The sequence below is a fragment of the Oribacterium sp. NK2B42 genome (genome assembly GCF_000424445.1).
Classification (GTDB): domain Bacteria; phylum Bacillota; class Clostridia; order Lachnospirales; family Lachnospiraceae; genus Oribacterium.
The window spans coordinates 1-57,671 of sequence record NZ_AUJX01000015.1; the positions used below are offsets into that span (position 1 = coordinate 1).

General features: G+C 43.7%; 50 protein-coding genes, 2 tRNA genes and 2 pseudogenes (1 of these 54 running past the window's edge). 2 read left to right on the forward strand and 52 right to left on the reverse strand.

The annotated features are described in order from the left end of the window. Positions 1-217: pseudogene (locus G625_RS22720) on the forward strand (IS110 family transposase); the annotation flags it as partial. 226 nt (positions 218-443) lie between these two features. On the opposite strand, the gene G625_RS0106515 reads toward G625_RS22720, so the two are convergent. From G625_RS0106515 to G625_RS22725, 24 genes and pseudogenes are all read right to left on the reverse strand, one after another. Further along, a complete protein-coding gene (locus G625_RS0106515; RefSeq protein WP_029200477.1) occupies positions 444-833 on the reverse strand; it encodes a hypothetical protein in 390 nt (129 codons plus the stop codon). A gap of 381 nt (positions 834-1,214) precedes the next feature. Continuing rightward, positions 1,215-1,901: a restriction endonuclease gene (locus tag G625_RS21110; protein ID WP_049895769.1), complete on the reverse strand. Its 687-nt coding sequence runs from the start codon at positions 1,899-1,901 to the stop codon at positions 1,215-1,217. Then, positions 1,898-4,687: a DNA methyltransferase gene (locus G625_RS0106530; protein ID WP_029200478.1), complete on the reverse strand. Its 2,790-nt coding sequence runs from the start codon at positions 4,685-4,687 to the stop codon at positions 1,898-1,900. Before G625_RS0106530 ends, G625_RS21110 begins: the two co-directional genes overlap by 4 nt. 432 nt (positions 4,688-5,119) lie before the next feature. Continuing rightward, on the reverse strand, positions 5,120-5,305 hold the full coding sequence (locus G625_RS23625; protein ID WP_029200479.1) for a S24 family peptidase: 186 nt from the start codon (positions 5,303-5,305) through the stop codon (positions 5,120-5,122). 198 nt (positions 5,306-5,503) lie between these two features. Continuing rightward, positions 5,504-5,574: transfer RNA gene (locus G625_RS0106540), tRNA-Trp, on the reverse strand. A 210-nt stretch (positions 5,575-5,784) separates the two neighbouring features. Then, the gene (gene radA, locus G625_RS0106545) at positions 5,785-7,173 is read right to left on the reverse strand and encodes a DNA repair protein RadA (RefSeq protein ID WP_029200480.1); all 1,389 of its coding nucleotides are present in this window, start codon (positions 7,171-7,173) and stop codon (positions 5,785-5,787) included. 120 nt (positions 7,174-7,293) lie between these two features. Beyond that, positions 7,294-9,879, reverse strand: coding sequence for an ATP-dependent Clp protease ATP-binding subunit (locus G625_RS18700; protein ID WP_044931890.1), 2,586 nt, complete (start codon positions 9,877-9,879; stop codon positions 7,294-7,296). Positions 9,880-10,013: 134 nt separating this feature from the next. Further along, a complete protein-coding gene (locus G625_RS18705; RefSeq protein WP_049895770.1) occupies positions 10,014-11,648 on the reverse strand; it encodes a cadherin-like beta sandwich domain-containing protein in 1,635 nt (544 codons plus the stop codon). A 39-nt stretch (positions 11,649-11,687) separates the two neighbouring features. After that, positions 11,688-13,913, reverse strand: coding sequence for an SH3 domain-containing protein (locus G625_RS18710; RefSeq protein ID WP_049895771.1), 2,226 nt, complete (start codon positions 13,911-13,913; stop codon positions 11,688-11,690). A 261-nt stretch (positions 13,914-14,174) separates the two neighbouring features. Further along, positions 14,175-15,578 (reverse strand): oxaloacetate decarboxylase subunit alpha, encoded by a 1,404-nt coding sequence (locus tag G625_RS0106565; RefSeq protein WP_029200481.1) that lies wholly within the window; start codon positions 15,576-15,578, stop codon positions 14,175-14,177. A gap of 14 nt (positions 15,579-15,592) precedes the next feature. Continuing rightward, complete coding sequence (locus G625_RS0106570) at positions 15,593-16,741, reverse strand: sodium ion-translocating decarboxylase subunit beta (protein ID WP_029200482.1); 1,149 nt, start codon at positions 16,739-16,741, stop codon at positions 15,593-15,595. Between the two features lie 57 nt (positions 16,742-16,798). After that, a complete protein-coding gene (locus tag G625_RS0106575; protein ID WP_029200483.1) occupies positions 16,799-17,170 on the reverse strand; it encodes a biotin/lipoyl-containing protein in 372 nt (123 codons plus the stop codon). Positions 17,171-17,208: 38 nt separating this feature from the next. Next, positions 17,209-17,544 (reverse strand): acetyl-CoA carboxylase biotin carboxyl carrier protein subunit, encoded by a 336-nt coding sequence (locus G625_RS23470; RefSeq protein WP_044931908.1) that lies wholly within the window; start codon positions 17,542-17,544, stop codon positions 17,209-17,211. 108 nt (positions 17,545-17,652) lie between these two features. Beyond that, positions 17,653-18,417: pseudogene (locus tag G625_RS23475) on the reverse strand (OadG family protein); the annotation flags it as partial. Continuing rightward, a complete protein-coding gene (locus G625_RS0106585; RefSeq protein WP_029200485.1) occupies positions 18,372-19,730 on the reverse strand; it encodes a carboxyl transferase domain-containing protein in 1,359 nt (452 codons plus the stop codon). The pseudogene G625_RS23475 and the gene G625_RS0106585, both read right to left, overlap by 46 nt. 98 nt (positions 19,731-19,828) lie before the next feature. Further along, on the reverse strand, positions 19,829-21,220 hold the full coding sequence (locus tag G625_RS0106590) for an RsmF rRNA methyltransferase first C-terminal domain-containing protein (RefSeq protein ID WP_049895772.1): 1,392 nt from the start codon (positions 21,218-21,220) through the stop codon (positions 19,829-19,831). Between the two features lie 73 nt (positions 21,221-21,293). Beyond that, positions 21,294-21,743: a DUF6465 family protein gene (locus tag G625_RS21115; protein ID WP_029200487.1), complete on the reverse strand. Its 450-nt coding sequence runs from the start codon at positions 21,741-21,743 to the stop codon at positions 21,294-21,296. A 103-nt stretch (positions 21,744-21,846) separates the two neighbouring features. Further along, positions 21,847-23,160 (reverse strand): O-antigen polymerase, encoded by a 1,314-nt coding sequence (locus G625_RS0106600; RefSeq protein WP_029200488.1) that lies wholly within the window; start codon positions 23,158-23,160, stop codon positions 21,847-21,849. A gap of 2 nt (positions 23,161-23,162) precedes the next feature. Beyond that, entirely contained in the window at positions 23,163-24,407 is a 1,245-nt protein-coding gene (locus tag G625_RS18730; protein ID WP_049895773.1) for a CdaR family protein, read from the reverse strand. After that, positions 24,404-25,264, reverse strand: a complete 861-nt coding sequence (gene cdaA, locus G625_RS0106610; protein ID WP_029200489.1) for a diadenylate cyclase CdaA — start codon at positions 25,262-25,264, stop codon at positions 24,404-24,406. Before cdaA ends, G625_RS18730 begins: the two co-directional genes overlap by 4 nt. Then, a complete protein-coding gene (locus G625_RS0106615) occupies positions 25,264-26,169 on the reverse strand; it encodes a hypothetical protein (protein WP_029200490.1) in 906 nt (301 codons plus the stop codon). Before G625_RS0106615 ends, cdaA begins: the two co-directional genes overlap by 1 nt. Positions 26,170-26,185: 16 nt before the next feature. After that, complete coding sequence (locus G625_RS0106620) at positions 26,186-26,875, reverse strand: hypothetical protein (protein WP_029200491.1); 690 nt, start codon at positions 26,873-26,875, stop codon at positions 26,186-26,188. 17 nt (positions 26,876-26,892) lie between these two features. Beyond that, entirely contained in the window at positions 26,893-28,194 is a 1,302-nt protein-coding gene (locus G625_RS0106625) for a tetratricopeptide repeat protein (protein ID WP_029200492.1), read from the reverse strand. Then, complete coding sequence (locus tag G625_RS22725; protein WP_198014873.1) at positions 28,191-28,349, reverse strand: hypothetical protein; 159 nt, start codon at positions 28,347-28,349, stop codon at positions 28,191-28,193. Before G625_RS22725 ends, G625_RS0106625 begins: the two co-directional genes overlap by 4 nt. 278 nt (positions 28,350-28,627) lie before the next feature. Here G625_RS22725 and G625_RS0106635 point away from each other — a divergent pair, with 278 nt between their 5' ends. Beyond that, positions 28,628-29,128 (forward strand): COG2426 family protein, encoded by a 501-nt coding sequence (locus G625_RS0106635; protein ID WP_029200493.1) that lies wholly within the window; start codon positions 28,628-28,630, stop codon positions 29,126-29,128. 118 nt (positions 29,129-29,246) lie between these two features. On the opposite strand, the gene G625_RS0106645 is transcribed toward G625_RS0106635, so the two are convergent. The 28 genes from G625_RS0106645 to priA form a co-directional block, all read right to left on the reverse strand. Then, positions 29,247-29,329: transfer RNA gene (locus G625_RS0106645), tRNA-Leu, on the reverse strand. Positions 29,330-29,580: 251 nt separating this feature from the next. Next, positions 29,581-29,937: a 50S ribosomal protein L20 gene (rplT, locus tag G625_RS0106650; RefSeq protein WP_029200494.1), complete on the reverse strand. Its 357-nt coding sequence runs from the start codon at positions 29,935-29,937 to the stop codon at positions 29,581-29,583. A 30-nt stretch (positions 29,938-29,967) separates the two neighbouring features. Then, on the reverse strand, positions 29,968-30,171 hold the full coding sequence (rpmI, locus tag G625_RS0106655) for a 50S ribosomal protein L35 (RefSeq protein ID WP_029200495.1): 204 nt from the start codon (positions 30,169-30,171) through the stop codon (positions 29,968-29,970). Positions 30,172-30,188: 17 nt separating this feature from the next. Continuing rightward, on the reverse strand, positions 30,189-30,710 hold the full coding sequence (gene infC, locus G625_RS0106660) for a translation initiation factor IF-3 (RefSeq protein ID WP_029200496.1): 522 nt from the start codon (positions 30,708-30,710) through the stop codon (positions 30,189-30,191). Positions 30,711-30,975: 265 nt separating this feature from the next. After that, positions 30,976-31,581 carry a ribosome biogenesis GTP-binding protein YihA/YsxC gene (yihA, locus tag G625_RS0106665; RefSeq protein ID WP_029200497.1) on the reverse strand — a complete coding sequence of 202 codons (606 nt, stop codon included), beginning with the start codon at positions 31,579-31,581 and terminating at the stop codon, positions 30,976-30,978. Between the two features lie 31 nt (positions 31,582-31,612). Next, positions 31,613-32,911, reverse strand: a complete 1,299-nt coding sequence (clpX, locus tag G625_RS0106670) for an ATP-dependent Clp protease ATP-binding subunit ClpX (RefSeq protein WP_029200498.1) — start codon at positions 32,909-32,911, stop codon at positions 31,613-31,615. Between the two features lie 66 nt (positions 32,912-32,977). Continuing rightward, positions 32,978-33,604: an ATP-dependent Clp endopeptidase proteolytic subunit ClpP gene (clpP, locus tag G625_RS0106675; RefSeq protein WP_084152795.1), complete on the reverse strand. Its 627-nt coding sequence runs from the start codon at positions 33,602-33,604 to the stop codon at positions 32,978-32,980. 181 nt (positions 33,605-33,785) lie between these two features. Then, positions 33,786-35,117: a trigger factor gene (gene tig / locus G625_RS0106680; protein ID WP_029200500.1), complete on the reverse strand. Its 1,332-nt coding sequence runs from the start codon at positions 35,115-35,117 to the stop codon at positions 33,786-33,788. A gap of 119 nt (positions 35,118-35,236) precedes the next feature. After that, the gene (locus G625_RS0106685; protein ID WP_029200501.1) at positions 35,237-35,716 is read right to left on the reverse strand and encodes a CYTH domain-containing protein; all 480 of its coding nucleotides are present in this window, start codon (positions 35,714-35,716) and stop codon (positions 35,237-35,239) included. A 76-nt stretch (positions 35,717-35,792) separates the two neighbouring features. Next, positions 35,793-36,932, reverse strand: coding sequence for a 30S ribosomal protein S1 (rpsA, locus tag G625_RS0106690; protein WP_029200502.1), 1,140 nt, complete (start codon positions 36,930-36,932; stop codon positions 35,793-35,795). Then, on the reverse strand, positions 36,913-37,785 hold the full coding sequence (gene ispH / locus G625_RS0106695; protein ID WP_029200503.1) for a 4-hydroxy-3-methylbut-2-enyl diphosphate reductase: 873 nt from the start codon (positions 37,783-37,785) through the stop codon (positions 36,913-36,915). Before ispH ends, rpsA begins: the two co-directional genes overlap by 20 nt. After that, a complete protein-coding gene (gene cmk / locus G625_RS0106700) occupies positions 37,782-38,447 on the reverse strand; it encodes a (d)CMP kinase (RefSeq protein ID WP_029200504.1) in 666 nt (221 codons plus the stop codon). The genes ispH and cmk overlap by 4 nt, the downstream gene beginning before the upstream one ends. 80 nt (positions 38,448-38,527) lie before the next feature. Next, entirely contained in the window at positions 38,528-39,793 is a 1,266-nt protein-coding gene (locus G625_RS0106705) for an NAD(P)/FAD-dependent oxidoreductase (protein WP_029200505.1), read from the reverse strand. A 74-nt stretch (positions 39,794-39,867) separates the two neighbouring features. Beyond that, a complete protein-coding gene (locus G625_RS0106710) occupies positions 39,868-41,190 on the reverse strand; it encodes an aspartate kinase (RefSeq protein ID WP_029200506.1) in 1,323 nt (440 codons plus the stop codon). A gap of 165 nt (positions 41,191-41,355) precedes the next feature. Then, on the reverse strand, positions 41,356-42,723 hold the full coding sequence (locus G625_RS0106715; RefSeq protein WP_029200507.1) for an ABC transporter permease: 1,368 nt from the start codon (positions 42,721-42,723) through the stop codon (positions 41,356-41,358). After that, positions 42,710-44,767, reverse strand: a complete 2,058-nt coding sequence (locus tag G625_RS18735) for a COG1361 S-layer family protein (protein WP_044931893.1) — start codon at positions 44,765-44,767, stop codon at positions 42,710-42,712. Before G625_RS18735 ends, G625_RS0106715 begins: the two co-directional genes overlap by 14 nt. A 128-nt stretch (positions 44,768-44,895) precedes the next feature. After that, positions 44,896-45,657 (reverse strand): ABC transporter ATP-binding protein, encoded by a 762-nt coding sequence (locus G625_RS18740; protein ID WP_084152796.1) that lies wholly within the window; start codon positions 45,655-45,657, stop codon positions 44,896-44,898. A 278-nt stretch (positions 45,658-45,935) separates the two neighbouring features. Then, the gene (gene serS / locus G625_RS0106730) at positions 45,936-47,246 is read right to left on the reverse strand and encodes a serine--tRNA ligase (protein WP_029200508.1); all 1,311 of its coding nucleotides are present in this window, start codon (positions 47,244-47,246) and stop codon (positions 45,936-45,938) included. A gap of 104 nt (positions 47,247-47,350) precedes the next feature. After that, the gene (locus tag G625_RS0106735) at positions 47,351-48,229 is read right to left on the reverse strand and encodes a pyridoxamine kinase (RefSeq protein ID WP_029200509.1); all 879 of its coding nucleotides are present in this window, start codon (positions 48,227-48,229) and stop codon (positions 47,351-47,353) included. Between the two features lie 52 nt (positions 48,230-48,281). After that, a complete protein-coding gene (gene rsgA, locus G625_RS0106740; protein WP_029200510.1) occupies positions 48,282-49,265 on the reverse strand; it encodes a ribosome small subunit-dependent GTPase A in 984 nt (327 codons plus the stop codon). A gap of 30 nt (positions 49,266-49,295) precedes the next feature. After that, positions 49,296-51,452, reverse strand: coding sequence for a Stk1 family PASTA domain-containing Ser/Thr kinase (gene pknB, locus G625_RS0106745; RefSeq protein WP_029200511.1), 2,157 nt, complete (start codon positions 51,450-51,452; stop codon positions 49,296-49,298). After that, on the reverse strand, positions 51,452-52,198 hold the full coding sequence (locus G625_RS0106750; protein WP_029200512.1) for a Stp1/IreP family PP2C-type Ser/Thr phosphatase: 747 nt from the start codon (positions 52,196-52,198) through the stop codon (positions 51,452-51,454). The genes pknB and G625_RS0106750 overlap by 1 nt, the downstream gene beginning before the upstream one ends. A 3-nt stretch (positions 52,199-52,201) precedes the next feature. Continuing rightward, entirely contained in the window at positions 52,202-53,251 is a 1,050-nt protein-coding gene (gene rlmN, locus G625_RS0106755; protein ID WP_029200513.1) for a 23S rRNA (adenine(2503)-C(2))-methyltransferase RlmN, read from the reverse strand. A gap of 124 nt (positions 53,252-53,375) precedes the next feature. Continuing rightward, the gene (locus tag G625_RS18745; protein WP_049895775.1) at positions 53,376-54,692 is read right to left on the reverse strand and encodes a transcription antitermination factor NusB; all 1,317 of its coding nucleotides are present in this window, start codon (positions 54,690-54,692) and stop codon (positions 53,376-53,378) included. Between the two features lie 7 nt (positions 54,693-54,699). After that, on the reverse strand, positions 54,700-55,413 hold the full coding sequence (locus G625_RS0106765) for a zinc metallopeptidase (RefSeq protein WP_029200514.1): 714 nt from the start codon (positions 55,411-55,413) through the stop codon (positions 54,700-54,702). An 18-nt stretch (positions 55,414-55,431) separates the two neighbouring features. Further along, complete coding sequence (fmt, locus tag G625_RS0106770; RefSeq protein WP_029200515.1) at positions 55,432-56,409, reverse strand: methionyl-tRNA formyltransferase; 978 nt, start codon at positions 56,407-56,409, stop codon at positions 55,432-55,434. Between the two features lie 86 nt (positions 56,410-56,495). Continuing rightward, the gene (def, locus tag G625_RS0106775; RefSeq protein ID WP_029200516.1) at positions 56,496-56,999 is read right to left on the reverse strand and encodes a peptide deformylase; all 504 of its coding nucleotides are present in this window, start codon (positions 56,997-56,999) and stop codon (positions 56,496-56,498) included. A gap of 85 nt (positions 57,000-57,084) precedes the next feature. After that, on the reverse strand, positions 57,085-57,671 hold the final stretch of the coding sequence (priA, locus tag G625_RS0106780) for a replication restart helicase PriA (RefSeq protein ID WP_029200517.1). 1,492 nt of this gene lie beyond the right edge of the window; the window shows 587 of its 2,079 coding nt (coding positions 1,493-2,079); its start codon lies off the right edge, out of view; its stop codon occupies positions 57,085-57,087.

A 57,671-nucleotide genomic window follows, 5' to 3' on the forward strand; every position in this document is an offset into this window, starting at 1 on the left:
TAAGGGATCAAAAAATCCTGTAAATCCGGTTATTCATGAGTACTACACCTTAAAATGCAAGTCCAAAAAGAAGAACGTTGCAATAGGTGCTGTAATGCACAAAATATGCAATATCATTTTTGCTATGCTTCGTGATAACAAGCCCTATGAGATGATCACCCCTGAAGAACACAGAAAGCAGTTTAATCGGCTCAATCGCACTACAAAAGTTGCCTGACATCTAATTTGTCATTTTCAATGTGCTATAAATGAATTAGCTTTATTAAAGTTACCCAAAAATGCAGGTGATGGCTAATTTCTAATATTTTCAATTTACTCCTTGACATTTCTTAGCTGGACTCTGAACAATCCATTTGATACTTTTCCCTAGTCTAACATCAGATTGAAAAATATACAATAGTTTTGGATATATAAAAGAGGACGGTAAAATCCGTCCTCAAATATTATAAATCCAGTGTAAAATCAGGATTTGAATATCCGTCTACAGTAAAGAAAATTTTGTGCTCGTCAAAATTGATGAACGTTTCGATTTTCTCGGCCTTGATATAGGGGTGCTTCTCCATGTATTCAAGAACTTTCTTCTGAGCAATCTCTTCAGTGTACTGTATCTTCTGATACTCAAATACTGTGCGAGTAAAAGTATATTTTGATGCTGCCTTTACCGGAGTCTTTGCTACAGGAGCCTTATCCATTTTCTCTACCTTCTTCATTCCACGTCTTGAAGTCGGTTTCTTCGCAGCGGTTGTTTTGGGTTTCGGACCTCTCTTTCTTCCAGTCGGCTTAACAACCGGTGTCTCTTGGGTTTCTACTACTGTCTTCTCTTCTGTTGCCATGTGATACTTTACATGTAATCATTTTAAATTAACTTTACCTTTGTTTACGTCTTTCTTTTTCATAAATTTCGTTAAAAGCCTCAAATGATATTCCCCAGTCAGTGCAACCATTAGGAAACATGTTTTTTACTTCAGTAATCGACATACTATGTGTCTTCACCATTATCTATTCTATCTCCATGACCAGCGCAAACATCGCCAAAATTAAATTCACAATTATTACATGACCTTTTGCTCGGTTCGAGATAACCCCAATCTACTTTTCCCATAATTCAAAAATACTCCTTGAAATTTTAATTGTATTTACGAAATTTTCCATGATCCAACATATTATACTTATGCAGTCAGTATAATATGAAATATATCCATTATTTATTTCTTTTATAAGTTATTATTTTGAAGAACTTCTTTAATCATATTAGACAATATTTCCCTATCCCATAAAGCGACATGTGTTGCTTTAGCTAATGCTTTTGCACCAGATGTAAAATGTCCGTTTGTCATTATAATACCTATATCACAACCGTACATAGTTTTACCAGCAAATACTTCTTGTACAGCTTGATTTCCTACATCTGAGGAATATCTTTTACACTGTATAGCGTATTTGATATTGTCCTTCTCCGCTGTAATATCAACACCTTGATCTCCTGTTACTTCTGTATATTTGATATTACTAAACCCATTAGCTTTTAATAAGTCACCGCAGTAATGTTCAAACTGAATGCCTTCCATTGCATCGACATTTGTAAGTATGCCTTCCACTGTAATTACCTTTTCAGGTTGCTTCTCTTTGTTTACAATATTATCTTGCTGTTCTGAATTAGATACTTTACTTTCTTCTTGAGGTTTATCAGTCTGTTGGTTCTCACCCGAAGACACATAAGGCTCTAGTATCTTGCTTAAAACTAAGAGCTGACCAATGCCAATAACAAAAGCTAATACCAGTTGCCATCCTGCCGGAATATGAACATCACCAAAAATTACTTTTTTTGTTAGGTCTAACTCACGTAAACACAACCCCATATAGGCACAAAACCCAAGTATACCAAAGATTATTTTCTTCATTTCTCTACTAACTCCTGATACATCTGCATCAACTTAGCTACACAATCTGCTTCTGAGGTAGTCTTTATATCAAAGTCATAAGCTTGCATAACAGCTCTATCATTAGCTGCGTGAGCTTTTTGTAACTCTGGTGGCATTGTGAGCGGATCATATAAGTCAGCTAAGCTACTATCTGGATATAAAGCTCTGGCATCCAGTATTCCCTGTGCTGTCTTTTCTATCTTAGTCTTCTGCTCTAGCGTAGGCGAAGGCCATGGAAAATTATTGTATACGATTGCCAATGAATAGCTATAATCTGATTTCATTCTCATGGCAACTACTCGCATCCAAGAATTATGAACATTAGATGTCAGAATTCCAAATTCATATAACGTTCCATTAGGAATAATACTCACTTTATTATTTGCAACCGTTCTATTATCAATATATCCAATTGGAATATATCTTCGCCTATGTGAAGATACAAGGGGTACTACAATTGCTGTGTCAGGATTATTTAAATCACGAAATAACCATGGTGTTTCCGCAAGTTTTTGTGCTTGTTTATCTGTGCTGCTCAATCTATCTTTACGGACTTGTTCAACTCTTTTCATAACTTCAGGCATCGTTTTTAATTCTTTAGGACTACACCCAACTAACCATAAACAATATCTTGGAATATTATTAATAAATTCTTCTGAGCCAATCATTCTCTTAATATATTTGGCAGCGTCTGGCTCTTTGTTTATCAACTTATCTTTTTCTTCTTCATTAAGTATAAGCGCAAGACATTTAACCGCTTTATTTCCGGCAATCATTTTGGGAACGTCACTTAAAGGAGCACTTCTCTTACTAACTAAAATTGACGGAGCATCAATTATATATGGGCTAATGTTTTGAGCCTCTTTCCTATCTTTAGCTTCCCCTGAATAAATATATTTTTTCCTTTTTATATCAATATTACTAAACCCAATTATTACGCAATGAACAGATGCTTTTTCATTTGCTTCACTATCCCATATAAAAGTACTATAGGCAAAATTAATGCGTGTATTAAATTGTTTCATTAAATAATTCCACAATATTGCCGGCTCTCCACCTTGAGTTATTGAATTTGTTGATACGAACGCACACTGAATAAAATTATTTTTGCAAAACTGTGCTGCCTTAATATACCAACCTCCTACATAATCCAATAATCTTATGTCTTTTATGCCTGATTTTAAATCAATCATATCTTTGTGTTGATTTGGCGTTTGATATTTTGCGCCTACAAATGGAGGATTACCCATAATATAGTTCAGCTTTTCTTTAGAAACTATATCATTCCAATCAACTCTAAGTGCATTACCTTCATGGATGTAAGCATTGGTCTTCAACGGTAGGAAATCAAGATGCATGAGAAGGATGTCTTCTGTTTCTTTCATCATCTGAGATTCTGCGATCCAAAGAGCTGTCTTAGCTACGGTAACAGCAAAGTCGTTTATCTCGATACCATAGAACTGAGAAATAGAAACTTTAATAGGGCTGGAACTTTCTTCATCGTCAGCGAACCACATACCTATCTGCTCTTGGTTAAGGGCTTTCAAAACTTCATTCTCTAATCTACGAATAGAAATATATGTTTCTGTCAAGAAGTTACCAGAACCACACGCTGGATCGAGCCATGTAAGACTTGCTAATTTATCTTGAAATGCTTTCAGTTTATTCTTCCTTGTTCTGAATACTTGACTGTTCTTTATCTCATTAAGTTCTTTTTTCAAATCATCCAGGAACAACGGATCGATAACCTTATGTATGTTCTCGATAGAAGTATAGTGCATCCCACCTGATCGTCTTGTTTCAGGATTCAATGTCGATTCGAAGACGGCACCAAAAATCGTAGGGCTTATCTGTGACCAATCAAATCCCTCACTAGCCTTGGCCAGAAGAATAGTCCTAATCTCATCTGTAAAGTTGGGGATCTCAATTTTTTCATCAGCAAACAAACCGCCGTTCACATAAGGGAACTTCGATAAATCGCTTTCATCATACGGATCTCTTTCATCTTCCGGTGTATCAAGAACCTTAAAGAGTTCTATCAGAGCTTTTCTCATATCCTTAGTAGAGAACTGCTCCATATAATCATGAAACATATGTCCACTGTCACCAAAAATATGAGCGTCTTCCGCATATAAACAAAATACAATCCTTACACAAAGCATATTAAGACTCTTTAAAGAGGCCTCCGAACTAGGGTCTCTATACTGCTTTAATAAAGCATCATAGATAAGACCAACAAATTCTCCCGCTTTTACAGAGACTTCCATCTCTTGAGTAATCTTCTGTTGCTTTTTGTCAGCTAGAAACTCAAAGAGACTGTACTTGTTAGGAAGTTCCGATAACATGACCTTTACAGGTTCCGGAACCCTTGCATCCATATCGTAAATCCAAATTTCTGCAAAGTTAGAGACGATGATCCACTTTGACTTCTCACTTACTGGCAAAGCGTTATCATAATCTTTGGCTTGCTCATACGGAGTTTTGCCACCATGTCCCTGCTGTGGTTTAGATAAGTCTATACCTAAAGTCTTTTGTTCGATCAGAACTCTTGTTTCAGGAATATATGCGTCAATTCTATTAGATAATGTACCTTTATTATTAAGAACTTTCTTTTGAAATTCGATTCTATCTGTTACATGGTCTAACCCTATTACGTCTTGAAGAAAATCTATCCAAAAAGACCTGTCGTCCTCATCTTCTCGCCCTTTATTTGCCCATTTTTGAGAAAACTGTCGTGCCGCTTCTCTTCTCTCTGAGTCAGTCATTTTCTGTGTGCTCCCTTTAAATATTTTTACGAATAAAAATATTTTATCACGGAATTTGTAATTCCGAATTAATCATTTCAACAATTCCCACTACATTCCTCATAGAACCTACAAGTCAGGCAGCACTGTCCACATCTCTTCTCCCGGATTCTCCAACCTCTTCGCAACCAATATATGAATCTACGCATCAAAAAAACACCTCTCATGTATGTATCTCAGATATGTTTCTGACTATACAATACATAAAGAGGTGTCCGTTAAAAAGGGTTGCATAAAAGCCAAATGTGCTGCTGTAAAGAGAACTTTGTGATTTCCCTAAACTCATAAATCTTTTTGGATGCGTACAACCTTACCTAAAATCGTTATTTCGGGAGAATATTCAAGCGGTTTAACAGAAAGATTCCCATATAGAATTATTGAATTACCATTTATCTACATCCTATAGCACCGTAAATCATCACTTCTTTGAGTGATAGTTAAAACAAAGTCACCATTTGTAGGCGGTTCATTCAACCAAACTATAACATTATCTCCTCTTCGTATTTCTGGAGATAATGTGTCATCATTAATCCTTATAGCGACCATATTTTTATCTTTATATGCATATTCAGGAACCATTTCAAGTCCTATTTGCTCCTTTGAAAAAATGTTCAATCAAAAGTACAAAGTCAGTAAAGATGAGACTTTCATAACCTTTTTTTGGAGACCAAATTGGAGACCAAATGGAGCTCTTTTTATCGTGTTTCGTTTTCTTGCACAACAAAAAAAGGACTTCCGATTCCTCGGAAATCCTTTATTTTCTGCCCTTCTATTGAGCAGGGGTTGAGGGATTCGAACCCCCATGAGCGGTTTTGGAGACCGATATCTTACCATTGGATGAAACCCCTGAGTGCCGTTCTCTTCAAGCGACTTGTATAATATACCGATTATTTTCTCCTACGTCAAGCACTTTTTTGAAATTTCACTGATAGCGCCACCGGCTGAACTGAAAAAAGGTAAGAAAATGCAAGGGTGGGTGGTCCGTCACGCGTCCCTTGCATTTTCTGTGCCATTTCACAGCAATTCATCTTCACCGGCGGAACTGTTACCAGTACTTTTTATTTTTTCATTATCTGCAGTGCTTCGCGAATGTTTCGCACCGGAATAAGCTGCACATCCTTCAGGTTTCGATCATTCAGCTTTTTGGCATGATATGCCGGAAGCACAACCTTGTTGAAACCGAGTCTAACGGCTTCCTCCACTCGCTGCTCTGCATTGGAAACCGCACGTACTTCCCCTGAGAGACCAACTTCCCCAAAGATCATGATGTCATCGCTTATCTCGATATTCATGTAAGATGAGATCAGGGACATGATGATGGCGAGATCCATGGAAGGCTCTGCGATATGCAATCCTCCCGTGATATTTAAGTAAGCGTCATACTTCCCGATCTCGAGATTCAGGCGTCTTTCAATGATGGCGATCAGCATGTTGAGACGATTATAGTCAAAACCGTTGGTGGTTCTTCTAGGCAGGTTAAATGCAGTCTGAACAACGAGCCCCTGAATCTCTATAAGAAGAGGTCTGGTGCCCTCCATGCCGCAGGAAACTACAGATCCTGAAGCTCCTATGGGACGTCCGGAAAGAAGCAGCTCTGAAGGATTCAGAACCTCATGAAGACCGGAGCCTTCCATTTCGAAGACAGCGATCTCATTGGTGGAACCGAATCGGTTTTTCTGTCCGTGCATGATGCGGAGGCTGCCGCTGCTCTCACCTTCAAAATAGAGAACCACATCCACCATGTGCTCAAGAATTTTGGGACCGGCAACATTACCATCCTTGGTCACGTGACCGACTATAAAGATGGCGATGCCGTTTTCCTTGGCAAGCCTTAGGAGCTGAGCCGATGATTCCCGAACCTGGCTGACTGATCCGGGAGCTGCGGTTACTGTTTCTGTATACATGGTCTGGATGGAATCGATGACCACGAAGTCCGGCTGTTCCTCCTGAACTGTGGCTACTATATTTTCAATGTTGGTCTCTGTCATGAATTTGAGATCACCGCTTATATCTACTATCCTCTCGGCTCTCATCTTTATCTGTTTGAGACTTTCCTCACCGGAAATGTAGAGCGCTTTTTTCTTTGATTCCGCAGACAGATTTCTGGAAACTTCAAGGAGCAGGGTGGATTTTCCGATTCCCGGGTCACCTCCTAAAAGAACCAGAGATCCCACAACTATTCCTCCGCCCAGAACTCTGTCAAGCTCGCGAAAACCTGTGGAGATTCTGTCTTCCTTTTGCAGGGAGATTTCGTCTATCCTAACCGGTTTTTGTCTGATAGGTCGTATACCTCCCGATGATTTACCTGTGGATTTCGAAAATCCTAAAGGAACTATCGGTTCTTCGACAAAAGAATTCCAGGCGCGACAGCCGGGACACTGCCCCAGCCACTTGGCGGATTCGTATCCGCATTTTTTGCAAAAATATTTAGATGTTGCTTTTGCCATGATCTTCCTTTATTAAAAACTATATATGACACGGGGATGGTTTCCGGAGTCATCGATGGATGACATGAAAACCGTCCCCGTGTCACTGGATTTATTACCTGATATAAGTGTCGTGCAGTTTTAGTCTTTTGCTTTAGCCTCCGGAGTTGTATCGGTGGCTTTTGCTCTCGGTTTTCTGATAGCGGTTTTTCTGGCAGAAGTTTTTTCCCTGGCAGCAGGTTTCTTCACTGCCGCCTTTTTAACAGGTTCTGCCGCTTTGCTCTGACCTCCGAATCTGAGAGCCTTTCCTTCCTTGTCCACGGTTATCTTTACAGTGGAGTTTTCAGGAATGTTTCCATCCAGGATCTCTTCCGCCAGCTTGTCCTCAAGTTCTGTCTGTATAGTCCTTCTCAAAGGTCTTGCACCGAATTTAGGGTTGAAGCCCTTTTCGATGAGCCATTCCTTGGACTTTGTATCAAGGCTGATCTTGATGTTCATCTGCGAGCTTGCACGGTTGATGACGTCTCTCATCATGATGGACAGGATATCCTTCATGTTTTCCTTTGTGATCTGGTGGAAAACGATGACCTCGTCAATTCTGTTAAGGAATTCCGGCTTAAAGAGACGGTGAACCTCGTCCATTACACGGCTCTGCATAAACTGGTAATCCTTTTCCTGAGATCCGTCACCGGTATCGAATCCGAGACGCTTGGGACTCACTATCTGCTCGGCTCCTGCATTGGAAGTCATGATAATGATGGTATTCTTGAAGGAAACCTTTCGTCCCTGAGCATCGGTTATATGACCGTCATCCAGTACCTGGAGAAGGATGTTAAGAACGTCCGGATGAGCCTTCTCGATCTCATCGAAAAGGATGACAGAATACGGATTGCGTCTCACCTTTTCACTGAGCTGGCCGCCTTCGTCATAGCCCACATATCCCGGAGGTGAACCGATCATCTTTGAGACGCTGTACTTTTCCATGTATTCGGACATGTCAACCCTGATCAGGTTATTCTCGGAACCGAACATGGCTTCTGCCAATGCCTTTGAAAGCTCTGTCTTACCTACACCTGTAGGTCCCAGGAACATGAAGGAACCGATAGGACGCTTTGGATCCTTAAGACCTACGCGGCCCCTTTTGATCGCTTTTGCAACAGCGGAAACAGCCTCTGTCTGTCCCACAACCCTCTTGTGAAGAGTGTCCTCAAGACGCATAAGCTTCTCTGTTTCGCCCTCTGTAAGCTTCTGAACAGGAATCTTTGTCCACTCGGAGACAACATTGGCAATGTCGGTTTCCGTAACGTGAAGAACATTATCTTCCTTGGACTTCTGCCATTTTTCTATTTCTTTATCAAGCTTAAGCTTTTTCTGCTCCTGCTTTTTCTTTATCTCGGAAGCGCCTTCGAAATCCTCTTTCCGGATGCACTGTTCCTTGTCATTCTCCAGCTCGTCTATCTGCATACGGAGCTTTTTGATAGCCTGAGGTTCTCCGGAAGCGGTTATACGTATCTTTGAAGCGGCTTCGTCAACAAGGTCGATGGCCTTGTCTGGAAGATATCTGTCATTGATATAACGTTCGGACAAAGACACAGCGGCTTTTAATGCCTCATCATCTATGACCACGTGATGGTGTTCCTCGTACTTTGGAGCTATTCCCTTAAGGATATCATAGGTCTCATCCTCTGAAGGCTCATCCACCGTTACCGGCTGGAAACGACGTTCAAGAGCAGCATCCTTCTCGATATGCTTACGGTATTCATCGAGCGTTGTTGCACCGATGATCTGGAGCTCTCCACGGGCCAGAGCCGGTTTAAGTATATTGGCGGCATCCAATGCTCCTTCTGCACCGCCTGCGCCTATGATGGTATGTATCTCATCGATAAACAAAAGAACATTACCGTCATTTCTTGCTTCGGCAATAACACGCTTTATACGTTCTTCAAATTCGCCTCTGTATTTGGAACCTGCCACCATGCCTGAAATATCTAGGGTGACAAGTCGTTTGTTCTGAATGGTTTCGGGAACATCTCCCGAATAGATCCTCTGGGCCAGCCCTTCAACAACTGCGGTTTTTCCGACTCCGGGTTCTCCTATAAGACAAGGATTGTTTTTGGTTCTCCTTGACAGTATCTGGATGACTCTCATGATCTCAGAGCTTCTTCCGATAACCGGATCCAGCTTTCCGTTAGCTGCCATATCGGTAAGGTCTCTGGAATACTGGTCCAGGGTTGGAGTGTCGGAACGCTTGGGCTGCTGTGACTGACGTGGTGCCCGTTCATCGGTTGCCGGATCCTGATTGATGACAGCCATAAGCTGCTGATAGATACGCTGGGCATTGCCTCCCAGTGTGGCAATGATCCTGGAGGCAACACAGCCTGTATCCTTAAGGAGCGCAACAAGTATATGTTCTGTTCCGACAAGCCTTGAGCCTGCACGCATGGCCTCCTGCATGGAATTCTCCATTATCTTCTTGGCTGAAGGTGTATAACCTGCCCTGTCAGTAACGGCAACATTGCTGTCCGGTGATATGAATTTGGAGATCATTTCGCGGATTCTGTCTTCGTTGATGCCGTTTTGCTGGAGAACCTTGGAGGCCACAGAAGTGCCTTCACGTCTCAGTCCCAGGAGGATATGTTCTGTGCCTATGTAATTGTGCCTGAGTTCCTCTGCCGCCTCTATGGCAAGCTGTAAGGAACGCTGAGCCTGAATAGTAAATTGATTCATGTTTTACCACCTTTCATAAAGAATATTCTAGAACATTTGTAGGAGTTAATCAACTTGCTGTAGATTTTGTTGCGGGAAATTTTTGCAAAAAAAAAACAGACGCCATTTAGGTGACGTCTGCTTCTTATTACTTTTTATAGATCCTCGATATCAAGTCCGCTGTCAGAGGAAGATGTTTCATTTGCTTCAGAAGCATCGGCTGAAGCAGTCTTTGGATTCTTCAGGTTGGATTTCTTCCATTCCTTATTGAAGTCAAAGGCTCTTGTTGCTCCCATATCCTCATTTGGGACAGAGCTTTTACTTTCTGCCGGTGTGTCATCTTCTTCATCAAGGTCTTCAAGATCAAGTCCGGAGTTTGCTGCAACCTGGGACGGACTCTCTGCCTTATTATAGTCTGCCTGTTCATCCTTTGTTATGATCCTTGTCATCTCAAGCTCCGGATCCAATGAATCTTCAGACGAAACGGAATCGGCAGAACGACTGAATCTGTTAAAGGCAATAGTCTCATCTGAAGGTACTGAGTCATCGGATGATGCAGTCCCGGAATCTTTCTGATCCTTCAGACTGCGAAGTGCACCATTCTGCGGCATGTGCCTTCTCTGTGTGAGCACAACGATCATAAAGATCAGAAGGATAATGACTATTCCGCCGAGTACACATGCAAGTATGAACATGCTGTTATACTGACCTACAAGCTTGTCATATCTCTCAACTACTTCCGGATACTTTTCAGCGCTTGTCTTAATGTCTTCAGCGACAGGATCCTCAAAATATCTCTGTAGTGTCTTCTCCTGAAGATCGTATCTGTAGAAGTTCAGCTCACCGGCATCATTCATACCGTAAACGATGCAATACTGGTGGTCTGAGTCATGCTTCCATACCCAGCCCTTAACCTGATGACCGTCTATATCAATGGTACTCTCTGCAAAGCCCTCAGGTACCACAACATCTGAACCCGGGTTCATGATGGTAATGGTCTTTTCCTTGGAGCTGAGTTTTACACCTTCATTTACGGTTTCTGTAGGAACACCGGCCTGTGAGGCATCGCCTGCGGTTGGACCGCCTTCCTGTTTGGTTACCTTAATGTTGTATGTTGCCTGGGTGGTTCCGTCCGCAGCAGTTACTGTGATGGCAACATTGTTCTCACCCATATTAAGCTGTTCGTTTCCGGTAACGGCTACTGTTGCGCCGGAATCGGCAGTGACAGCATTGATGGCAAGGGTATCTACACTTGTACCGACAATTACGGAATATTCGGTTACGTTATTTGCAAACTCAGGTGTCAGGGTTCCCGGGGATACCACAAGGGAACCGAGTATGGCATTGTTGGAAGCAGCGGCCGCAGATGAAATGGTAACATTTGAGGAACCCTGATGGGTTATCTCGGCTATGGACTCATCTGTGTCATAAACTTCAAAGTTTGAAATGCTTATCTTCGCATTTCCTGATGCCAGAGTATTGAATTTAAGGTTGTACTCAAGGGTTCCGGTTTCAGCACCATTGGTGGCACCATTGACGCGAATGGTTCCTGCTCCGCCCTCTGCGTCTGTTCCGCTGATGAATTCAAGAAGACTTGAATCGTAGCCAAGGGTGATGTCAGAACGTGACAATGCTCCGTCAGAGCTTGAAACCTTCATGGTGACATTGACTTCGGAACCTACTGTGACGGTGGGGTCTGAAAATGATATGGATGCTGTGGCAGCCAATGCCTGCATTGACAAAAATACTGATATGGCAGCTGTTGTCAGAAAATATTTAAAATGTCTCATGAATACCTCTTTGTTATTTTCATACTTAATTTTATCATTTTACATCGGACCGACGCCAACTTCAACCATATTAGTGGATGAGCTGTTGACTGCAGTTTCTGAGACTACAGCCTGAACTGAAGTATTTCCATATACAGAGGAAACATCAACAGTTATGGGACCGGTTGTGCTGCCAAGTGTAGGATCGGCATTTCCCGCTACCTGAACGTTTGAATATGGATCCTGCGGCATATATGTCTGATATGCACCCATCTGACCGCCTGCGGACTTGTTAATGGTTATCTGGTAGTTACGCTGGTCTCCGTTTTCTGCTGTTACCAGAACATTAACCATGGTGGAGGCCTGATCCAGTATTATCTGCCCGGTTCCGGAGATTGTTGCGCCTGAATGAATTGCTGCGGCGGAAACATTAACCGCTGTGACTGAAGGATCAACAATAAGTGTATATGAAGCAGTATCCATATTGAATCCGGGAGTCAGAGTGAAACCGTCCACTGAAAGGGAAGCCAGTTTGTTGTTTGGATTTCCGTCCTTTGTGGGCATAGGGCATGCGGTTTCAGGCATATTGGTATATACCGGAATGTAAAATGTTATCGCATCCTGACGCATTGTTTCATTATAAGCCTTGCTGAGATTCTTTCCTTCTTCCGCTGCGCCTTGCGTGTTTGTCATGTACTGGTGTTTGTAAATGTTGGAGCCCTGAACATTGAATCTCTTAAGGTACAGTGTGTTCTGTCCTGCGTTCAGATAGTTGCCTGCATAGAACATGGCACCGCCGATTATCGCTCTTTCGGGAGTATTCCAGGGGCGATTATAGCTTCCGGACTGGGATGCGTACCAGAGCCCTCTCTCTACTGCGGTCATGCCGCCAGTTGCATAGGCACCGACGTTGAAATAGTTATAGTAGCCGCTCGCTCCGGAGATGGATCCGCTGGTTCCCTTACTGCCCTGCTCCTGTATGATCATGGATGCAAGAACATAAGGACTTATATGAGCCTGCTCGGCAGCTTCCATAATGATATCTGAGTATGTTACCGTAACCTGACCTGTGTAAGCACCAGTAATGTTTCCGGTTCCTGCAGGATTGGCAGCTACTTCAGCTGTAACGGCACCGCCGGGTGCTGCATAGACTGAGATTCCATCTGTGACGGTGGTGCTGTCGGAAGCGCTGTCCGCTGATGATGTAACAGCCCCTCCGTCTGTAATGTTTATGACAGTTCCGTCCGAGGACTCTGAGGAATTTGAAGCTGCCGTTGATTCGGAAACTGCTGATCCGGTGTCTGCCGCTTTTGTTTCGGTCGTATTTCCCGGTGCTTCGTATCCGATCAATACTTCGTCTGCGCTGAGTCCCGAATTAACAAGATCAAGAACGGAACCCACTTCTTTCGTAACCGGAGATGCTCCATCTGAAGCTCCGGAAACGGGATTTGCGGTCCCCGTCATACCGGTATAGCCCATTGACTGAAGAGCTTGCTGATAAAGAGGGCTTGATGAATCTATGGTGACACTTCCTTCCAGGAAGGTGCCCTTAACCATGGACTTTAATCTGTCCAGAGTCTGAACAGAAGGATCAAACTCATGGGCCGTGAACTGGAATATATAGGAATCATCAAAGAAGTTTCTCGGATCCATGTAATACTCGACAATTTCTTTTGATGCGGCTACCCAGGTGGCACCATCGAATCCGGGCCAGCTGGAGGTGGTCCAGTCAAATTTTCCGGGTTCTGTAGATTTCCACGAGGATTTTGAACCTTTATCGATAAGGCTTGAAGTTCCCTGAAGTTCTGCCTGTACGGCTGCAGACCAGTCAAGCCCGGTATTCATAGTTTTAAAAACCCAATTTGGGTACTGTGTATGTAGCTGTCGAAGCCCCGGTTTGTAGGATTCGGGGAAACCCTGCTGTGACAGAGCAGCTTCGAAATTTCCGTCATTGGTATAGGATACCTGTGCCTGAACAAAATCTGAACGAACATATCCTGTGCCACCTGAAAAGGAAATTTGACACCAGGTATTCCCGTCACTTCCGGTAGTTTGTCCGATAACGGAAACCTGAGTGTTGTTCCCGAGGGAGGTAACTACTGCTCCATCTGTTCCGGCAGAGGAACGAACATTGACGTTGGTGCCTCTTATTACTGCCAGCTGTTCTGCATGAGATATCATGGAACCGTCTTTTATCAGTGCTTCAGGCACGGATACAAACAGTCCCAATATGGATAAAAGCGCAGTGGCTTTTCTTAATGTCTTTTTCACTTTGATTTTTTTCATTAAATCTGACTCCCCAATTTGCAAAAATTGACTCATTTAAATCATAAAAGTTAGCTCCTGGAATCGCAACGGAAATCCAAATTATTCAGATAACCGACAAGGTTTTGTAATGAATGGGAGCAGGTTCTTATAACTCATGTGATATTGTATTTGGGAATAAGGTTAATGAGCGGAAACTTACCTGAAATCGGGAACATAAAAAAGCTTAAAGGCGGTGCCGGAAATCCGACACCGCCTTTAAAAAGGATAAATCAGTCTCTATTAAACTGGATACGCCTTATTGGCTTTGTCAGCTGCTGTTGCAGCCACACCTGTACGCTGAGCATTTCTATACTCGAAGAAATCCTTGGCAACAGCCGGGAACAGTGCGTATGAAAGAACATCTTCCTTGGTAGGATTCTCAACATACTGCTTTGTTTCTTCGGTATACTTCTCCATCTGAGGTTCGATATGATCTGCAGGACGGTCTGTCATCTGAGCTTCGCCCTTAAGTATCTTGGCAACAACCTCAGGATCCATAGGCTTAACTGTACGTCCGAACTCTCCGGCTACAAGCTTATGTGACTCCTTGGGAACCATCTTATATCTCTCGCCCATGAGAACGTTCATAACAGCCTGGGTTCCAACGATCTGTGAAGAAGGTGTAACGAGAGGCGGCTCACCAAAGTCCTTACGAACTCTTGGAACTTCCTCAAGAACCTCTGTAAGCTTATCGTCCTTGCCTGCCTGGTGAAGCTGTGAAATAAGGTTACTGAGCATACCGCCCGGAACCTGATATCTAAGGGTGTTAACATTAACACCGAGAACCTTTGTTGAAAGAAGACCTGACTTCAGGCACTCCTCACGATATGGCTCGAAGTAGTTGGATACATCGATGAGCTTGTTAACATCAAGACCTGTATCATACTCTGTTCCTTCAAATGCCTTAACCATAACGTCTGTTGAAGGCTGTGATGTACCGAGAGCAAAAGGTGTAGATGCTGTATCGATGATGTCAGCACCTGCCTCAACACACTTAAGGTAAGTCATTGATGCCATACCTGATGTGTAGTGTGTGTGGATCTCGATAGGAAGCTTGGTTCCTCTCTTAAGAGCCTTAACAAGGTCATAACCTGCCTGAGGAAGAAGGAGTCCTGCCATATCCTTGATGCAAAGGGAATCTGCGCCGAGACTCTCAACGTCGTTGGCAAGCTTCTCCCAGTAATCAAGAGTATATGCATCACCGAGAGTATAGCAAAGAGCGATCTGGGCATGTCCGCCCTCTCTCTTCGTTGCCTTAACAGCTGTCTCAAGGTTACGGATATCGTTGAGACAGTCGAAGATACGGATAACATCGATACCGTTTGCGATGGATCTCTCTACGAAGTTATCAACAACATCATCGGCATAGTGATTGTAGCCAAGGATATTCTGACCTCTGAAAAGCATCTGAAGCTTTGTGTTCTTCATATGGCTCTTGATCATTCTGAGTCTCTCCCAGGGATCTTCCTTGAGGAAACGGAGACATGAGTCAAATGTAGCACCGCCCCAGCACTCTACAGCGTTATAACCAACCTGATCCATCTTATCAAGGATCGGTTCCATTTCTGAACTCGGCATACGAGTTGCGATTAATGACTGATGCGCATCACGCAGTACAGTCTCTGTGATTTTTACTTTAGCCATTTTATCTCCTCTATTTACTTAACACCGTAAACGGCCATAAATGTACCGGCTGCAACGGCAGTACCGATAACTCCGGCTACGTTAGGACCCATAGCCTGCATGAGCAGGAAGTTTGTAGGATCAGTTTCGGAGGCAACCTTCTGTGAAACTCTGGCAGCCATAGGAACGGCTGAAACACCGGCAGAACCGATCAGAGGGTTGATCTTCTTTCCGGAAAGAACATACATAAGCTTTCCGATAATAACGCCTGCGGCTGTACCAAATGCGAATGCGATAAGACCGAGAGCTACGATCTTTAAGGTATCAACATTAAGGAAAGCCTCGGCTGATGTTGCACCACCTACAGAAGTTCCGAGCATGATGACAACGATGTACATCATAGCATTTGAAGCTGTCTCTGTAAGCTGTTTAACAACACCGCACTCTTTGAAAAGGTTACCGAGCATAAGCATACCAACAAGGGGTGCTGTAGTAGGAAGAAGGAGACAAACTACTACTGTAACAACGATCGGGAAAAGTATTCTCTCGAGCTTTGATACAGGACGGAGTGTAGGCATCTTTACCTTTCTCTCCTCTTCTGTTGTAAGGGCCTTCATGATAGGAGGCTGGATGATGGGAACCAGTGACATGTAGGAGTAAGCTGCTACTGCAATAGGTCCCAAAAGTGATGTCTGTCCGAGCTTATTGCAAAGGAAAATGGATGTAGGTCCGTCGGCTCCACCGATGATGGAGATGGCTGCGGCAGCAGCACCATTGAATCCCATGAAAATAGCCATGAAATAAGCTGAGTAAATACCAAACTGAGCGGCAGCACCGAGAAGGAAGGTTATCGGGTTTGCTATCAGTGGTGAGAAGTCTGTCTGGGCACCTACACCCATGAAGATAAGTGAAGGAAGGATTGCCCACTCATCAAGATGGAAGAAGTACCAAAGAAGTCCACCTGTTCCGTTAATGGAATTTTCCGGAGCCATCATGATGTCCGGATAAATATTAACAAGCAGCATACCGAAAGCGATAGGAACCAGAAGAAGCGGTTCAAATCCTTTGGCAATGGCAAGATACAGGAAAACGAAAGCGACGAAGATCATCAGGATGTTTCCCCAAGTCATGCTTACGAAAGCTGTCTGCTGGAGCAGGTTTGAAAATGTTTGTAATACGTTCATATTTTATTTATCCTCCAGTACAGCGAATCAAATCAAAAAAAGCAAATCAACCGTAAATTAGTTAAGAGTTGCAAGAGTTGCACCTGATTCTACTGCATCACCAACAGAAACGTTGATGGAAGCAATTGTACCATCCTGAGGAGCAACGATCTCGTTCTCCATCTTCATGGCCTCAAGAACAAGGATTGCCTCGCCGGACTTAACAGCCTCGCCGGCATTCTTCTTAACAGCAAGGATCTTACCGGGCATAGGAGCCTCAACCTTCACTGAACCCTGAGCGCCTGAAGCTGCAGGAGCAGGAGCGGCTGCAGGTGCCGGAGCTGCTGCGGGAGCGGGTGCAGCGGCAGCCTTGGGAGCAGCACCGTTTCCGCCCTCTTCTACTGTTACGTCATAAGCGACGCCGTTTACTGTAATAGTATATTTCTTCATTTTAAATACCTCTCAATAAATAAGGGCAATCGCCCGTGTTAATCTAAAGTTGCAAGAGTTGCGCCTGATTCTACTGCATCACCGACAGAAACGTTGATGGAAGCAATTGTACCATCCTGAGGAGCAACGATCTCGTTTTCCATCTTCATGGCCTCGAGAATAAGGATAGCCTCACCGGACTTAACAGTCTCGCCGGCATTCTTCTTAACTGCAAGAATCTTACCAGGCATAGGGGCTTCCACCTTTATTGAACCCTGGGAGCCTGCAGCTGCGGGAGCAGCCTTAGGAGCGGGAGCCGCTAAAGGAGCTGCGGGGGCAACTGATGTTACTACAGGTGAAGAAGCGGGAGCTGTTTCTGCCGGAGCTGAAACCATGCTGCGGTTTCTTAACGGACGTACACGTAAGTTGTTGTTAAGTGTAGGACCCGGTACGAAACCATTGTTGTCTGAAACTGAACCTTCTGTATCAGCCTCATATGCTGCGATAGCTGCTGCAATAACTGCCTGAATTGTATCATCGCTTGCAGCGGGAGCCGGTGCAGGAGCGGGAGCTGCCTTAGGAGCGGGAGCCGCTGCAGGTGCAGGAGCTGCTGCTTTATTCTTGGCCTCTTTGCTCTCCTTCATCTTCTTCTCAAATACACCGATGTACTTGAAAAGAGAGATGATCCATGCAATAAAGATGAGAACTGCAAATACTGTTCCCATACCAACAACGAGGTTGCCAGCGGCATCACCCATGAGCTCTGACATTGAATAAACCGGCTCAAAGGTCATTTCTGTTGTGGCACCTGTCATCTCATTGATGCCAAGGGTGAGTTTAAGGACTCTCTTTTGAAATGTTGAATCTATTTCGATTCGATAGCCTTCTTCTGTTTTTGAAGCTTCGGCACTATCCACACTTACAAAGGAACCAAGACGATCAATGCTGTTTATATAGTTTGTAAGACCGTTGTATGTGATGGCATCCTTTGTCTTAAATGCAGTATCGATCTGTTTCTGAATATCTTCTGCAGAAAGCTTATAGATACTCTGCTCTGCATACTGCATTGCCTGCTGCTCAAGTGCTGACTTGATAGTCGGGTCAATGGACTCAACTGTCTTGTTGTTTGAACTTCCGCAGGCGGCAAGTGTGATAACGGAAAGTACAAGAGCTAAACAGAGGGCAGCTTTTCTAAACCACTGTTTCATTCTGTCTCCTCTCATTAAACTGTTCCGTTTTTCTTGTTTGGTCTGTAAACGCTCTTCCATCCGAGCATCTGAAGAGAAGCTGCGATTCTCTGCCTTGTCTCCTGAGGCTCGATGATCTCGTCTACATATCCTCTCTTAGCTGCAGCAAGTGCAGTATTCTCTTCTGCAAACTTCTTTGCAAGTTCTGCGTCACCGTCTGCAACAACCTTTGCAGCCTGGTCTGCATCCATAACACCGATTTTTGAGTTATTGAATGCATAAACGATGTCTGCGCCGAGAGCCTTGGCACCGAACGTAAGACCTGCTGTACCAAGTGCGTTCTTAACAACTGTGATAACAGGTACATCAGCGTTGCTGTATGCATAAGCAAGCTTTGCAGCTGCTGTAGGCATATGCTTTTCTGTGCACTCACAGTTGCAGTAGCCTGTTACGTCAACTACAGAAATAACAGGAAGGTCGAAAGCATTGGCAAAAGAAACAAGTCTTGCTGCCTTATCGGCACCCTTCCAGGTAAGCTTCTGGCTCTTGTTTGCAACGATTGCAACAGTCTCTCCGCCAATCTGAGCGAAACCTGTTACAACATCCTTTGAGTATCCCTTCTTTGTCTCAAGGAAGATACCGTTATCTGCAAGCTGCTTAACCGCCTCATCAGCGTCAAGTGTATCGAATGAAAGAACAGCACGGTTAAGATCGTCTGTGCTCTCATCGAGAACTCCGCCATCTGTATTATTACCGGGTAATACAGCCACTAATTTGCGAATCTGAGCAAATACTTCATCTTCTGTACCATCAAAATCAACAAGTCCGAATTCCTCGCGCTTTGCTGCTTTGGCAATCTCATCGTCCTTGTTGCCGATAACGGCATCAGGAGCATTTACAAAAGCCTTGGCCTTTGTGCTCTCCATAAGGACATAATCGGAAAGACCTGCGAGAACTGTAAGTCCGCCGCCGCAATTTCCGAAAATTGCCGTGATCTGAGGAATCTGACCACTTGCAAGTGTCTGCTTCTTATAAATGCGTCCGAGACCAAACAAAGAGTCATTAGCCTCTTCAAGTCTGACACCTGAGCAATCTACAAGAGCGATTACAGGAGCCTGATTTTTCATCGCCATTGAGTAAATGTTGGCAATCTTTCTGGCATGCATCTCTCCGATTGAACCACCGAGAACTGCGGAGTCCTGTGCATAAACATACACAAGGTTACCGTCAATTGTTCCGTAGCCGGTTACAACACCATCGGAAGGTGCTTTCTTTTCAGCAAGGTTGAAATCTGTTGATCTTGCTTCAACAAGACGGCCGACTTCAACGAAGCTGAACTCATCGAGCAGTGACTGAATTCTTGTCAGAGCTGATGATGTTGACTGATTATCCATGTTTTATCCTCCATTTCATATATAAACAAAGGGCATAATACACCCCGGTTTATGTCTCATATATTGTAATCTATAGATATGCAATATTCAACATGATTTTAAGTTATAAACCTCAGCCCTTTCGGATAGTGGTTTTTTATTTGATTATTGACGAGCTTTCCGAGGCCGAGAGCTATGCCGTCACAGGTTACTATAACCCATCCCTTCCCTGAAACTCCCTCCGGAGCCGGAATCTGAAGTCCCTTCAGGTACTGTTCTGTTTCGGGTGCATCTGAGCTGTAGTCTGAGACAGATAATTCATAGTTATTCAATTCTTCGGGATCGTTAAGATTGATGGCGTGAGTCAGGGCATGCTCGGGCTCAATGCGTTTCCCGAGGTCTGAGGCTTTAAGGATTCCGGTTCGGAATGTTTTAAGTCCTTTCAGATTAGGCGTAAAGGGTGGGATCAGATAGATCTGGTCTTTCAGCTTTACTTCCTTATAGTTCATAGCGGAGATGCTGCTGCCCGGAATAAAGGCAGATGCATCATCCGATGCTGCAGCGCTTTCAAAAGGGTCTTTTCCTGCTTTTCTGAAAACGGCAATGTAGTGCCCTTCTCCTTTTTCAAGGTGGGGCCATACGCGTTTTTCGAAAATAAGCTCCATATCTTCATGCTCTTTAAGGATGAAATCTCTGATATCCTCATCCTCTTCTTTTTCAAAGGTACAGGTTGAATAACATATCTTCCCTCCGGCAGAGAGCATCCTGTAAGCATTGGAAACAATATCCTTCTGACGCTCGGCACAAAGCCTGACATTTTCCGGAGACCATTCATTTACTGCAGTTTCATCTTTTCTGAACATGCCCTCTCCTGAACATGGAGCATCAACGATGATCCTGGTGAAATATTCCGGGAAATGACCGGCAAGCTTTCCTGTGTCTTCGTTTGTTACAGCCGCATTTGTTATGCCCATTCGCTCAATGTTTGAACTCAGAGTTCTGGCCCTTAAGGCTACATAATCATTTGATAAAAGAAATCCCCCGTGTTCGGGTGAAAGCATATCCGCTGCCTGGGTTGATTTCCCGCCGGGACTTGCACAAAGATCGGCGACTCTGTCGAAGGGGCGGATATCGAGATGTGCTACTGCCTGCATGGCTTCTGTGCCCTGAATGTAATATAAGCCGGCTTCATGATAAGGATGCTTTCCCGGACGGATACCTTTTTGAAGAAGATATTCCTCGTTCATATAGAATTCACGGTAATATTTTTTTCCTTTGTGGATGATGTAACTGGCGTCTTTCAGGGGTTCCAGCTTCCATTCCTCCACAAGACTATCATAAGTGATCCTGGTTGATGAACAGGAGCTCTCATTGGCTATGAGCTTTTTCAGGTTTAGACGAAGTCCCCGGACCGGAGGAGCATCGTAGCTTCGGATGAAAGCCTCATACTGGTCAGTTTCAGGAAGCAACTGCTTCATTCTGTTTAAATAATCCTGTGGTAATGTAATCATATGCACCCCATTATATATAGAAAAAACGGTACACCCTGAGTGCACCGTTTCATGCTGATAAAACAAACAATAATTAAAGGTCGATTCTGTAATCAGAACTTCCTACGCCGTCAATTGTGTAATATGCGGCAGATTCTGCAACATTAACATACACATCTACAGACTGTACGTCAGTCTTGATGGCCTTGGCAGCAGCGATGGCATCGTCCTGGAGCTTGGAAGGCTCATAATCTCTGCCATTGATCTGTAATGTGATATATGTTGATACCTCGGCTTTTGCTGCATCAGCAGGCTTCTTTTCTGCAGGCTTCTTTGCAGTAACCTTGGTCTCAGCCTTGGTTTCGATTTTTTTAGCCTCAGGCTTCTCTGCAGCTTCCTTCTTTTCTGCAGCCTTTGCGGTTTCGGTTTTTGCAGCAGGTTTCTTTGCTGTTTCCTTTACTGTTGCAGCAGCCTTCTTGATCTCAGCGAAGGATTCCTTGAGTGCCTCATCCTTTGTGGCTGTCGCCTTTGAATTATTCTCCATACCTTTATCTCCCCGTTTTTTAGAATTCGAATAATACATTTTTCTTGGAAAAATCGTATGATTCCGTGTTTCCTTAGCATTATATTTCTGTGATTTCGCTTTGTCAATAAAAGCGGTCTGAAATGTGGTAAGCCATATAAAACAAAACACTGAACCCAAGGTAAAACCAGGTAGCCGGATTTGAGAACCAGGTTGTAAAGAAAGAAAAAGAAAAATAAAAAGCAAGCTCAGCATATATGAGTCTTGAAAACGGATTAACATCTTTGTTATGCACATAAAGGATAATGCCGGTAACCAGCCCCAGGATGATTGCAAAAATAATCACACCTGCGATCCCGAAATCGTACCAGGCATCATAAAGCAGAGTTACGGTTGTGAGCTCCTCTTTATTGGTGAATAAGGGAAATGCCATGCCGAGGGACGGAAAAAGGAATTTGAGTCCGGTCAGAGTGATCACCGGATACAGCATTTTAAGACCACATGAATGTAAGCTGAGCTCCTGAGTCATTACATTAAAATTGTCATAGTTGTTGGCTATATACATGTAGGGCTGGGTTATAAAGATCGGAGTTTGTGGATCCTTCATTTCGAATATCCCATTAAGATACTCCACGGAATGTGCCCTTTCTATGGTGATGATCACATATACGAGTATAAGCAATATGCCAAGTATAAGAATTTGCCAAAGCTTGTATTTCTTTCCGGAAACCGTTGTGACAAAAATGGCAAGGATCGCCGCAAACATAAACTGAAATCTCGAGACCAGAAGAACACAAAGGATCAATGGGGCGAAAAGACCTATGCCTGATATTATATCCGGAAGTAATGACAGCTTGTGCCTTTGGTCGATATAAAGCATCGTTACGCCCGGAATCAAAATAGCCAGAGTTGTAAAATAATGAATCCCTTTCAGATGGAAATAACTGTAGGCGTGTGGAGTGTCAACCGTAAACAGCGGAATAAATTGTAGTTTCCAGGCTTCGAAAAAGAAGCAGACCCAGGATAAAAATGTCACAGACAGTATAACAACTTTAAATATGAAGAGTTTACTTTTCTTTGAATCAGTTAATGAGCTGATTTTGATAAAATGCTTTTGATTAAGCAACTGCTCCGCGTATTTTGATGTGAAATAAAAAATCAGGTAAAAAATATAAAATGATCCCCAGGTGGAAAGTGTCCAGTCTGTAGACAGATTACTTAATTGAAGACGGGCAATGCCCTCGCCTCCCAGAAGCCCCAAAGCCATAAGGCCTCTAAGATTCAGAAGCTCTTTTGAAATCTGTTTTTCTTTTAGATAAATAAATACAGCGATACCTATAAGACAAGCTGCAGATAGAGCGGATAAACCCGCTCTACCTGTAATGAAGCTCAGTATATAGGCTGCTGTATATATGATAAGTATTTTAATGTCTTCCATAATCAATTATGTGAGGTTTCTTCTACAGTTTCTACAGGGGATTGTTCGGTTTCTCCGGACGAATCGTTTTCTTCCGGTTTTGTTTCCCCATCGTGAACTTCTCTTCCGCTTTCTGTGACATTGGAAGATGGCTCAGACGAATCAACAGATTCGGATTCGCTATGTTCGGAAGAAGCTTCTGTCTGGTGTGGAAGCGTCTCGGATTCAGGAAGCGAAGGTGTCGGATTATCCGGATTTGCCTGGCCCGGAGAAGGGGCGGGTGCCGGATTTCCGTGATTATCTTTAATATCAGGAAGCTTCTCTATACGTACAAGAACATTGATCTGAGGATCCTGGTCTTTCGCCAGCTCGACACCTGCGGGAAGGATCTGTGACAAGTCATAGGTTACTGACACACTATCCCGTGCTTCGTTAATGTTTATCTCCGGCAACTGGAAAACAGTCATGGAATCGATCACTCCGGGTAATGAAGACAAAGCTACACTATCGGGAGATACCGTGGTTGATTCATACTGATATCCTGCAGCAGGAGTTCCTGTTACGGATGAAAGAAGGTTTATATTTTTTTCTTTATGTACTGTAACAGAGTAATCTATATTATCTTCGTTACTGGTCACACCCTGAAGATTGGTCAGCTTGTTACCGTTGGCATCATAATATACAAGCTGGGCTATACCTTCCTGGTTCGAGGATATGCCCGTCACATCTATTTCTATACCAACTGCAGATATTCGACCGATCTCGGACTCCTTGCCGGTTATATATACCGATTCCGGACTGGAAGCGACATTTACTACGCGATATCCGGATTTGGGATCGCCGGTAGTGGCATATTTGATGTCAAATTTCTTTTTCTGTATGTTTTCCAGGGTTATCTTTACAACAGAAGGACGTATCTGAATGTTGTCTATTATTGATTCCTTGCCATTGAGAACTTCGTAGTAAACGGGTACGGAACCGGTTATGCTGTAATCCGACAGACTTATATAGGCACGGAAATCCGAGCTTGAGATGGATGACCGCATATCTGTTCTTACATTATAAGAAACAGTTACACTTGTCCTGTCAGCAACCCAGGTTTTAGCATCAGAATCAAAAGCATTCTGGTTTAATACTTCTAAAGTTACGGTTCTGGAGTCGCTGATTTCAGGCTTGGAAACATTTACAACCAAAACCCATATAATAAATGCAAGAAAGAGGCTTAATGCTTTAAGAGAAAAGTTTTCGGTGAAAAAACGTCTGATCATAGCTTATGCTCCTTTCTTGAATTGCGGAAGAAAGGAAAACGATTTGAAGCCGTATCGTTACCGGATTCATCCTTTTGTACAGGCAGCATCGCTCTCAGAGCCTCTGCATCATTTGCGCGTTTTAAAACACCGTTAACGGCTACCGAAACACGACCGGTTTCTTCTGAGACCACAACAGTTATGGCATCCGAAGATTCGGATATGCCCAGTGCAGCTCTGTGTCTGGTGCCGTAATCCTTTGAAATTTCTGTTTCTGACAAAGGCAGGTAACAGGTTGCGGATATTATCCTGTCGCCCACAACAACTACAGCGCCATCGTGCAGTGGTGTGTTCTTTTCAAAAATATTGATAAGCAGTGCAGCCGTGACAAGACCGTTGATGCGTATACCGGTAGCGGCTATTTCATTTAAAGGCTGTTTCTGCTGGATAACAATAAGTGCACCGGTTTTCTTTTTTGCCATTTCAAAAGTAGCAACGATGATTTCGTTTATGGTATTTATGCCGGAATCTTCAATGTTGCTTCCGGGAAATAAGCTTGTGAAAAAGTTGCGGGTTCCCAGCTGCTCAAGTGCTTTTCTGAGCTCGGGCTGAAAGATTACAACAGCGGCAATGATAAATACAGTGGAGATCCTCTCAATCAACCACATTATGGTTGAAAGCTGCATCGCCCATGCGATAACGATGAAGGCACCTATTACAGCAAGGCCCTTTAAAAGTGCAAAGGCACGGGTGTTCTTGATCCAAAGCAGGAACTCGTAGACTATGACTGCAAGGATCACAATCTCGACTATATTGGGCAGATAAAATGGTGGAAGCAGACTAAACCAGCTTCTCAGTTTTGGAAAAATATCTGGCATCAATTCTCATCCTCATCTAATGATTTTAATTTAGGGATAGCTTTTACATAGTAAATATAATCATCATCTTCAAAGCGAAGACGTTCTGTTCGTTGGTAATCAACTGCATGAAATGCAAATACATACAGCAGAGAAATCAGGCAGGAAACGATAAGTCCCGCCAAAATTCCAAATAATGAAAAATCCAATTCAAAATGCATATAACCGCAAACGGAAATAATGATAATAGATATGACGCCGGCGATAACCGCAACTATCCAATTGGACTCAAAAGATATCTGACTTATGATAAACACTATTACAATGCAAAATGCAAAAGCAGCCATAGTGATAATGATCTCTTTATCTTTAAACAGATTGCCAAACAATCCTGCGTATGCTGTTGCCATAGCCGTTATGTCGGTGCCGATGGCGATTTTTGACAGAGATGCATTAACAGAAATGTACTCTATCAGATAGTATAACATAACTCCGATGGATACGGGTACGGTTGACATAAGACCTAATGATAACCCGGCGATTATCGGAATTACATATGGGATGTGAATGTAGAAAAACAGTGGAACAAGCGCTATAAGGATAGCATTTCCTGCCCTGAAGGTGGATTGGATCAGAGCAGCCAGTAATAAGACTATGCCTGCAACCAGGAAAATTTCCAGAGATCCAGCGTAAGCATTACCCAGGATAAGCATGCTGAAAAAAACAGGTATACAAGTCCACGGTAAAAAGGAACAAAGAATAGAAGCTGCTATACAAATAAGCGGGTTTGAAAGCATGTCGCTGTAGCCTATATTGCTGTTCACTGTGAAAAAGCAGAGAAAGGCAGTAATGGCCTTGATCACAGGTAAGACCCAATAATCATTTTCGGTATAAAATTTTTGTAAAGACTCTCTCACTCTTATCATTTGTATCTAAAGCCTTTCATTTATCTCTTTTTCGAATGTTCAGTACATCTATGCCGTCGTCATCCATATCTTCATCAAGCCAACTGCCTTGGGACTCTCCCTTTTTGTTATAAGAGGAACTCTTACGGGGCGTATCAACGATGGGATCATCGAGCCAGCCTCCTTCCGGATCTACGGATGTTCCGCCGTCTTTTACGAATGTATGAAACTGCGGGCGGACCGATTCCCAGGTATTGTGAACGTCATCGTATATTCGTATCCTTCCGCCGGTTTCCCTATAATATTCGGCTTCGTCTTTTGTTACATCTATGTAATCAAATTCGTTCTCCTGCATACGGAGCAGCTTGTCAAGCTTAGCTGTATAGAAAAGACTTTTGCGATGAGCATTATCATAGCTTAAGGAACAACGTATATAAGATCCGAGAATTATGATCACCATTCCGATAAGGTAAACATACAGGATTGTATGAAGTGAAGTCATGATAAACGGAATGTTAAGATGCAGCAGCACTTCTTCTATATTCACTATGGCAAGGATGATGCCTATAACGATAAAACAGAGGGTGTAATAAATGGATGCAGTAAGGATCCCACGTGAAATATAATCACCTTTAAAATATTTACTTGTTTCTATGATCCCTTTTCCCTCTTTTTTCTCATATATGGATAACTGGACCATAAGGCGGATCTTTTCAACATTCAGCATCTGATTTATCCTCAATATTAGTAGCCGCGAACTGTTCTTGATCTTTCGGCATACGGTGAATCCGGGAAACTTCCGACTATTTTATCGAACAAGGCATTAGCTTCCTCGGTATGTCCCATGGACTGATATAATCTTGCAAGCAGGAAGAGATTTTCCGGCTCTTCACGTATGGTCACACTGAGCATGTAAAGTTCGGCAGCAGTCTCCTGCGAACCTGCGTTCCACTCAGCTGTAGCCTTATCGGCAAGCTCCTGGTAAACTGAGCTTTCCATGATATGTTTAATGTTCTGATATTGGGCGGCAAGATTTTCATCAACTATCTGAGACGCATCAAGACCTGTGAACAGCTGTGCTGCCAGGACAGAATCTCCCTTATCATAAGCTACAGAAATCTGGTTAAGAGCCTGATACTGCCCCATAAAAGATTCGTTGGCGTTTTGGAACTGCTCTACCTGAAGCGCAGCTGATTCGTACTGCTTCTGAAGAGAATCATACTGACTTTTCAGATCACTGTACTCTCTGTTTGCACTGTCAAGCTTTTCGGTATAAGAGATGAGTTCCTGATTATTGCTTGCGTTAATGGCTTTTTCTTTTGCCGGTAATACAAGCAAGTTGAAGGCCAATAAAGCCAGCACCAAACCCACAAGTATGTTTACAATGACCATCCATGGAGATAGTTCCTTTACCTCCTGAGGTATAAGAACATCATCATCAGTCATTTTACGATGTGAAAAAGCGTTTTTAAGTCTGTTTTGCTCGACTTCCTTTCGACCGGTTTTTTGCTTTACCTCATCCATAAGCACAAGTGCTTTTGGATTATTTCGGTCAATTTTTAAAACCTTGTATAAGCTTCTGCCGGCTTTGACCCAGTCTTCACGCTTCATATAAAGAAGAGCCAGAAGAATGTGAGCTTTTATATAGTTTGGACTATCCTGGATAACCTGGTTAAGCTGCATTATGGCCAGATCCTCATTGTTGTTCTGGGCATAGGATAAAGCCTGGTTGTAGCGTTTTACATTGTCTGAGCAAATACGGATAATGGCAGGTTTACGCTGGATTTCTTCAAGGTAATAATCTGCTCTGTTGTTTTCCGGAAGAAGGTTCATGCTGATGATCCATTGAACAAGAGCATCTGCTGTTTCACCGCATTCGAAAAAAATAAGCCCCAAAAGGTTTCTGGCATCCTTCTGATATTTGTCAAATTGAAGGGATTTTTTCAGCAGTTCGGCCGCCCCGCTGAGATCGCGTAATTTTGCGCGTTCCAGCGCGAGATTATAGTAGCAGTTGGAGATGCGTTCCAGGGTTAAATCATATTTCATTTTTCGGAATCCTTCTTTGTCTTGATTGCATCCTCAATCAGCTTGGTCATGATATCGTTCATATCAGTGAGGTCAACTTTTACGATGGCGTCTTCTATCTGATCCACATCAAGGCTTGGTTTAAATCTTTGTATTTCACTTTCGTAATTAATCATATATATCTCTCTGTTTAAGCTTGATTTCAGCTTACGGTTGTATGATCATGCTGTTCTTGACACTTATAGGTGTTTAGATTAAAATTTGCAAAGTGTCAAAAATACGGCATAAATAATAGCTTATCAAACAAGTTTAGCACATCTTACCAGGGCATTCAAGGAAGATAAACCGGCGCTTTATGACACTTGCGTAATGAAAATGTAATTGATTGAAAGCTTTAGAAACGTATTCCTAAGCCCGGATGGTTTAGCTGTAAATGTTTCCGACAGGAGGATAGATGGAAGGTTTAGTAAATTCTATAACACAGAATCTGCAGGGGGTTGTATCTAAGGAAATGATAGTTTTTATCATCTCCATGATGCCGGTTCTTGAACTTAGAGGAGGTCTTTTGGCGGCTTCGATTCTTAATGTTCCATACATTAAGGCGTTGATCATATGTGTGGTTGGCAATCTTCTGCCCATTCCGTTTGTGCTGTTCTTTATTGAAAAGATAGTTATGGCACTTGAGAAATTTGGACCAACAAAAAGAATTGCAATGATGCTGAGAAATAAGGTTGAAAAAAACCGTGAAGCCATAGAGAAGTACGATTTTTGGGGACTGGTTTTATTTGTAGGGATACCGTTACCTGGAACCGGAGCATGGACAGGTTCTCTTGTGGCCGGGCTCCTTCATATGAAAAGAAGAAAAGCTATTCCTGCAATACTTACCGGAGTGGTTATGGCTTCGGTTATCATGTCGATTATTTCATATGGTATTCTCGGAAATATCATACGTTAAAAAATATTCTGAACAAATTATATCAAAAGGCACCTTCGGGTGCTTTTTTTGATGGATAAGATAGAAAAATGCAGAAAAAAAGATGCAGGAGCCCGAGCTTCTGCATCTTTTTTTCTACTGCGGAGAAAGGGACTTGAACCCTCATGAGTGTTACCTCACACGGACCTGAACCGTGCGCGTCTGCCATTCCGCCACCTCCGCGAACCATTAGATATTAGCATATTAGGATTGCCCCGTCAATATCAAAATAAACTGGGTTCAGATCAAAATAAACAGGCAGAGCCTCAAAATAAGCGGGGTTCAGAGCTTAAGACTGCGTGAAATTCAGGTATGAAGTGAAGCTGCGGGAATGACAAGAGAAAAACCATATGGGGTTCTCGCCCCTGAACCGTTTAAATAAAAAAATACCCGGTGCTGAAACACCGGGTAAAATGATCAATCTCTGATTCAGATTACTTGTTGATCTGAGCCTTAGCTGTCTCGGCAAGCTTTGCAAATCCCTCAGGATCAGCGATAGCTACCTCTGAAAGCATCTTACGGTTCATGTCAACACCAGCTGACTTAAGACCGAACATGAACTTGCTGTATGAAAGACCGTTAAGTCTTGCTGCAGCATTGATACGTGCGATCCAAAGCTGTCTGAACTGTCTCTTTCTCTCCTTACGTCCTCTGTAAGACTCTGTGAGAGCTCTCATTACGCTCTGCTTAGCTACTCTGTAGTGTTTTGAACGAGATCCTCTGTAGCCCTTAGCAAGCTTGAGTACTCTATTATGCTTCTTCTTAGCGTTTAATCCGCCCTTAATTCTCATTTTAATTTCCTCCTCTAAAGACTACAAAAATTAAAGATATGGAAGAATCTTCTTCATTGTCTTTACGTTTGTTGCATCAACAACGATATCCTTGCGAAGACCTCTCTTACGCTTGGTTGTCTTCTTTGTAAGGATGTGTCTCTTATAAGCCTTGTTTCTTACGAGCTTGCCGGTTCCGGTAACCTTAAAGCGCTTAGCAGCTGCTTTCTTTGTCTTAAGCTTTAACTGTGCCATATTAGCCTCCTGTGAATTTACTTTTTAGGACTTATAACAATCGCCATATTTCTGCCTTCGATTTTTGCAGGTTTATCAAGGATCGCAATGTCCTTTAATTTCTCTGCAAACTCATCAAGGATGTACTTGGACTGATTCATACGGGACATCTCACGTCCTCTGAATCTGAGAGCAACCTTAACCTTGTTGCCCTTTTCAAGGAATTTTCTGGCAGCCGACAGCTTTGTGTTGAGATCATTGGTATCAATGTTTGGTGTCATACGAATCTCTTTGATCTCAGTTACATGCTGGTTCTTCTTGGCCTCTTTTTCCTTACGCATCATCTCATAGCGATATTTACCGAAATCGGCAATCTTGACAACAGGCGGCGTTGCATTGGCTGCTATCTTGATAAGATCAAGATCAGCGTCTTTTGCCATCATGTAAGCTTCCTTGGAGGACATGACACCTAACTGGTCTCCGTTTGCACCAATGACTCTTACTTCCTTGTCTCTAATCTGTTCGTTAATTTCGATGTCTGCGTTTTTCTTAATAGCCATAAACTCCTCTCCGTGATACAAGCTGTTAAAACAAAAAATATGGTGGATTGTAAGCCAAATCCACCATAATGAAAATACACGAAGTAATAATCAAATATGAACCCGGGTCAGTATCGTACTGCCGAGGTGAGGTGGATACCTACTTTCCTGTGTCTTAATAGACTAATGAAGTCTAACATTTCTTATAATAGCTGTCAAGGGATTTTTAAAAAAATGCTTGACAGGGATAAAAAAACTGAAATGTTTCAAAAAACTGACCGGCCTTTTATTCCGGTTTGTCCGGTGAATCGATTATGTCATCGATTATCTTGTAGATCTCCTGCAGACCCTGCTTGGTTTCGGCCGAGAAAGGAATCATGACACAATTCTCGGTTGCATTAAGACATTTTCTTATATCTGCGATCTGCTTTTTGACCTGAGATCTTTTGATTTTATCAACTTTGGTAAGTATGACAATGGGTTCAAATCCTGTGGACTGCTTCACAAAATCAAACATCTGCATATCCTGTTTTGAAGGATCGTGACGTATGTCGACAAACTGGATGACTTCTTCGATATCTTCCGAGGTCTCCAGATACTTGTTTATCATACGTCCCCATTTTTCCTGCTCTACGGCTCCGGTTGCGGCATAACCATAGCCCGGAAGGTCAACAAGGTAAAATTGATCGTTAATGTTGTAAAAATTTATGGTTCGTGTCTTACCGGGGGTCGAACTTGTTCTGGCATAGTTTTTCCGGTTGATGAAAGCATTAATGAAGGAGGATTTTCCTACATTTGACCTTCCTGCCATAACAAATTCAGGCTTCCCTGTTGAGGGAAGCTCTGATTTGACACCTAATACCTGATCGAGATTGACTGATAAGATTTTCAATGATTTCTCCTTTATGGTTCGACAGCCAGAGTTATGCTGATTGATTCTCACCTTTATTGAAGAATGAAGAGTCTTTACGTGATTTCTTTGATTGATCCTCATCCTTATGGGTTATTACAGGATCACCGTTGTTGCTGACAACATCCTCAGTTATCTCTACTGTTGAAATATCCGGCTCGGAAGGTATTTCATACATGATGTCTGTCATCATATCTTCCATGATGGAACGAAGACCTCTGGCGCCGGTTTTTCTTGCTACAGCCTTCTGTGCGATGGCTGAAACGGCATCTTCTGTGAACTCAAGGTTTACGCCATCTATCTCAAACAATTTCTTATACTGTTTTATAAGGGCGTTCTTAGGAGTTGTAAGTATCTGTTTAAGTGTATCAACATCATGAGACTGTAAGGTGACATCTACAGGTACTCTTCCTATGAACTCCGGAATGAGACCGAACTTTACAAGATCCTCAGGCTGAACTTCCTTGAGAACGTCATCGTAGTTTTCTTTGTTCTTTTCAACTATCTCGGCACCGAAACCTATGGAACCTGATGCAATACGCTTCTCTATAATATGCTCAAGTCCGTCAAAGGCTCCTCCGCAGATGAAAAGAATATTGGTGGTATCTATCTGTATAAGCTCCTGCTGAGGGTGCTTTCTTCCTCCCTGAGGGGGTACAGAAGCAACAGTGCCTTCAAGGATCTTAAGAAGAGCCTGCTGTACACCTTCGCCGGAAACATCACGGGTGATGGAAACATTCTCGGATTTCTTGGTGATCTTATCGATCTCATCGATATATATGATACCTATTTCTGCACGCTTTATATCATAATCTGCTGCCTGTATAAGCTTAAGCAGGATATTCTCTACGTCCTCTCCTACATAGCCGGCTTCTGTCAATGCTGTTGCATCGGCAATGGCAAAAGGCACACCAAGGATCTTGGCAAGGGTCTGTGCAAGATAGGTTTTTCCGGTACCGGTAGGACCGATCATGAGAATATTTGACTTTTGTACGTCTATATCCTTTATCTTCGAAGTGATTCTTTTATAGTGATTATAAACCGCAACGGAAAGAACCTTTTTTGCATCATCCTGGCCTATAACAAATTCGTCCAGGAAGTCCTTGATCTCCTTGGGCTTTAAAAGCCTGATGTCAGATGTATCTGCGGAAGAATCATCGGAGCCGGTTTCTTCATCCAGGATTTCCTGGCATAAATCAACACACTCATCGCAGATGTAGGTGTTATTAAGACCTGCAATAAGCTTATGCACCTGCTTGGCAGACTTTCCGCAAAATGAACAGCGGATCTTGTCTTCGGGTTTCATTGCCATATTTATACCTCATTATCAAATTGCCGGTTCTCGGGCCTCTTTCCCGGAGAACCGGTATAAAAACTGTTATTTTTTATCTTTGCTTGCAAGCCCCTGGTCACGTGATTTGAAAATATGATCAACTATGCCGTACTCGAGAGCTTGCTCTGCTGTCATCCAGTGATCTCGTTCTGTATCAGCCATGACCTTTTCAAAGGGCTGTCCGCAGTTTGCTGCCAAAATCTCGGCCATATGCTTCTTTGTACGAAGTATCCATTCTGCTGTGATCTGGATTTCGGTAGCCTGTCCCTGAGCTCCTCCGGATGGCTGATGGATCATAACCTCTGCATTGGGAAGGATCATTCGTTTTCCTTTTGTTCCTCCCGCAAGGAGAAATGCTCCCATGGAAGCTGCCATACCAACGCAGATTGTGGAAACATCACACTTGATATACTGCATGGTGTCATAAATAGCCATGCCATCTGTAATAACACCGCCCGGGCTGTTGATATAAAGGCTGATATCCTTGTCAGGATCCTCTGACTCAAGGAATAAAAGCTGTGCAACTACCAAAGATGCAGTGTCATGATTTACTTCATCTCCTAAAAATACAATACGTTCATTAAGAAGTCGTGAAAAAATGTCATAGGAACGTTCGCCTCTTGAGGTTGACTGAATGACATAAGGAATTGTTGTAATATCAGTGAAATTCATATTTAACCCTCCATTTTAAGATTATTCTACTATTGTCTAAAATCGAAAACAATGAAGTGTCACTTCACTATTGGATCCGGGGTGTATTAAGAATAAAAAGGCGATGCAGTCAAAAATGCATCGCCTTTCTGATGGTTATAAATATATGACAGTCTGATGATTATTTATTCAGTCGATATAATTATTCTGCTGACTCATCATTGTCAGACTTCTTTGACTTCTTCTCAGCCTTTACAAGATTTGCCTCAGAAACGAGGAAGTCAACTGTCTCCTGGAATGCAAGATCCTTTCTCATGCTCTCCTTCTGGGAGTCGGTAACATTCTTCATGAGATCCTCATACTTCATCTTGTAAGACTCAGCAAGCTTCTTAAATTCTTCATCAATGCGCTCATCAGATACAGTAATGTTTTCAGCCTTCATAACTGCTTCGATAACAAGAGATGTCTTGATGTTTCTCTCTGCGCTCGGAACCATCTGCTCTCTGAGCTGCTGAACAGTCTGGCCTGTGATCTTGAGATACTGATCCATAGGGATGCCCTGCTGCTGAAGTCTCATCTGATAATCGTATACCATGTTATCAAGCTGGGACTCGATCATTGCCTTAGGAATATCTACAGAAGCATTCTCTACAACCTTGGCGATAACACTGTTCTCATTAGCGGTTGTTGCTGACTTTTCCTTTAAATCCTTAAGGCTCTTCTTGAGATCCTTCTTGTACTCATCAAGAGTATCGAACTCGGAAACTTCTGAAGCGAACTCATCATCTGCTTCAGGTACCTGCTTCTCCTTTACAGCCTTGATGGTTGTCTTGAAAAGAGCTGCCTTTCCGGCAAGATCCTTTGCACCATACTCTTCAGGGAATGTAACATTAACATCAACGGTTTCGCCTGCTGAGTGACCGATAAGCTGATCCTCAAATCCCGGAATGAATGTTCCTGATCCGATTGTAAGAGGATAATCCTCTCCCTTGCCGCCTTCGAACTCCTTGCCGTCAACAGTTCCTACGAAATCGATGGTTGCGATATCATCCTTCTTGATAGCACGCTCTACATCGATAACACGTGCATTCTTTTCAAGCTCCTGCTTGAGCTTTTCGTTAACTTCCTTGGCAGATACGGTTGTATCAGCCTTCTCAACAGTTACACCCTTGTACTCACCAAGAGTTACTTCAGGCTTAACAGCTACTGTTGCTGTATAGATAAGGTTCTTGTCCATGCCGATCTGATCAACACCGATTTCAGGTCTTGATACGATCTCGAGACCTGACTCCTTAGCGGCATCAGGGTATGTTTTGTCGAGAATCTCGTTAAGTGCTTCCTCAAAAAATACCTGTGGACCGTAGGTCTTCACGATCATATCCTTAGGAACACGGCCTTTTCTGAAACCGGGGATGTCGAAACGTCCCTTGCTCTTGTTATATGCAACATCAATGGCCTTTAAAAACTCGGCATTGTCTACCTCTACGGTCAGCTTGGCCATATTGTTTTCAAGATTTTCAACTTTAACGCTCATTAAGAGTACCTCCAAAACTTATCGTTTCTAAATATTTTATATGCAACCCACAGGGGAAATGCGCATACTTCTCCCGTGCGTAAGCACGTCCGAGTCAAGAGTATAACACGTACTTTTGCTTATATCAAGGATTTTTGCGAAGGCAGAATGCCTCTTGCAAGTCTGGAATTTGTATATTCACCGCCGGCGGTGACATCCGGGCCGAACCATTCCGGGGCTGTAAAGGAGTTTTCCTCTTCTATTGTTTCAAATTCAACTTCTATAAGACTGAAACCGGAAAGGTCTCCTTCGAATATATCAAGCTCAGCAGTGTGTTTCCCTACAGGTATCATGTATCTTTTTTTTCTGATGATGGATCCCTCATGCTTTTTCAGGAGATTTTCATAAGATGCTTTGTCCAACGGCAGGTTATATTCTTCGTGAAAAAAGTCTCCGATGCCTTTGTAGGTCAGTTCGTATTTGTCGGTTTCCTTACTTTCGTCATGGCGTATCCTTATGGTCGGACTAAAGTTAAGGTAAGCCTGCTCCAGAAGACGTACCGGATATTGTTCAAGGTTCTCAGGCATCTTCCTGATCAAAAATTTGCGCTCTATTTCCATTCCCATGCTTGCTTCTCCTGCGATAAAAAAAGAGCCGGGCATAAAGTCCGGCTCTGAAAACTCTGATCAATATAAATTACTCAGCGTCTGTCTCTTCAATTCTCTCTGCTTCTGCTTTTCCGACTGCATCGATATCTACATCGGCAACGTCAGAATTCTCAGCATCCGGAAGAAGTGCCTTCATGCTAAGAGAAATCTTACGATTGTCTACATCAAGGTCTACAATCTTAGCCTCAATATCCTGTCCGACTGTAAGAACGTCTGCAGGCTTGTTTACGTGATCCTTTGAGATCTGAGATACATGAAGAAGTGCATCAATGCCCTTCTCAAGCTCGATGAATGCACCGAAGTCAGTCATACGGGCAACCTTGCCGCTTACTATTGTACCAACAGCGAACTTAACCTCTGCATCCTTCCAAGGATTCTCATCAGGAAACTTACGTGTAAGAGCAATTCTCTCACCGTTGATCTCCTTAACGAGAGCTGTAACTTCCTGACCCGGCTTAAAGATCTTCTTAGGGTTCTCGATTCTTCCCCATGACATCTCTGAAATATGAAGAAGACCGTCAGCTCCGCCGAGATCAATGAATGCACCGAAATCAGTAAGATTCTTAACTACACCTGTACGAACATCGCCAACCTTTAACTCTGAGAAGAGCTTGTCATGCTGCTCTCTCTTTGTTGCAGTCATAAGCTGCTTTCTGTCACCGATGATTCTGCGTTTCATAGGGTTGAACTCAGTGATAACGAACTGAATATCCTCACCCTGATACTTGTTGAGATCTCTCTCGAATGTATCTGATACAAGAGATGCGGGAATAAATACTCTCGCACCGTTAACTTCAACATTGAGACCGCCCTTAACAACCTGAACTACCTTTCCTGTAAGGACTGTCTGATTCTCGTAAGCTTCCTTAAGCTCTTCAGAAGCTTTTGAAGCAATAGCCTCTCTGTGAGAAAGAGCTACCTGACCTTCACCGTCATTTACCTTCTTTACCTTGCATTCAATCTCGTCACCAACATTGACTACTGTGGTAAGGTCTAATGTATTGTCTGCGCTGTAATCACTTCTTGTCATGATTCCGTCTGACTTGTACCCAATGTTGAGTGCAATCTCATCAGGCTTAACACTGATAACTTTGCCAGTAACAATCTCCCCTGCATGAATAGATTTTAATGATGCGTCAAGCATCTGTTCAAAACTCATTTCTGACATAATTTTGAACCTCCTCAATAATTTCTTTCGGGGTGCTTGCCCCAGCTGTAATACCTACGTTTTGAATCGCGTCATCGTAATTAAAGTCAAGATCGTGAACCGTCTGTATCAACTGGGTTTCCGGACACTGGTTTTTGCAAATCTCGAATAACTTTTTTGTGTTAGATGAACTGCTTCCTCCAATGACTATCATGGCATCGGAGCTTTTGGCAAGTTCCTTTGCTTCAGACTGTCTCTCGAAAGTCGCGTTACAAATCGTATTAATAGCATTAACATCATAAAACTTTTTTTTCAAAATATCAATAATTTGTTGAAATTTATCAGTGTTGAATGTTGTCTGTGCCACTACTGTAACTCTTTGACCATTTCCTTCCGGAAGCTTTTCTGCGGATTCCATGTCGGAAATGGTGGAAATATCACCTTCGCCCCATCCGATGATCCCGATTATCTCCGGATGATCCGGATTTCCTATGACAAAAACTTTTTCTTTATCGGCAGTATATTTTTGCGCCAGTCTCTGGATTTTCCTGACAAACGGGCATGAGGCATCGATTGTTTCGATGTTTCTTTCCTCGAGAATGCCGTAAACGGATTTGGGCACTCCATGTGCTCTGATAATGACTATTCCGTCTGTAAGGGCTTTTAGATCATCTTCGGTATCAAGAATCTTTACTCCAAAGGAAGCAACCTTGTCTATGACGGTTTCGTTATGTACTATGGGACCATAAGTATATATCTGCTTGCGCTGTTCTTCCGGTTTTTGCTTTTCTCTTTCGATTATCTCATATACGGTATCTACTGCCTTCTGAACACCGAAGCAGAAACCGGCTGTTTTTGCTAATGTTACATTCATCTCTTTATCACTATATCCAGAATACTGTCTATTGTTTCGTCTATTGTAAGATCGGAGCTGTCAATGAGTACGGCATCCTCTACTTTGATAAGGGGGGAGTTCTCTCTGTGCATATCCCTGTAGTCACGTTCCGCGATCTCTTTCTCAACCTCTTTGATGTCGCAGGTCTCACCCTTCTCCATCAGTTCTTTTGCGCGGCGTCTCGCCCTTTCTTCTACTGAAGCTGTAAGATAAATCTTCGTATCTGCGTTTGGCAGAACCTTTGAACCGATATCACGACCGTCCATGACTACAGAGGTTTTCGAAGCCAGCTTTTGCTGGAGAGCTACCAAAAGGTCTCTTACAGGCTGATACTGTGATACCGTTGAAGCGGCTGCTCCTACCTCCTGTGTTCTTATTTTAGAGCTTACATTTTCCCCATTGAGGAAAACCTGCTGTGCGCCTTCTTCGTCATAGCTTATGCTAATGTCTATATCCTTTATTCCGGCAACAACCAGGGATTCATCATTTATGTCTGTTCCGTTGTTAAGGCAGTAAAGTCCTACTGCTCTGTACATGGCACCCGTGTCGATATAAACATAACCGAGTTCTCTGGCTACTGCTTTTGCTATTGTTGATTTTCCTGCTCCGGCAGGACCGTCGATTGCTATACTGTATGGCATAAATTCCTCCTTATCTATAAATGCATGTTTTTCGCCGGTTATCTCTGATATACAGATGCGGATCTAATCGGCTTATATTCTTATGTTAATGCTGCCTGCTGCCCTGCAAGGTGTCCTGTTGAAAAGGCCATCTGCATATTGAAGCCTCCCGTATAACCATCCACATCCAGAACCTCTCCTGCGAAATACAGACCTTTGACCTTTTTGGACTCCATGGTGTTCGGAGAGATTTCCTTCACCGAAACTCCTCCCTGGGTGACGATGGCTTCCTTGAAGCTTCCGGTGCCGCTTACGGTATAATCAAAGTTTCTTATGAGGTCAATGATGACTTTTCTCGTTTCACGGCTGACTTCACTAACCTTTCTATTTATGTCTGTTCCCTTTTGTTCCAGACGGGCGTTGAAAACAGGTATGAGCTGTGATGGGAACAGGTTGGAAAAAGTGTTCCTGAGTTCCTTGTTTTTGAATTCCTGAAAATCTCTGAGAAGCCTTTCGTCAAGCTGTGAGTCATTCAATGCAGGCTTCAGGTCTATATGGACTGTCAGGAGCTTTCTTTTTGAAGGATCATAGGCATTGAGATACTTTGTGAGAACTGCGGATGCGGAAATGATCACGGGTCCTCTCAAACTATCTTCCATAAAATCCAGATCACCAAAATCTTTGTAGTAGGTTTTCCCGTTATCTTCGGTGATGCGTACGGCTATATTTTTCAGAGTCAGACCTTTCAAACGGAATATATCCGGCTCATGAACCGTGAGGCAGACGAGAGACGGATAGGTTTCGGTAACTGCTATGCCTGCGTCCTTTGCAAATCTGTAGCCGTCTCCGGTAGAGCCTGTTGAAGGATAAGCAAGTCCGCCGGTGGCTACTATCACCTTGTCTGCAGGAAACTTTCCGTAGGAAGTCTCTATCCCGGAAACCTGATCTTTTTTAAAGGTGACAGCCCGGACTTCTGTTTTGTAATGGATCTCAACACCAAGCTTTTTGATATAATGCTTCAATGCATCCGTGATGCTGTAAGCATGGTCTGACACAGGGAAGACGCGGTCGCCGCGTTCTGTTTTTGTGCGGCATCCGTTTTTCTCCAAAAGATCTATAACATCATAATTTGTGAATGAGTAAAGGGCAGAATATAAAAATCTCGGATTTGTGACATAGTTTTTGAAGAATTCTTCCATGTCACAGGCGTTGGTTGCATTACCCCGGCCTTTTCCTGTTATAAAAATCTTCTTTCCCAGCTTGTCGTTTTTTTCCACCAGATGAACTTCTGCATCGGGATTTGTTTCCTTGGCAGCTATGGCAGCCATCATACCGGCTGCACCACCGCCTATGACGTATATTTTCACTTTATCTCCTGATATTACATGATAAAAATAACCCGGGTCTTTTAAGTCCCGGGTAAAAGAATGATCAGCTTCCTTTAGTTTTTAGCACTTAAAACAAACATATTATATATTGCTTTAATTGCTTTTTCAAAGTCTTCGTTTCTGACTCCGATGATGATGTTGTACTCACTTGAACCCTGATCGATCATTTTGATGTTAATATATTCATGGGCAAGTGCTGAGAAGATTCTTCCTGCGACACCGCGGGAGGACTTCATGCCACGACCTACAACGGCAACAAGAGCTATGTCGGATTCAAGTTCTATCATGTCCGGATTAACGGCACGCTGTATTCCGTTGAGAACCTTCTGCTCACAGGTCTCCAGCTCTTCCTGGTGTATAACCAAAGTCATGGTATCAATGCCGGAAGGAATATGCTCAAAAGAAATATGGTTGTCTTCAAGAACTGTCAGGATCTTGCGGCCGAAACCGATCTCTGCGTTCATCATGGCCTTTTCAATGTTAAGGGCACAGAAATTTTTCTTACCGCTTACACCGGTGATGACGAAACGCGGCTTTTTCAAAGTGTCCTGTACTATCATGGTACCGTGATCATCAGGTTTGTTGGTATTCTTGATCTGGATAGGGATACCTTCTTTACGTACCGGGAAGATGGCATCTTCGTGAAGAACTCCGGCACCCATGTAGCTTAACTCTCGAAGCTCTCTGTAGGTTATATAATCAATGACTTCCGGATTCTTTACTATACGGGGATCTGCTACAAGGAAGCCTGATACATCTGTCCAGTTCTCATAGAGATCAACATGCTCGGCAGCCGCAATGAGGGAGCCTGTAACATCAGAACCTCCTCTTGAGAAGGTTACGATATCACCATCCTCATTTGCACCATAAAATCCGGGGAAGACAGCATAATCAACATCGGTCAGGGCATCGTTGATGGCTGTTTCGGTTTTTGCAAAATCACAGGTTCTGTCCTTGTTAAATACAAAGCAGGATGCAGAGTCTATAAAGGTAAAACCAAGGTATGCAGCCATAAGCTTTGCATTGAGATATTCACCCCTGGATGCGGCATAGTCCTTGCCGGCACCGTCAAGGAGATCATGAGCTATCTTATCAAAATCCTCATCCATATTGATATCAAGTCCGAGTCCGTCGATGATCTCCTGATAGCGATCCTTGATCTTTGAGAGGATGGGATTGAAATTCTGTTCAGAGGATGCAGCATTGTACAGCTGGTACAACATATCTGTTACCTTTGTGTCCTTGGAATCACGCTTGCCCGGAGCAGAAACTACAATGTAATGTCTGCTTTTGTCTGAAACAATGATATCCTTAACTTTTTTAAACTGTTCTGCAGAGGCACAGGAACTGCCGCCAAACTTTGCTACTTTGATCATGATTACTCCCCTATATTGCAATTGATATACATGAACTGAATTATAGCATCCGAATAAAGGATAAACAACATTTCATTCTAATATAGCAGGTATTACTTAATAGAGGTATATGTAAAGAAGAGCGGTCGGGCATCCATTTGAATGCCCGACCGCTCGTATCAGTTATCATTCATTCCTTATAGCCGCAAGAGGGCTGAGCTTCATAGCCCGTACAGCCGGAATGTAACCCGCTATGGAACCTACTGCAATGGCGAAAACGATGGCAAAGCCTGCCAGCCACAAAGGTATATATGACAGGGATCCGCTGTTGTTGCCGTATCCTATGAACATGGAAACCATGTCATTGGTACCGGAGGAACTGAAGAAATTGATAATGTATGAAATGATGTAGCTTACTACAAGTCCCGCTATACCTCCCATGAGACCGATGATGCCGGATTCAAAGAGGAACATGTTTTTGATGTCCGACATATCACAACCAAGCACCTTCATTACACCAATCTCTTTTGTACGTTCATATATGGACATCATCATAGTGTTCATGATACCTATGGCAGCAACCAGAAGAGAAACACCGCCGATGCCTCCAAGCACCATCTGAACCATATTGAGGGATTCCTGGGCAGATTCCAGCCATTCCATGTTGGAGCTTACGCTGAAGCCGAGGTTTGAGATCTGAGTCTGCACATCCTTGACATTGGCCATGTCATCCACAAAAACATAGATGGTATCGTACACGTAATAGGTATAGGGCTTCCCGTTCTTGGTTGTACGGGGATTGGGAACCAGAGCCTTTTTATATATTTTCTGCAGGAAACGTTTCAGCGTATTGATGTCTGCATATACATTGTATGAGTCGTAGGACCAGTCTTCTTTTCCGCCGCGTATGATACCGCATATAGGGAAAATGTATTTTTTGGATATCTTGGTTTTTGGGGACTCCTCTGAGCTGTTGTTCTTTTTTTCAACATAGCTGCTCTCGGGAAAAATAAAAAAGATGGTATCTTTATCAGGATTGATCTCGATGCTCTCGTAGGTAGTCGGCTTATAAAAGGAGTTATAAAGGAGCTGGTTTCCGAGTATAAGGCTGAGCTGTCCCTGATCGGGTTCAGGTATGGTACCACCCTCTCTGAGCTTAAGCTGCTCGAGATAGTATTGGGAAACACCGCATATGGTAAAATTACCATCATAACCATTACATTTGGCAGTGACATTAACTTCGAGAGAAGGACTTACGCTTACCACATGGTCAAGTGAAGCAAAGAGTTCAACATTTTCATCCGTGAGTTCTGTCTGTTTCTTGTTCTTTGAGGTGCTATCTCTGTTTTCGTAGCTTTCACGAACACGGATAAGAGTGAGCGAGCCTTCATCCTGATAGGATTTAAGCATCATGTCACTCATGCCGAGCCCCAGGCTTACCATGACAACTATGGAAGCTGTACCGATGACAACGCCGAGAATTGTCAGCAGGGTTCTGGTTTTACGCCTTCTAAGATTACTTATTGCAAGCTTAAATAAATCAGATAGTCTCATCTGTATCCTGTTTCTGTTCCTTTTCCTTCTTCTTTTTTCTTATGAAGAGGATTGTTGCTGCTGCGCCAAGTACGCCGGCAAGTATGGCTCCCGGAAGCTTAAATGAGTCTAAAGGAGAGGCTTTGACGTTGTCCTCCTCCGGATAAACCCTTTCAAATTCTTCGGGTATATCCTCCGTCACGTAGAGATTTATGGTTTCTTCCTGTGTAGAGGTCTCTCCGTTAATGTCTTCATAGGAGATGGTTACACGTATGGTTCCGTCATCCATCGTCGGGGAAGTTCCGGTGATCATGGCATCAACAGTACCTGATTCTCCGGGCTTAATGTTTCCGACGTAAGCACTTGTGCTTTGAATGGAATCTGCATCAAAGGCTACGGTTACATTGTAAAGGATAACCTTTCCTGTATTGTTTATATTAAACATGACATTGGATTCATTTCCTACTGTCACACTTTGGGGCATGATGTCATAACCTGTGCAGGACAGACGGGGGATCTGCTTTACCTCTATATCCAGGGTAACTTTTTCTTCGGCATTCTTGAACTCAGGTGAGTCGAATTTTTCATTTATGGTGATGGCATAGGCTCTCGGATTTACACCGGCGCCTGCTATCATGGTCCATGAAACCTCCTTTGCTTCACCTGCATTTAAAGCATTTATTACTGTGGAGTTGGAGCCGTTCTCCGTTGAGAAAACATTGGAATTATCTACCTTTTCGGATTCCACTGTAAGGAGAATGTTGCTGGCATTTATATTTGTGCTGGCATTTTCTATTTCCACAAAAAGCTTAAAAGGCTGACCTGCATAAACCGCTTCCGGTTCGGTATGGTATGAACCTACAACGAGACGCGCTTTTGTACGGTCGTTTGCATTGAACTCTCTTGTGGAGTCCGGTTCGGTATCATTCATGGAAGGGTTATTGATATTTACAAAGAAGGTATGAGTTTCCTTTGACTGCAGGGTTGCATCAGGTGTGCGCTTGTAGGTCACGGTATAAATGATGGGATAATAACCGCTGGCAGCATTTCTTTTTATATTCAGGACATAAGCCGGGGAAATGATCTCTTCGGGAGTTACGGCCTCGAAGGTCTGGTCATAGTTGGACTGGCTTATCTCGAAAGGAAATTGTTTTGAAGCGCTTGCCTTTGAGTAGGCTGTATTCTGGAATTCCTTGGTCGGGTCCAGAGCATTTTCCATGTGAACCTTTACATCGTAGAGAGTACGGTTTGTCTGGTTTCGGAAATTCACGGTATAAGCCATCTGTGATGGATAGCTTGCGGCAGGAGTAACCTGGTTTTCACCTACTACAAAAGCGGACTCCTTCTCGGTTGAAGCGGGATCCGTTATCTCACCCTGCTCGAGCACGCAGATGTTTATGAACTCGGCTCTGTTGAGACTTCCGTGGTCTCCTGAAGGATTTTCGGGAACATCATAAAATATAGATACGGGAACCCCGTAGTAGCCGGCCTTGATGTCACTTCTTAAGTGTACGTTAAAGGTGACCTCGACATACTCTCCCTTTTTGAGGGTGCCCAGGTTCTTTTCCTGAGTCATGGTGGAGGAATTGATCTCCAGGGGATAAACGCCCCCGTCTACAGGATAGGTGAGACCGAGGGAAGCATTGTAAGCTCTGGCGGCACCTGCCTGGTAACCTTCGTTGTAAGCTTCAGACTCTTCTGCTTCATCGTCGGGATCGTAGGGATTGGTCCTGTTTGCACTTGGAACTATACCGTTTGTGTTTATGAGATTCTGATCCTGTGAAAGACGAACCCTTACATTGTTGATATGATCGGATTTCGGATTGTAGAGACCGTTTTTACCGTTATAGCCGATTCGGACGGTCAGCTGCATATCCTGCCCTATCACTCCTTCGGGTGTGGGATCAGCATCGTGGATAAAAGTATTAAGGTTGGTATCTACATAGGAAGCTCTTGCACTTATGGGTGAAGTGACAGAAAGAGCAGCCAGAACCATAAAGAAGCATATGCTGATGCTCAAAAATTTTTTTATTAAAAGATTTTTCAATAATACAGCTTTTTTCATTCTACCTCCGATACTGCCGGAGCTGCATCTATGCCCACGATTTTTAATCGTGGGAGCCGCGCGGCTTAGAGCGCTTCAAAAGAATCCGCAAGGATTCTTTCTATACTGCCCACGATTTTAATAATATATCAGTTTTCCGGTGTTACGACACAATATGGTTCTGAGCCGGTTTCCCTGAGGATTTCCTGTTCTATGGAACTCTCTTTATTGATGACGGTTTCCACTATATGACCGTCCACAACTCTTAACTGGCGATCTGCCCAGGATGCAATATGCGGATCATGGGTTACCATGACCAGGGTGCGGTGTTCCTCTTCCACAATTTTTTTCAGCAGGTTAAGGACATCATCGGTTGTATGTGAATCAAGGTTACCGGTTGGTTCATCTGCAAAAATGATCTTTGGATCAATAACCAGAGCTCTTGCGATTCCTACACGCTGCTGCTGACCGCCGGACATCTGATTAGGCATATGCAGCCCCTGATCACCTATGCCTATGAGCTCCATATAGTGTTTTGCGGCTTTTGTCCTGGTTTCTAAGGGTACGCCACGAAACATAAGTGGCATGGATACATTTTCAAGGGCATTCATGGATGGGATCAGATTATAGCTTTGGAATATAAATCCTACGTTTTGTCTTCTAAATGCCACCAGCTGGGATTCGTTCATGCGGTCAATGCGTTTGCCGGCGATCTGTATGATCCCGCTGCTGGGGGCTTCCAGCCCTGCCAGCATATTGAGACAGGTGGATTTTCCGGAGCCGGAGGTCCCGACTATGGCGATGAACTCACCTCTGTATATATCAAAGGAAACGCCGTTCAGGGCATAGACTTTGTTGGTTCCTATATTGAAGATTTTATATAAGTCCCTGACCTTGATAAGTGGTTCCAATAGAATCCTCCCAATAGTATTACACCATAAATCAGGGAAACACTGATTCAATGTTTCCCTGTAGTTTATGAAAAAATGTAAGACAATTATAGGTCAAGTGAATCATTAATACAATCTACGAATACTTTAAGAAACTTGTAACAGTTCAGCCGGTATTTCTCATCAAAATTATGCTTTGAATAAAAAAAGTCTGTTCCCGGACAGGTATGATATGCCATCCGAAAACAGACTATTCATTTTTGGAAACGCTGATTGGCGAAAATGTTTACCCGGAAATATTATTTCTTACCCTCAATGGAGTTCCAGTTCGGTGTAAGAACTTTTGTTCCGCCCATGTAAGGCTGGAGAACCTCAGGGATAGTGACTGAGCCGTCTGCCTGAAGGTGATTCTCAAGGAATGCAATAAGCATACGTGGAGGAGCTACACAGGTATTGTTAAGAGTGTGTGCAAGATGGATCTTTCCGTCCTTGCCCTTGATACGGATCTTAAGTCTTCTTGCCTGTGCATCGCCGAGATTTGAACATGAACCCACTTCGAAATACTTCTTCTGACGAGGTGACCATGCCTCAACATCGCAGGACTTTACCTTAAGGTCGGCAAGATCTCCTGAGCAGCACTCAAGTGTTCTTACAGGTATATCCATGGAACGGAAGAAATCTACTGTATTCTTCCATAACTTTGCATACCAGTCCATAGAATCTTCAGGCTCACATACTACGATCATCTCCTGCTTCTCAAACTGGTGGATACGGTAAACACCACGCTCCTCAAGACCGTGGGAACCCTTCTCTTTACGGAAACAAGGGGAATAAGATGTAAGTGTTAAAGGCAATGTATCTGCCGGAAGGATCTGATCGATGAAACGACCGATCATGGAGTGCTCAGAAGTACCGATGAGGAACAGATCCTCTCCCTCGATCTTGTACATCATTGCATCCATCTCGGAGAATGACATAACGCCGTCAACAACCCTTGAACGAATCATGTAAGGAGGGATAACATAAGTAAATCCTCTTCCGATCATGAAATCACGGGCGTAGCTGAGTACTGCTGAGTGAAGACGTGCGATGTCTCCCAGAAGATAGTAGAATCCGTTTCCTGCAACACGTCCCGCAGCATCCATATCGATACCGCCGAAGGATTCCATGATATCTGTGTGATAAGGAACCTCGAAATCAGGAACAACAGGGTCGCCGAAACGTTCATTCTCTACATTATGAGTATCATCCGGACCGATAGGTACAGACGGATCGATAATGTTAGGTATGATCATCATGCGCTTTGTGAGCTCTTCATTAAGCTTGGGCTGTAACTCTTCAAGCTCCTTAAGTCTGTCGGCATACTTTGAAACCTCAGCCTTGACCTGCTCAGCCTCATCCTTTTTGCCCTGAGCCATAAGAGCACCGATCTGCTTGGAAACGGAATTTTTCTTTGCACGAAGGTCATCAGCCTCCTGCTGGCACTTTCTGGCCTCTGCGTCATATTTGATCACTTCGTCAACCAGTGGAAGCTTCTCTTCCTGGAACTTCTTTTTGATATTTTCTTTTACAAGCTCCGGATTTTCTCTGACAAATTTAATGTCTAACATAAGATCCTCTCTCCTCCCGGAAATTAACTATAAAATATGCTTAAAAAGCACCTAATAACTATAGCGTTATTTTTTTGTATTTTCAAGTTATATGAGGCGAATGCTTAGCAATCTGAATCCGAAAGATGCCGGAGCAGATCCTCGAACTGCACACCTTCAATAACGGGAAGATTAAGCTCTTCGGAATGCTTTATGGCAAGCCCCACAAAATCTGCAGCGGAACGGCAGGCTTTCCAGGGATCTGTACCGTTCAGAAGCTTTGCGCTTATTATGGCACTGAAAAGATCCCCTGTGCCCGGTCTTCCGTTACCTGTACGGGGATTACGGATGAATCGGAGGTCTCCGTCGGTTTCGGAAAGGACATTTAAAAGCTGTTTTTGTCCTGCCTCGTTCTCTTCTTCTATTCCGGTTACTATGACGGCTCCCGGTGTTATATGGTGAAGGGCAGACAATAAAGAGTTAAAAACCATACCCTTGGCTGCGTCATGTTTGCATTCTTCCAGAGTTTCCCTTATGCCTTCGTAATCGAAATCGGTTAAGAGCGCAGCTTCAGTGAGATTCGGTGTCATAAGGTCAGCTTGCTTTGCAAGGGAAAGCATGGCTTCGATATGTTTTTCTGTCATATTACGGTAAAGGTTTCCGTTATCAGCCATTACAGGGTCAAGTATGACTATGACCCCGGGGTTTCTTGCTTTCTGGTCCTTTATGAAGTCTGAAATCATGGGATGTTCTTCTGTATCTCCGAGATATCCTATAAGGATCCCGTCAAAGATAAAGCCATTTTTTTTCCATGCATCAAAGAAATCTCCGAGATGATCTTTAAAGCCTGTTGCTGCTACGTCTTTATATGCCGTATGACTGCTAAGGATGGCTGTGGGTACAGGACAGCAGGTAACAGAAAGAGCCGATACAACAGGTAACTGTATGGATAGAGAACTACGGCCTATGCCGCTCAGGTCATTTATAACTGCAAGTTTTTTCATTTTGTGATAAGTCCTTTTGAACTGACCGGACGAACCGGTGACATTGAAAAGATCAGTATCTTCGTTGCGATTTTAGTTCATTGTATAAAAGAACATAACTGTCGTAACGTTCCCGGGAAATTTCATCTTTCTGCACAGCCTCTTTTACAGCGCAGTCTTTTTCTCCTATGTGGATACAGGTTTTGAAACGGCAGTTTTGTCTGTGACTCTCGAATTCGGGGAAATAGTACATAAGCCGTTCCGGATCGATGTCATTAACATAAAGAGAAGTAAAACCGGGAGTATCAAGCACATAGGTGTCGTTATCTATATAAAAAAATTCCGTATGTCTTGTGGTATTTTTTCCTCTCTCGATCTTACGGCTCAGTTCCCCGGTTTCCATATTGGCATCCGGGTGAATGAGATTTGTGATGGAGGATTTACCTACGCCGCTGGGGCCGGAAAGAACTGTGGTCTTTCCGCGGAGAACCTCCATGATCCTTTCGTAACAGTCCCCTGACTTTGTGCTTATTTCCAGAACTTTATAGCCTGCTCTTCTGTATATTTCCGGGATGAGCTCCGGGTGCTCTGCATGTATCTCCGGGATAGATAAGGCTTTATCTTTTTTCTTTTTCCACTTTGGAACGGATTCTTCTTCCGGCTCCTCCGGAAGGTCACCTTCCGGAACATCAATGAGATCGACCTTGTTGAAAAAAATGACCACAGGTATGTCCCGCTGTTCCATATGTATGAGAAATCTGTCCAGGAGACTCAGATTCGGGTCCGGATGCTTAAGGGCAAACACAACTACCGCTTGATCGATATTGGCAACCTCCGGACGTATCAGCTGGTTTTTCCTTGGAAGGATGCGGATAACGGAACCCTCACGCTCCTTTTCGCTGTCCTGGACGGGCTCAATCTCCGCATCATCTCCGACAAGAGGCTTTTCATTACGGTTTCTGAAGATGCCTTTGGCACGACATTCGTAGTCACCTTCTGAAGTATGAACGTAATAAAAGCCTCCTATTCCTTTGTAGATTTTTCCTTTTAAAGACATTTTTACCTCATGAATCTTGGTTTAAGTAACTTACTCCTCCGGGGAGAAAGCACATGCAAAGGAAGCGATGACAGTATCGGTGGAAGCATTAACAACCTCAACCACACCTGAAGGGATTCCTTCTTCGCCCTTTATAGTCGGGAATACAACCTGAAGCTCTGTTCCGATGGCGTAGGAACGGGCTTCCTGAAGAGTTCTGTAATGCTCTTCTCCGTTCACATCCTGACGGAGCCTTATGGACACCAGCATGGTTTCATTTGATCCCGGTTCCGCGCCGGATCCGAGGGAGACAGTGGTACTGATGGAACTGTACCAGCCGTTTTTGTCTGATGATGTTGTCGTAAGGTCCTGAGGGTCAACCGACTTAACACTGGCAATTCCGTTAGGACCTGCCGATACGGTAAAACTTATGGTGGTGCCCTTCGGTACAGGGGTTCCGGCTGCTATGGACTGTCCGGTCACTATGCCTTCTTCAACGGTATTGTCCGGGAGATAGGAAATATTTCCCGGTGTCAGTTCAAGCAGCGACAGGGCTGTAAGTGCATCCTGTTCTGAGTATTCCTTCAGATCCGGAACATTGACCACATTCGCATTAAGTCCTCTGGAGACCACTATTTCCAGCTTCTCAGAGCCTGAAGAATCCGGCTTGTTTGTACGGATCACATATCCTGCGGGAACCGTATCCGAGTATTCTTCTGTTACGCTGTAGGGAATGTCACGTTCCTTAAGGCGGGTCTCCAGATCCTGAAGCTTTGTTTCGTTGAGAGTGCTAAGGTCATAAGGATTGTTTTTATTGTAAAATACAATTGTCTGAGGACCCTTGGAGACGGTTACCTCTATGGTGCTTCCGGCAGCGTAATCCTTGTCGGGATAGCTGATGATAACACCCTCGTTGTAGGTGTCGGAATATTCCGCACCGGATGATAATATCCTGATGTTATACTCTCTGAGATCCTCTTCCGCTTCATCTATTGTAAGACCGATTATACCCTGAATACGGGTTTCAAGGGCGGAAATGGTAATGCTTACAGCAGTGGTTTCCTCTGTTTCTGCGACAGTGGTAGCTGCGGTTTCCAAAGGAGTGGTATCACGGGTGAAGAAATCCACCACATTTTTCCCTATGATCAGAACCAGTATCAGTATAGCGATGCCGCATATGACCGTGATGATGCGGGAAAGCATAATGTGATCTCTTATTATATTGTGATCATAAAGGAAACCCGGTATTCCACTGTAGTGAGGCTGCTCCGTTTTTGAATCTGACTGATTCTGCATGGACTTAAGGTCATCGAGTTCAGCAGGCGAAAGTACCCTCGTTTCATCCAGGTCCTCGGGGATTTTTCCCTCAAAGAAAGAACCGCCCGGATCCTTAATCGCTTTCTGAAGATCCTCTCTCAGTTCTCCTATATGCTGATAACGTCTGGAGGGGCGCTTCTGCATACACTTGAAGACGGCGATATCAAGTGCGGGATAAACATCAGGAACCAGGTCACGGACTCTCGGAATCTTATTTTCCATGTGGGCAAATACCACAGCAACTGAAGTGCTTCCGTCATAAGGCACCTTGCCTGTAAGCATCTCATATAAGGTGCAGCCGAAGCTGTATATATCAGATCTTTCATCAGCCTGTCCGGAACGAGCCTGTTCAGGAGAGATATAATGTACCGAGCCCATGACGGTTGTGTTTACTGTCTGCTGGGTGGCAGCTCTTGCGATACCAAAATCGGCAACCTTAACAGTGCCGTCATCGGATACGATCATATTCTGAGGCTTGATGTCACGGTGTACTATGCCGTTTTTGTGAGCCTGTTCAATGCCTCCCACTACCTGAAGTGCCAGAGCGACGGCTTCCTTGGAGTCCATGGCTCCTTTTCTCTGGATATAGGTTTTTAAAGTGATACCTTCCACAAGCTCCATCACAATATAGTGGAGCTTATCCTCGTGATTATCCACGATGTCGTAAACTGCAACGATATTGGGATGGTTGAGTTTTGCGGCAGCCTGAGCTTCATTCTGGAATTTCCTGATGAAATCTTCGTCTTCACAGTACTCTTCCTTCAGGACCTTGATGGCCACTGCACGGCCCATCTTGGTATCTTTGGCACGGTAAACAAAACTCATGCCTCCCTGACCGATGAGGGAGTCTATTTCATATCTGTCATCAAGGATCTGACCTTCCTGAATCATCATGACTCTACCTCCTCTCCGTAAGGGTCAACAAGTACGATGCCGATGTTGTCTTTTCCGCCGTTGATATTGGCGATATCTATAAGTGCCTGTACTTTGTTTTCGACAGAATTCCGTTCCCGGACGATGTTGCGGATGCTTTCATTATCCGCCATGTTGCTGAGTCCGTCCGAACACATAAGAAAATAGTCTCCATCAGACAGCTCAACCTCAAAGAAGTCGGCAGCTACTCTGGGTTCGATACCCACTGCACGGGTTATGATGTTTCTGGAATTAAGGTAATCCTGTGAACCACGGCGCATAAAGCCGCGTCTCACCATTTCTTCCACGTAGGAATGGTCCCTTGTGATCTGCTTTATGGTATTTCCGCGGATGATATAAGCACGGGAATCTCCGATGTTACTTACGGTGATGACATTATCATCAATAAATGCGGATACCAGAGTAGTACCCATACCGCTGTAATTTTCGTCTTCCATGGAAAGTTTGTACAGACGTTCATTTACAGAGGAAATGGCATTCTGTATAAGCTGAACAGAGGGAATGTCTTTTGGTGCTTCACTGATGTATTTTCTAAACTCTTCCACAGCAAAACGCGAGGCAAAATCACCTGCTTTATGACCTCCCATGCCGTCGGCCAGGAGGAAAAGATTAGGTAATGCCCCTACAGGCTTTGAAGTCGCAAAAACGTAGTCCTGATTCATACGTCTTTTACGGCCTTTGTCTGTCTTTGCAAAAAAGTCCATCATCTACTCCTTCGATAGGTAATCTCTTCGTAACTGTCCGCAGGATCCGGAGATATCCGAGCCCATTTCCCTGCGTATGGTGGCGGCGATGCCATTCTTTTCCAGGATATGCTGAAATGCTTCGATCTTGCTGCGGTCCGGACGTTTCCAGTCTCTTTCCTTTATGGGATTTACAGGAATGAGGTTCACATGACACTGAAGCTTACCCTTCTGTTTCATGCTGTGTATGAGGCGGACAAGCTGCTGTGCCTCATTTTTGTTGTCATTAACACCTTCGACAACCGAATACTCGAAGGTTACACGACGTCCGGTTTTCTCAAAATAATACTCTATTGCAGGCATTATCTCCGACAGAGAATATTTATTGGCTATGGGCATGAGGGTTTTACGGGTTTCATCATTTGGCGCATGAAGACTGAGAGCCAGGGTGATACCGTAATTCTCATCTGCCAGTTCTTTGATGCGGGGAACAATGCCGCAGGTGGATACGGTGATATTTCTGCGGGAAATATTGAGCCCGTTTTTATCGGAGATCATACGTATAAAACGGGTGAATTCTTCATAGTTGTCCAAAGGCTCTCCGGAGCCCATGATGACAATGTTGTCCACTCTTTCGCCGGTGTCTTTTTCCATCCGGTAAACCTGCCCGAGCATTTCACCGGATGTGAGGTTTCTGGCAAGCCCCTCCAGGGTTGAAGCACAGAACTTGCAGCCCATACGGCAGCCCACCTGGCTGGATATACATACGGAATTTCCGTGCTGGTATTTCATCCATACGGACTCAATCACATGACCGTCCTTCATACGGTTTATGAATTTTTTGGTTTCATCGATCCGGGAGGTGAGAACCTCAACGGTCTCCGGCAGTGTGGCATAGTAGTCCTCTGAAAGCTTTTCCCGGAGAGACTTTGGGAGATTGGTCATTTCGTCAAAACCGTCAGCAAGCTTCACATGAAGCCATTGATAAAGCTGTGTTGCGCGAAAGGACTTCTCCCCCATGCTTTCTATTAATTCTGTTAATTCCTTTATTTCAAGGTCACGTATATTTTTCATCCCAATAAATTTGTATATTTTTCCGGCATCTGATTTATTCTGAAGCCCTGCCTGAAACTCTGATCCTTCAGGCCTTCCTGAACACACAAAGGTAAAAGCCGTAAAGGTTTTCTTCTCTGGCTTTTCATACTTTTTTGAATACGCACAGGTAAAAGCCGTCGGAAGGTTCTCCCGGTAAGAACTTTTTCTCTTTATCCAGAGTGAAGCCCGGAAGGGAAAGTATGAAATCCCTGTTGTCTTCATTTTCCTCTTTGCTGAGTGTGCAGGTGGAATATATAAGCTTTCCGCCGGGTTTTACGTATTTTGTAACGGTGGTAAGGATCTCTCTTTGAAGTGTCTGCAGCTCCTTTATGCTGTTTAATGAAGTATTGAAACGGATGTCAGGCTTTTTGCCCATGATTCCAAGTCCTGAACAGGGGAGATCCGCCAATACGATGTCAGCTTTTCCGTTGCCGGACCCGTCCAGAAGTGCAGGGTCAGGAACTCTTGCATCAAACACCTTTGCGGAAATATTATCAAGGGAAAGACGTTCGATGTTTTCGTTGATAAGTGTGATCTTATCTTCGGTAAGGTCTCTCGCATCAACATGACCGGTTCCCTGAAGAAGCTCAGCTATATGACAGCTCTTCCCGCCGGGAGCGGCGCAAACGTCCACCACCAGATCTCCTGCATGAGGATCCGCTTCTATTCCGACCTGTTGTGAAGCATAATCCTGGACAGTTATATCTCCGCTCTTGAAAAGCTTTGTTTTTGAGATATTTCCATCCATCACTTCAGAGTGTCCATCCTTAAAACGTACATAGTTCTTTTTTGAACCCTTTAAAAACCAGTCAAGCATCTGCTCTGTGGTTTCTCTTCCGTACATTACCCTGAGATAATCATAGAGCCATAAAGGTGTACTCAGACGAATATAGGCAGGGGTCTTTCCTGTATGGGCAAGATCCTCGAATATGGTCTCCTTTTCTCTTGATATAGTCCGGAGTACTCCGTTAACGAAGCCGGACAGAAAGGCAATTTTTTTGTCGCTTTGTGATTTAATGAAGCTGACCGCCTCATTAATGGCTGCACTGTCAGGAACTCTGTCCATATACAGAATCTGATAAGAGGACATACGAAGAACGGTTCTTATCAGGGGATTCATATTCTTGGTGTGTGTTTTACTGTGCCTGTTCAAAATGAAATCGATCTGGATGGTATACTCTAGGGTTCCCTCAACGAGACGTGTGATGAAGCCGCGGTCACGTTCTGTCAGATTGGTGTATTTCTGAAGCTGTTCTCTCAGAACGATGTGGGAAAACAGCTTTTCCTCCAGGATTTTATTAAGGCTATAAATCGCAATAGACCGCGGTGTAACTGCGGTCTTTTCCTGAGACCTTCCGGCGTGCGTATGCGGGCGGGAAGATTTATTATAAGGTTTTTTAAAGGGCTTTTTATTTTCCATAAGATTCCTATCTTCTTCTTCTTCTTCCGCTTCCGCGTGTAAGTAAAACCAGACGTAAAAGCTGAAGAACTGAGGACGCGGCAGCTGCAACATAGGTTAATGCGGCAGCCTTGAGAACAGCCTTGATACCGTTGAGTTCGTTGTCATTTACCATACCGTACTCTGCCAGAGTCTGAACGGCTCTTCTGGAAGCGTCAAATTCAACAGGTAAAGTCAGAAGCTGAATTGATATGGCAACTGCAAATGTGATTATTCCGATCTGAACAAGAGATGTCATACTGATGATGAATCCGAATAATATCAGCGGAAGTGATACCTTTGACGCAATGGCACAAATCGGAGAAATGGTTCTTGTGAGAATCAGCGGCTGATATCCCCTTGCGTCCTGTATAGCGTGTCCGCACTCATGTGCAGCCACACCGATGGCAGCAATGGAGGTACTGTTGATGGTTGACTGACTGAGATTCAGTACCTTCTGACTGGGTACATAGTTATCGGTGAGACTGCCGGCGATGCCCTGGATTCTGACATTGTTAATGCCGTTTCTCTCAAGTATCATCTTGGCAGCCTGTGCTCCCGTAAGACCGGAAAAAGCCTGCACATGCGAATACTTCTCAAAGGTTGCCTGAACATTGTGGCTTGCGATCATGCTGAGAACCACACCTATCAAAACAAGAAAATAAGTCCAATCATATCCATAATACATCGGATATCCATACATAGTGATCACCTCCTGATATTAAAAACGATAGCCCTTAAGAAAATCAGCGGCTGTCATACGTTTTTTGCCTTCCAGCTGAAGTTCGTTGATCTTCAGAAAATCTTCTCCGCAGACGGCAATAAGATTTTTCTTATGATCTGTGAAAAGACGTCCCTCCATAGATTTATCGGAATTCTCCGGAGTCCTGTCTGAAGTCAATACGGCTGCTTCTTCAAATGCACCTGCATCAAAAAACTCTTTGGAAACTACATCTGCATCCCAGAGCTTCAGCTGTTTTCCGGAAAGGAAAGTGTAGGCTGATGGCCATGGATTAAGTCCGCGGATCTTTCTTTCTGTTTTTACTGCCGGCTCCGACCAGTTGATAAGACCGAAGGACTTTGTGAACATGCCTACCTTGGTTGCGGCATCATGATCCTGTGGAGTACGGGTAATGCTTCCGTCGGCAATCTTCTCAAGGGTTTCCACAATGAGTTCCCCGCCGAGAACAGCCAGCTTGTCAAAAAGACTTCCGCCGGTTTCCTTTGGATCCAGAGCTATTTTTTTGGTGAGAAGAATGTCACCTGTGTCCAGTCCCGCATCCATCTGCATGGTAGTGACACCTGTCTCAGGGTCGCCATTAAGGACTGCCCACTGGATGGGTGCAGCTCCACGGTATTTGGGAAGCAGTGAGGCATGAACATTGACACAGCCATACTTTGGAATGTCCAGGATTTCCTGAGGGAGTATCTGACCGAATGCAGTTACGACTATAACATCCGGTGCAAGGTCCTTCAGAAGCTTTTTGGCCTCCTCGTCGTTCCGTATTTTTAAAGGGGTGATGACCGGGATAGAATGACTTTCCGCGGCGATCCTAACGTCGCTTTTCTGTGCTTCCCCGTGACGTCCCTTCGGACGGTCAGGCTGTGTCACCACAAGGCTTATCTCATGTCCTGCTTTGTACAGTGCTTCCAGGGTGGAAACCGCAAAATCAGGTGTGCCCATAAATATGACTTTCAAAAGACTACCTCCCTATATACGTAAGATTTTTACCGTTTATCTCTGACATACAGATGCAGATCTATCCGGCTCCCTGTAATGAATCTTTATTTCTCGTCTCCGTAATCGTACTCTTCAAGATTTTCGTAAGTTACATCTTCCAGCTCACCTTCAACCTTTTCGGTATAAAGGATGCCGTGGAGATGATCGTTCTCATGAGCCATGGCACGGGCAAGAAGACCCTCTGCATCAAACTCATACTCTTCCATGTTAATGTCACAGGCCTTTACGTGTACCTTAAGCGGACGTGTTACAACGCCCTCCTTGCCGGGTACTGAAAGACAGCCTTCCTCTCCGGTCTGGCACTCCTCGCCTATGGCTGTTACAGTTGGATTGATGCATACGTAACGTTTGCCATCTCCGATATCAACAACAAAAAGCTGTCGAAGTATACCAACCTGCGGAGCTGCAAGTCCGACACCATTGGCATCATACATGGTTTCAAACATATCCATGATAAGCTCCTTTGTGCGGTCGGAAATATTTTTCAAAGGCTTACACTCCTTCTCAAGGATTGGGTCGCCGATTACTCTGATTGTTCTTAAAGCCATTTTTTACTCCATTCTGAAAATATAGTTTCTGTATCACATACCGGGGTTCAGGTGTATTTAACCGTAAACCTCCGGCACGTGGGATTTACTGAAGGTCATAGTTAAGCATAACAAATCCACGCTTGTCTTTTTCCCGGACAAGCGCAGTGAATCTGTCCCTTAACTGTATGATTATATCATGTCCGGGATGTTTAATATACACGATTTTTCGGTATATGTCATTCACCTTATATATACTTGCCTCAAGAGGACCGATAAACTCAGCATTTTTTCCGGAACACTCAGGCTTAAACAGCTCAGACACCGAATTGCTGATAAGTGTAAGCATTTCTTCGTCCTTCGAAAGGAGCTGTATGGTCATGAGGTATTCAAAAGGCGGATACCCCATTAGCTTGCGGAAGCTGATTTCTTTTTCGTAAAACAGCTTATAATTCTGAGTGGTTGTAAGAGCTATAGCGTAGTGATCCGGCTGATAGGTCTGGATAATGACATTGCCGGGGCCTCCTGCCCTGCCTGCTCTTCCCGCTGCCTGGGTGATAAGCTGAAATGTTCTTTCGGAAGACCGGAAATCCGGTGCCGAAAGACTTAAATCTGCGGCTATAAGACCTACCAGGGTCACATCCGGGAAGTCGTGTCCCTTTACGATCATCTGGGTTCCTATAAGTATGTCTG

Excerpts from the sequence above, each read along its gene's own strand:
- tig (WP_029200500.1), bottom strand. The coding sequence starts at position 35,117 with ATGAGCGTTAAAGTTGAAAATCTTGAAAACAATATGGCCAAGCTGACC.
- radA (WP_029200480.1), bottom strand. The coding sequence starts at position 7,173 with ATGGCAAAAGCAACATCTAAATATTTTTGCAAAAAATGCGGATACGAA.
- G625_RS0106620 (WP_029200491.1), bottom strand. The coding sequence starts at position 26,875 with ATGCTGAATGTTGAAAAGATCCGCCTTATGGTCCAGTTATCCATATAT.
- serS (WP_029200508.1), bottom strand. The coding sequence starts at position 47,246 with ATGTTAGACATTAAATTTGTCAGAGAAAATCCGGAGCTTGTAAAAGAA.
- G625_RS0106635 (WP_029200493.1), top strand. The coding sequence starts at position 28,628 with ATGGAAGGTTTAGTAAATTCTATAACACAGAATCTGCAGGGGGTTGTA.
- G625_RS0106570 (WP_029200482.1), bottom strand. The coding sequence starts at position 16,741 with ATGAACGTATTACAAACATTTTCAAACCTGCTCCAGCAGACAGCTTTC.
- G625_RS0106585 (WP_029200485.1), bottom strand. The coding sequence starts at position 19,730 with ATGGATAATCAGTCAACATCATCAGCTCTGACAAGAATTCAGTCACTG.
- G625_RS23470 (WP_044931908.1), bottom strand. The coding sequence starts at position 17,544 with ATGGTTTCAGCTCCGGCAGAAACAGCTCCCGCTTCTTCACCTGTAGTA.
- clpP (WP_084152795.1), bottom strand. The coding sequence starts at position 33,604 with ATGAATTTCACTGATATTACAACAATTCCTTATGTCATTCAGTCAACC.
- rsgA (WP_029200510.1), bottom strand. The coding sequence starts at position 49,265 with ATGTCTTTAAAAGGAAAAATCTACAAAGGAATAGGAGGCTTTTATTAC.
- G625_RS0106750 (WP_029200512.1), bottom strand. The coding sequence starts at position 52,198 with ATGGACTTTTTTGCAAAGACAGACAAAGGCCGTAAAAGACGTATGAAT.
- G625_RS18705 (WP_049895770.1), bottom strand. The coding sequence starts at position 11,648 with ATGAGACATTTTAAATATTTTCTGACAACAGCTGCCATATCAGTATTT.
- G625_RS21110 (WP_049895769.1), bottom strand. The coding sequence starts at position 1,901 with ATGAAGAAAATAATCTTTGGTATACTTGGGTTTTGTGCCTATATGGGG.
- G625_RS0106515 (WP_029200477.1), bottom strand. The coding sequence starts at position 833 with ATGGCAACAGAAGAGAAGACAGTAGTAGAAACCCAAGAGACACCGGTT.
- def (WP_029200516.1), bottom strand. The coding sequence starts at position 56,999 with ATGGCTTTAAGAACAATCAGAGTAATCGGCGACCCAATCCTTGAGAAG.
- clpX (WP_029200498.1), bottom strand. The coding sequence starts at position 32,911 with ATGGCAATGAAACCCGAAGACAAGATCCGCTGTTCATTTTGCGGAAAG.
- G625_RS22725 (WP_198014873.1), bottom strand. The coding sequence starts at position 28,349 with ATGATTAATTACGAAAGTGAAATACAAAGATTTAAACCAAGCCTTGAT.
- G625_RS18710 (WP_049895771.1), bottom strand. The coding sequence starts at position 13,913 with ATGAAAAAAATCAAAGTGAAAAAGACATTAAGAAAAGCCACTGCGCTT.
- G625_RS18700 (WP_044931890.1), bottom strand. The coding sequence starts at position 9,879 with ATGAATCAATTTACTATTCAGGCTCAGCGTTCCTTACAGCTTGCCATA.
- G625_RS0106735 (WP_029200509.1), bottom strand. The coding sequence starts at position 48,229 with ATGAAAAAACTTGCAGTTATAAATGACCTGAGCGGCATAGGCCGTAGT.
- ispH (WP_029200503.1), bottom strand. The coding sequence starts at position 37,785 with ATGAATGTAACATTAGCAAAAACAGCCGGTTTCTGCTTCGGTGTTCAG.
- G625_RS0106575 (WP_029200483.1), bottom strand. The coding sequence starts at position 17,170 with ATGAAGAAATATACTATTACAGTAAACGGCGTCGCTTATGACGTAACA.
- G625_RS0106615 (WP_029200490.1), bottom strand. The coding sequence starts at position 26,169 with ATGATAAGAGTGAGAGAGTCTTTACAAAAATTTTATACCGAAAATGAT.
- rlmN (WP_029200513.1), bottom strand. The coding sequence starts at position 53,251 with ATGAAAAATATACGTGACCTTGAAATAAAGGAATTAACAGAATTAATA.
- G625_RS18735 (WP_044931893.1), bottom strand. The coding sequence starts at position 44,767 with ATGAAAAAAGCTGTATTATTGAAAAATCTTTTAATAAAAAAATTTTTG.
- G625_RS0106625 (WP_029200492.1), bottom strand. The coding sequence starts at position 28,194 with ATGAAATATGATTTAACCCTGGAACGCATCTCCAACTGCTACTATAAT.
- G625_RS0106715 (WP_029200507.1), bottom strand. The coding sequence starts at position 42,723 with ATGAGACTATCTGATTTATTTAAGCTTGCAATAAGTAATCTTAGAAGG.
- rpmI (WP_029200495.1), bottom strand. The coding sequence starts at position 30,171 with ATGGCACAGTTAAAGCTTAAGACAAAGAAAGCAGCTGCTAAGCGCTTT.
- G625_RS0106600 (WP_029200488.1), bottom strand. The coding sequence starts at position 23,160 with ATGGAAGACATTAAAATACTTATCATATATACAGCAGCCTATATACTG.
- G625_RS21115 (WP_029200487.1), bottom strand. The coding sequence starts at position 21,743 with ATGGAGAATAATTCAAAGGCGACAGCCACAAAGGATGAGGCACTCAAG.
- G625_RS0106590 (WP_049895772.1), bottom strand. The coding sequence starts at position 21,220 with ATGATTACATTACCACAGGATTATTTAAACAGAATGAAGCAGTTGCTT.
- G625_RS23625 (WP_029200479.1), bottom strand. The coding sequence starts at position 5,305 with ATGGTTCCTGAATATGCATATAAAGATAAAAATATGGTCGCTATAAGG.
- rpsA (WP_029200502.1), bottom strand. The coding sequence starts at position 36,932 with ATGTCAGAAATGAGTTTTGAACAGATGCTTGACGCATCATTAAAATCT.
- G625_RS18730 (WP_049895773.1), bottom strand. The coding sequence starts at position 24,407 with ATGATCAGACGTTTTTTCACCGAAAACTTTTCTCTTAAAGCATTAAGC.
- infC (WP_029200496.1), bottom strand. The coding sequence starts at position 30,710 with ATGGCTATTAAGAAAAACGCAGACATCGAAATTAACGAACAGATTAGA.
- cdaA (WP_029200489.1), bottom strand. The coding sequence starts at position 25,264 with ATGCCAGATATTTTTCCAAAACTGAGAAGCTGGTTTAGTCTGCTTCCA.
- G625_RS0106685 (WP_029200501.1), bottom strand. The coding sequence starts at position 35,716 with ATGGAAATAGAGCGCAAATTTTTGATCAGGAAGATGCCTGAGAACCTT.
- G625_RS0106565 (WP_029200481.1), bottom strand. The coding sequence starts at position 15,578 with ATGGCTAAAGTAAAAATCACAGAGACTGTACTGCGTGATGCGCATCAG.
- cmk (WP_029200504.1), bottom strand. The coding sequence starts at position 38,447 with ATGCCATACAGTATAGCAATCGACGGTCCTGCCGGAGCAGGAAAATCA.
- G625_RS0106710 (WP_029200506.1), bottom strand. The coding sequence starts at position 41,190 with ATGATCAAAGTAGCAAAGTTTGGCGGCAGTTCCTGTGCCTCTGCAGAA.
- G625_RS0106765 (WP_029200514.1), bottom strand. The coding sequence starts at position 55,413 with ATGTATGGATATCCGATGTATTATGGATATGATTGGACTTATTTTCTT.
- G625_RS0106530 (WP_029200478.1), bottom strand. The coding sequence starts at position 4,687 with ATGACTGACTCAGAGAGAAGAGAAGCGGCACGACAGTTTTCTCAAAAA.
- G625_RS18745 (WP_049895775.1), bottom strand. The coding sequence starts at position 54,692 with ATGGAAAATAAAAAGCCCTTTAAAAAACCTTATAATAAATCTTCCCGC.
- pknB (WP_029200511.1), bottom strand. The coding sequence starts at position 51,452 with ATGATTCAGGAAGGTCAGATCCTTGATGACAGATATGAAATAGACTCC.
- rplT (WP_029200494.1), bottom strand. The coding sequence starts at position 29,937 with ATGAGAATTAAGGGCGGATTAAACGCTAAGAAGAAGCATAATAGAGTA.